Source organism: Vannielia sp. ABF1_015 (assembly GCF_056160745.1).
Map to the genome: position 1 here is coordinate 1 of NZ_JBSWXT010000004.1, position 56,193 is coordinate 56,193.

Here is a 56,193-nt window from a genome sequence, read left to right on the forward strand (position 1 = left end):
ATAAGTTGGAAGGGGCGCTGGGAAAAGTTTTTGCCGAGGTCGCCGGAGCTGGCGGATGGAGGGGGGGGCCTCCCCCCGCCGCGACCATGGGGGGGGGGCCAGCCCCCCACGCCCCCCGGAGATATTTCCAGCAAGAAAATGAGCAGGGGGCACCTTTGCCCCGGGGGCCGGGCGTTAACCTTAATTTCGGGTTTAAGGGTGCGGGCGGGCATAGAGAGCGTTCGGAAAGCCGCCATCGGAGCGCGTTGGCTCAGCCCTCCTTGGTGATCAGGCGCATGCGCCCGATCAGTCCCCTCACCGTTACTTGCCCAGTTTGGAGAGCTGCTCCTGCAAGGCTGCGAGCTGGCTCTTGATCTCGTCAAGATCCTGCCCGTCCTTGGCCGGAGACGCCGCTGAGGCCGGGGAGGCGCTGCTTTCAGGGGCGGGGCCGGACATGCCGAAGGGGGTTTGCCCGCCGGTCATGGCCTTGAGAAACGCCTCTTGCTGCGCGCGCATGGCATCAAACCCGGGCATGGAGGCCATCGGGTTTATCTTGGTCATGTTCTCCATCATCGTGCTCTGCCCGTTTTGCAGCATCTCGAAAGAGGCCGCGAGGAACTGGGGCACCACCGATTGGGCCTGGCTGGCATAGCTGCGCACGAGATCGGTGAGCACGCCGGTGGGCAGCACGTTGTCGCCCTTGCTTTCGTGCTCGGCGATGATTTGGAGGAGATACTGGCGCGTCAGGTCATCGCCCGATTTCAGATCGACGATCTGAACCTCGCGGCCATCGCGGATGAAGTTGGAGATATCTTCAAGCGTCACGTAGTCGGACGTCTCGGTGTTGTAGAGCCGTCGGCTTGCGTAGCGCTTGATAAGCAGCGGAGCCTTATCGTCCGACATGCAAAATCTCCCCATATTGCAGTGCAGCGAAGGTGAGCGTAGTGCAGCATTTCTGAAAAAGAAAGCGTTTAGAACGGGCACCCGAAAACAAGAATGGGCGGACCGGGGAGGTCCGCCCACTTGTGCGCGCCCTTAGGGAGGAGGAAGGGCGCGAAGCTCTTGATGTGCGCCTTACTTGGCGGCAGCGGCTTTCTTGGCAGCGGTGGTCACGTCGGCGGTGGCCTTCTTCACGGCGGCGGTGGCCTCTTCGGAGAAGTCCTTGCCGGCGGCGAGCATCAGCTCAACGGTTTCCATCTGCACTTTCTTCGCAACTTCGGCGAAGGCGGCCATGTTTTCGGCGGTCATTTCGGCTTGGGCCGAAGCGAAGTCGGTCATGGCTTTGGTGTAGTCGGTGGGCTCACCTTTGACTTTGGTCAGGGCGGTGGCTTTCTCGATGGTTTCCTTCGTCCACTTCGAGGAGATCTCGGTGGAGATGGAGGCAGCTTCGAGAGCAACCGAGGAGAGCTTCTCGCCGAGAGCGGCGGAAGATTTGAAAGCGTCCTGCATGGCAGTGGCGTCCACGGGGAAAGCGGACATCATGTCTTGCATCATCTTGGTCATGTCGTTCGTGGTCTTGGCCATTGGTCTATCTCCTTTTGGTGCGGCGGGCACCGATGTTTTTCGGTGCGCTGTGCACCTTTCCGGGCGTTGTCTTCGAGAGGATAGATACATGCTGCAGTGCAGAATTTCAAGGTTTATTCTGCACTGCAGCAAAAATTAGTTTGCCGGAAAATCAGCTACTTACCAGAAACCACATAGGTGCCGGGCGCTGTTGCGAGTGCAGGATGGCTGGAATCGCCGGGTGTACGGGCGTCCAGCTTCTTGCCGGAGCGCTTGCGCAGCCAGCTCTCCCAGCGGGGCCACCAGGAGCCTTCGTTAAACTCCGCCGCCGCCTGCCATGCGTCTGGATCGACGGTCATGTCGGGGTTGGTGTAATGGCCATACTTCTTTTTGGACGGCGGGTTGACGATGCCGGCGATGTGGCCGCTTTCGGAGAGGATGAAGGTTTTGTCCTTCGATCCCATCTGCTGCACCCCGCGATAGCTCGATTTCCACGCGGCGATGTGATCGGTCTCGCAGGCAATGGCGCAGACCGGCATGTCGATGTCTGACAGGGCGAGGCGGGCATCGCACAGCTCGATCTCGCCCTTGGCCAGCTCGTCGTTCTGGCAAAGTTTGCGCAGGTATTCGACCGACATCTTTGCTGGCAGGTTAGTGCTGTCGCCATTCCAATAGAGCAGATCGAAGGCGGGCGGGGCCTCGCCCATCATGTAGCTGCGAATGGCGGGGCGGTAGATGAGGTCGTTCGAGCGCAGGAAGGAGAAGGTGCGCGACATGTAGAAACTGTCGAGATAGCCCCGCTCCGTCACCTCCGCCTCGATGCCATCGACAAAATCATCGGTCAGGAACACCCCCACCTCGCCTTGATCGGAGAAGTCGGTGAGCGTGGTAAAGAAGGTGGCGCTCTTCACCGTGTCGTCGCCGCGCTGCTTGAGCAGCGACAGGGTAAGCGCCAGCGTGGTGCCCGCGATGCAATAGCCAACCACGTTCACCTGCTTCTCGCCGGTGATCGCCTTCACCTCCTTCATCGCGGCCAGGTAGCCCTCTTCGATGTAGTTGCTCATGCCCACATCGGCATAGCCCGCATCAGGGTTGACCCAGCTCACCACGAAGAGCGTGTAGCCCTGCTCGGTGATCCATTTGATCAGCGAGTTCTGCGGCTTCAGGTCGAGAATGTAGAACTTGTTGATCCACGGCGGGAAGATGATGAGCGGGGTGGCATATTGCTTGTCGGTCGCGGGCGCATATTGGATGAGCTCGAACATGCGGTTGCGAAACACCACCTCGCCCTCGGTGGTGCCGATGTTGCCGCCGACCTTGAAGGCATCTTTGTCGGCGAGGTTAACCACGAAATCACCGTGATGGTCTTCAAGGTCGCGCACGAGATTTTCCAACCCGTCGACCAAGCTCTGCCCATCCGTTTCCACCGCGCGCTCCAGCGCCTCGGGGTTGGTGGCCAGAAAGTTGGTGGGGCTCATAAGGTCGATGATCTGTTTGGAGAAATACTCCAGCCGCCGCTTATCGTCCTGCTCCAGCCCGTCCAGCTCCTGCACCGCGTTTCCGATGGCCTCGGAGGAGAACATGTACTGCTGCTTGATGTAGTTGAAGTAGGGGTGAGAGCGCCAAAGCGGGGAGGAAAACCGTGGATCGGGGCCAGATTCGTCTTCCGGGGCCTCCAGTTTGCCCTGTGCCAGCTGCTGCTGGCTGTCGATGTAATGCTTGAGCGTCTTGCCCCAATAGCTGACCTGCTGCTCGAATATCTTCGAGGGATTCGACATCATTTCCTGCCAGTAGGCGGCAGCGGCCTTGGCATAAAGCTCGGGACTGGGGCCTTGCAGTGAAGGGGCAACCTGCCGCTGATGGCTCAGGGCGGCGACAAGCCGTTGCGATAGCACCTCTATCTTGGCCAGGTTCTCCTCCAGCTTGGAGGGATCGACCGGTGCGTCGGTTTCGTCAGTTGTCATGATAATCATTCCCCCCTAACTTCTCTTTAAAACGTAGCGCCGCAAGCTTGGGAGGGGCAAGCGGCATGTTGCCCCGCCGGCATATCGGTGCTGACGGGCAAGGAAAGGCGCGAAATGAAGAGCATGATGAGCTATGATGTGATGGAGACCCTTCGCATCACCAACCAATGGCTTGGCGCTTCTGCCAAGGCCCTCTACTCCTATCCGGCCTTCGGGCTATCGACCAACCCCTTCGTGGCGATGACTGCCGCTTGGGGCGAAGTGACCGAGCGCAGTTTTGCGCGGATGATCACCAAGCCCGACTGGAACATCAGCCATGTGGTGGGCGAAGACGGGCGCGACCATCTGGTGGACATCGAAACCGTGGTGGAGCGACCCTTTGGCGATCTGATCCACTTCAACGTGATGGGCCGCGAAGAGAAACCACGCAAGGTTTTGCTGGTGGCACCTATGAGCGGGCACTATGCCACGCTGCTGCGCTCCACCGTCGTAAGCCTGCTGCCGGACTGCGAGGTTTACATCACCGACTGGCACAATGCGCGCGACATTCCGGTGAGCGAGGGCAAGTTCGACGTGGAGGATTACACGCTCTACCTCGTCGATTTCCTGCGCGAGATGGGCCCCGACACCCACGTGATCGCCGTGTGCCAGCCCGCGCCCATCGCGCTGGCGGCAACCGCATATCTCGCCGAGGAAGACCCGGAGGCGCAGCCCAACACGCTGACCCTGATCGGCGGCCCGATCGACCCGGGCGCGGCCCCCACCGAGGTGACGGACTTTGGCCGCTCGGTCACGATGGGCCAGCTTGAGCAGCACGTGATCCAGCGCGTCGGCTTCAAATATCGCGGCGCGGGGCGGCTGGTTTACCCCGGCCTGCAACAGCTGGCGAGCTTCATCGCGATGAACGCCGACACCCATTCCACCGCCTTCTTCGATCAGATCGTGGCCACCGCCAAGGGTGAGGCCAGCGAGAACGACCGGCACAACAAGTTTTACGACGAATACCTCGCCGTGATGGACATGACAGCCGAGTTCTACCTCTCCACCGTGGAGCGGATCTTCAAGGAGCGCGAGATTGCGCGGAACGTCTTTGTGGTTGACGGCAAGCAGGTGGATATCTCGAAGATCACCGATGTTGCCGTGAAAACGGTTGAGGGTGCGAATGATGACATTTCCGCCCCCGGCCAATGCGTTGCCGCGCTAGAGCTTTGCACCGGCCTGCCCGACAGCCTGAAGGCCAGCCACCTCGAGCCGGGCGCGGGCCATTACGGCATCTTTGCAGGCCGCAGCTGGCGCAACAACATCCGCCCGCTGGTGCTTGAGTTCATCGACGCCAACTGCCGCCATGCCAAAAAGGCGACCAAGCCGCGCGTGGTGAAGAAAGCCTCGTAACGAATGGTGGGTGCAAACCCACCTCACGCTTAACGGAAACGGAAGGTGGGCAGATTGCCCACCCTACGGGGGTGCGCAGGCTGTAGGGTGGGTAATTTGCCCACCGCCTCTTTCACCTCAGCACAAGCGGCGCGTCGAGAAAGTCCTTGAGGGCGTGGTTGACAGCTGAGGGCTGCTCCAGCGTCAGGTAGTGCCCGCCCCCGGCGATCACCTTTAGCTCGGCGTTCGGAATGAGCTCTGCCAGAAACTCGTGGCGCTTGGGGCCATAGAGCTGGTCTTCATCGCCGCACATCACCAGCACCGGCTGCTTAGCCTTGCGCAACACCCGCTGCGGATCAGGGCGGCGTTGCAGCGCGCGGGATTGGCGGACGAACACATCCGGCCCCAGCGCCTCGGCCATGTCGAGCGCAAGATCCATCACCTCGTCGCGGTGCGGCACCTCGCCGATGCCAGCCGCCTCGATCATCCCCTTAGCCACCTCAACCAGTCGCCCGTTGCGCACGCCGATGATGCCCGGCTCGCGGTCAGCGGCTACATGCGGCGGCTCGGTCAGCGCGGTGGTGGAGATGAGCGCCATTCGGGTAACGCGATCTGGCGCCCGATTGAGCACCTCCATCGCCACCATCCCGCCAAGATCCACCCCGCAGAGGGCAAAGCGCTTGGGCGCGCCGTCAAGCACCCGCTGGGCGAGCGCACCCACGCTGTCGGCATGCGCAATGGAGCCGATCTGCACCGCGCGGCTGGCGGAAAAATGCATGATCTGCGGCCAGAAAACCCGGGCATCGCAAAGGAAACCGGGAAGAAAAACAACGGGGTCGGCCATGTGCTGACAGTCCTTGCCTCGCGCCGCACTCTCCGGGCGGCTTCGCGCGCAAGGCTACTCCCCCGCCCCGGCCCCCGCAAGGGCACAAGGCCGCATGGCATGGGCGAAGAGCCGCCGTTCAACGGCGGTGCGAGCGAGTGAGATGCGCGTGGGGGCTCAGGTGACTCCGTTCCATTGGAACTCGCCCTTCGGGCCGAGCGGCGAATGGGGGTTCCACGCGATTTCCCAGATGTGGCCCTCGGGGTCGGCAAAATAGCCGATGTGGCCACCCCAGAAGATATCATGGGCAGGCTTCAGCACCTTGGCCCCAGCGGCCTCGGCCTGCTCTAGAAGGGCGGCCACCTCTTCCTTTTCGCGCACGTTGTAGGAGTAGGTCGCCGCGCCATGGCCAAGGCTTTCGATGTTTACCCCCATGTCGCGGGCCAGCATCTCCAGCGGGTAAAGTCCGAGGGTGGCCCCGATCAGGTCGAAGGCGATCACCCCATCGGGGGCCTCGACCCGGCGCCATCCGAGCGCCTCATAAAACCCGGCTGCCGCCTCGGGGTCGCGCACTCCAAGGGTGATAAGGCTGATCCGCTGGTCCATGGTCGCTCCCTTCCGTTGCTCGGTGAAGGTTATGCGAACAAAGTATGAACGTCTAGCCCTTCTTCCGGGTCAGGATGACATACATCGCGATGCAGAGCGTGATGATATCGGTGATCATCGTCGGCGCAGGCGTGTAACTGCCGCCGGCACCAGCGCCATCGAGTTGCTGGATCGAGGCGCTGAACTCCTGCGCGTCTCCTGCCGAGAGGCCAAGATCGTCGCCACCCTCCACCAACTTCTCCAGCGCCTTGGCAAAGCTCTCCCACGCCAGATCGGGGCCGACGAGCGCTGCCAGCAGATCGGCAATGGCCTGCGCCAGCGCCACCGCCTGCTCACGCAGCCCGGCGATGTTGTTACGGTGCGAGCGCATGGACTGGCGCTCGGGATAGGTCAGCTTGCGGGCGCTGCCGAAGCGCGCCGTCAGAAAGCCCTCGGCGGAGCGCAAATCGCGCTGGATCATCTCCAGCTGCCCCTTCCAGCGCTCGACCTTGGCCATGATCTCGGCATGGGTGGTGGAGGTGGTTTTGACCGAGGCCCCGGCCTGCACCTTCATGGTTTCGGTCACCACCTGCTGCGTCAGGGTGCGCAGGATGATCTTTTTGGCTTCATGATTCATGGAATGTCTCACTGGTGATGGGAAATGGATTTGCGAAGGTGGCGGGAGCAGAAAATTTCTCCCGGTCTTCGATAGGTAGTCTGTGCCCGAGCGCCGCGCAACCGGGCGGCGGGCAATTTACAATCACTTCATCTGGCTCTTCATCTGGCTCTTCACCTTCGCCCGGGTCTCAGAGCGCAACGAGCACCTGCTCCACCGCCTGCTCGATCAGCGCCAGCTGCGCGGGGTTGGAAAATCGGTGATCGGCCCCCTTCACCAGCGTCAGGCGAATGTCCTCGCCCTCGGCATGCTCCAGCAGGCGGAGCGCCACCGACAGATCCACATCGGCATCCGCCGTGCCCTGCAGCATCCGCACCGGAAAGGGCAGTGGCAGGGGATCGCGCAGCACAAGCTGGCTGCGGCCCTCTTCGATCAGCCGTTTGGTGATGATGTATGGCTCGCCATAGTCCGACGGCAGGGCGACCTGCCCGGCCTCGGCCAGCTCGGCCTTCTGCGCTTCCGAAAAGCCCGCCCACATGCTGTCTTCGGTAAAATCGGGGGCGGCGGCGATGGTGACGAGGCCTGCGACCTTCTCGCCAAGGCGCTGTGTCATCAGAAGCGAGATCCAACCGCCCATGGAAGAGCCCACCAGCACCTGCGGGCCCTGCGTGAGCGCCGTGATCGCCGCGGCGGCGTCTTCGGCCCAATCGCCAATCGCGCCCTCGGTGAAGCTGCCCGAGCTTTCACCATGGCCGGAATAGTCGAACCGCAAGAAGGCCCGGCCCTGCGCCTTGGCCCATGCTTCCAGATGCACCGCCTTGGTGCCGCCCATATCGCTTTTGAAGCCGCCGAGAAACACCACGCCCGGCCCCGCGCCCTCTGTGCGGTGATAGGCGATGCGTCGCCCTTGGGGTGTTTCGAGGATGTCGGGCATGTCGGGCATGTCGGGCATTGGGGCGGGCTCTCCTGTTGGTCGGCGGCCAACCTAGGCGGAGGCCCCTGCCCCATCAACCCTCTTGCCCCGGCGCGTATTTTCGGCGCAAATCCCGCCCCATGACATACCCGCGTTTTACCGATCTGGCCCAGGGCCTGCCTTCCACCGTGCCCTTCGTCGGCCCCGAAACTCAGGAACGTGCCAGAGGCCGCGAATTCGACGCGCGGCTTGGGGCCAATGAGTCGGGCTTTGGCCCCTCGCCCTCGGCCATTCGCGCCATCGGAGAGGCGGCGCGGGGCGCGTGGATGTATGGCGACCCGGAATTTTACGACCTGCGCCGTGCGCTTGGCAGCCACCTTGGCGTTGCGCCTGAGGCGGTGATCGCCGGAGAGGGAATTGACGGGCTGCTGGGCTATATCGCGCGGCTGCTGGTGGCGCCGGGCGATGCTGTCGTCACCTCCGATGGCGCCTACCCCACCTTCAATTACCACGTCGCGGGCTATGGCGGGGTGCTGCACAAGGTGCCCTACCGGGAGGACGCCGAAGATACCGTGGCGCTGGTGGCCAAGGCCGCCGAGGTCGACGCCAAGATCGTGTACCTCGCCAACCCCGACAACCCGATGGGCACATTCCATGGCGCGGACGCGCTGGCCGAGATGCGTGCTGCCCTGCCCGACGGCTGCTTGCTGGTGCTCGACGAGGCCTATGTGGAGTTTGCCCCGGAAGATGACCTGCTGGAGCTAGACCCATCCGACAAGGGCGTGATCCGGCTGCGCACCTTTTCCAAGGCCTACGGGCTGGCCGGGCTGCGCGTGGGCTATGGCATTGGCCACCCCGAGTTGATCAGCGCCTTCAACAAGATCCGCAACCATTTCGGCCTTGGGCGAGTGGCGCAGGCCGGGGCGCTGGCGGCGCTGGCCGACACCGGCCACCTTGCCCGGGTGCAGGGCGAGGTGGAGGCGGCGCGGCGGCGGATCGTCAAGATCGCCAGCGCCAACGGGCTCACCCCCCTGCCCTCGGCAACCAACTTCGTCGCGCTCGACTGCCACGGCGGCGCGCAGCGTGCCAAGGCGCTGGTGGCCGAGCTGGGGCGGCGCGGCGTGTTTGTGCGGATGCCCTTTGCCACGCCGCAAGACCGCTGCATCCGCATTTCTGCCGCCCCGGAGGCCGAACTTGCGGTGCTGGAACGGGTGCTGCCCGAGGCGCTTGCCGCAATCGGCTGATCTGTTCACGAAAATTAGACTCGCCGCAGCGAAGACCGGGAGTAGGCTTGAGCCAGCACCGGAGGACGCCCCATGCGCCATCGCCCCATCGGACGGGTTGAAGACTATACCCTGCCCTTCCTCATCTCGGCGGGCTTTGCCCTGTTTTCCGGCCTGCTCATCGTGGCCGCCTATTGGGGCTGGCTGGGCGTGGCGCTGGTGAGCACGGGGCTCGACAGGGCGATTGCCCGGCTGAAGCGCTAGGCGCAGGCCCGCGCGGCGGCCTCAAGCGCGCCGCGGCCATGATCAATGCCAAGCGCCGAGAACCCGGCTTCAATCGAGCCGAGCGCCCCGAGCACCATATGGGTATTGAGATGGCCCATATGTCCGATGCGGAAAAAGCCGTTCCCCTCCGGATCATCGCGGCGATACATACCAAGGCCGATTCCCAGCGTGACGCCGGTGTTCTCGGCCAGCCAGTGGCGCAGGCGCGTGCCATGGTCGCGCCCGATAGAGAGCGCGGTGACAGCATGGCTCCGCAGGCCCGGATCTTCGACGTTGAAGCGCAGCGGCCCGCCTTGGCCCCAGGCCTCGATGGCGGCCCAGACTGCGCCAGAGAGGCGGCGGTGCCGCTCCCAGACGTTCTCCAGCCCCTCCTCGTGGATCATGTTCAACGCTTCGCGCAGGCCGAACAGGTGGTGTGTGGGGGCGGTGCCGCCAAAATACTGGTAGAAAAACTGCGGATCGGCGCGCGGCGTCCAATCCCAATACAGCGTTGTCATGTCGGCCTTGGCCTGTGCCTCGGCGGCGCGGTCGTTGAAGAAAACGAAGCCAAGGCCCGGCGGTGTCATCAGCCCCTTCTGCGAGGCGGCAACCATCAGGTCGACGCCCCATGCATCCATCTCGAAAACATCGCAGGCCAGCGAGGCGATGCAATCGACGCAAAGCAGCGCCGGGTGGCCGGCCTTGTCGAGGATGTCGCGCAGCGCCTTGATATCGTTGCGAATGGAGGTGGCGGTATCGACATGGGCGACCAGCACCGCCTTGATTTTGTGGTCCTTGTCGGCCGCGATGGCCTCAGCAAAGGCAGCCTCGTCAACAGTGCCTTGGCTGCCAAAATCCAACCGCTCCGCCTCTGCCCCCAGCTTTTCGGCCACATCGGCCCAGCCGTGGGTGAAGCGCCCGGTGCAGAGCGCCAGCACCTTTTCGCCGCGCGAAAGCACGTTGGTCAGCGCCGCCTCCCATGCGCCGTGGCCGTTGCAAATGTAGATCGCCGCATTGTGCTGCGTGCGCGCCACGGCCTTCAGATCGGGCACCATGGCATCCACCATATCGGCAAGCGCGCCTTCGTAGATATTCGGCGCGCCGCGGTGCATGGCTTGCAAAACACGGTCCGGCATCACAGATGGGCCGGGGATGGCGAGGTATTCGCGGCCGTTGGCGAGAGTCATGGGCAGTCTCCGGGGGGCTTCTCTGCGCACATTATGCCCGCCCCGCGCCGCGTCAACACCGCTTCGGTGCCGCGCGTGCTTGTTTGCGCAGGGCACAGCGGCTATTCCCCGCGAAACGCTTGGAAAGGAGCCCCATGCTGGACGGGCTGAAGAAATGGCTGAAGAGCAAGGAGCGGGCCATTCGCACCTCCTTCGGCGACGATATCTCGACGCCCGAAAAGCGGCGGCAGGCGAAGTGGCACTTCAACCTCTTCGACCACGCGTGGCTGCGCACCTTCTGGACCAATTTCGACAAGGTGGCGGATGGGGTTTATCGCTCCAACCATCCGAGCCCCGAAAGGTTGAAAAAGTACAAGGCCATGGGGATCACCACCGTGCTCAACCTGCGTGGGCAGGAAAGCGGGTTTTCGCCGTGGCTGTTCGAGGAAGAGGCCTGCCGGGAGCTTGGGCTGAACCTTGTGGTGGCCAAGATTTATGCAAGGCGGCCAGCCACTCGCGAGGAGATGTTGAACCTGATCCACACCCTCAAGACGATCGACAAGCCCTTTGTGATGCATTGCAAATCGGGCGCTGACCGCGCCGGGCTTGCCTCTGTGCTATACAAGCTGATTGTTGAAAAATCCTCCATCGAGGAGGCCCGAAAGCACCTCTCGCCGCGCTATCTGCACCTGAAGTGGACGAAAACCGGCGTCTGTGACCACATCGTCGACATGTGGGAAGCCGAGCATATCGCCACCGGCATCAGCGCGGAGGAATGGTTCTTGACGAAATACGACCCGGCGGCTGTGGCGCGCAGCTTTGCCGCCCGCAACCGCCGCGAGGCGGCGTGAGCAAGGCGCCCCGCTCCACCCCGGCCCGGCCCGGTGCCTTCTCCTGGATCTGGCGGCACTACCTGCGCCCGCATTGGCCCGCGCTGCTGGCCGCCGGGCTGCTGATGGCCGTGGAAGGCTCGATGCTGGGCTTCCTCAGCTACATGATGAAGCCGATGTTCGACAGCGTCTTCATCGCCGGGCAAAGCGGCGCGCTGTGGACGGTGGGCCTTGGTATCCTCGCCATCTTCCTTATCCGCGCCTTCACCTCGGTTGGCCAAAAGCTGCTGCTGGCCCGGGTGGCCTCCAACGTCATCTACAAGATGAAAACCCGCCTCGTCGCCCATCTGATGCGCCTCGACACCACGTGGCACGGCAAAAACCCGCCCGGCGCGCTGATCGAGCGGGTTTCCAACGACACCAACTCCGTGCGCGAAGTGGCCAATGTGGTGATCACCGGGCTCGGGCGCGACGTGGTGGCGCTGATCTCGCTGCTGGCGGTGGTGCTCTGGATCGACTGGCAGTGGACGCTGGTGGCCCTGATCGGCACGCCCCTGCTGGTGGCCCCGACCCTGCTGGCACAGGCCTTCATCCGCCGCACCGCGCTCAAGGACAGGCAACTGGCGCAGCACATGTCGATCCGGCTGGATGAGGTGTTTCACGGTATCAACCCGATCAAGCTGAACCGGCTGGAAGACTACCAATCGCGCCGGTTTGACGGGCTGGCCTTCGAGCGCAGGGGCACGGAGGTGCGCAATCAGGTGGGCCGGGCCATGATTCCGGCGCTGATCGACGTGATGACGGGCGTCGGCTTCTTCGCCGTGCTCATCTACGGCGGGCGCGAAATCATCGGCGGCGACAAGACGGTTGGCGAGTTCATGAGCTTCTTCACCGCCATGGCGCTGGCCTTCGAGCCGCTGCGCCGGCTGGGCCAGATCAGCGGCGTCTGGCAGGCCGCGCAGGTGAGCCTTGGCCGGGTGCGCGAAATGTTTGACGTGAAGCCCTCGCTAATCTCGCCCGCCACGCCGAAAGTGGCGGAAGCCGGGGATATCGTTTTCACGGACGTCCGGCTCAACTACGGCGACGCACCCGTGCTCAACGGCCTCTCACTGGTTGCCAAGGCGGGGCAAACCACGGCGCTCGTCGGCCCTTCCGGTGCCGGGAAATCCACGGTTTTCAACCTGTTGACCCGGCTTGTTGACCCAAAATCCGGCGAGATCACCCTTGGCGGCACCCCGATCAACGCCATCAGCCTGCCGGAGTTGCGTGGCCAGTTCTCGATGGTCAGCCAAGAGGCGCTGCTGTTTGACGAAAGCCTGCGCGAGAACATCCTGCTCGGCAGCGAAGTGTCGGAGGATCGGCTGCAGGCCGCGCTCAATGGGGCCCATGTGGCGGACTTCGTGAAGGACTTCCCCGAAGGGCTCGACAGCCCGGCCGGGCCGCGCGGCTCCAGCCTGTCGGGCGGCCAGCGCCAGCGCATCGCCATCGCCCGCGCGCTCCTGCGGGACGCGCCGATCCTGCTGCTGGACGAAGCCACCTCGGCGCTCGACACCAAAAGCGAAGCGGTGGTGCAGGCCGCGCTCGATGAGCTTGCAGAGGGCCGCACCACGCTGGTGATCGCCCACCGCCTCTCCACTGTGCGCAATGCCGACCGGATCGTGGTGATGCAGGCCGGCCGCGTGGTGGAAGACGGCACGCATGACGAGCTGCTGGCCAAGGGCGGCACCTATGCCGAGCTTTACCGCCTGCAATTCGCCGAGGAGGGCTAAGGCCCTATGTCTGCCTTCATGGAACGTACAGTCTTTCGCCTCTCCGGGCCTGACCGGATCGACTTTTTGCAGAACCTCGTCACCAATGATTTGCGCGGGCTGGAGCGCGGCCTTGTCTGGGCGGCGCTGTTGACGCCACAGGGCAAGTATCTGGCCGATTTCTTTCTGGTACCGGATGGCGAGGAGGCGCTGCTGCTTGATGTGGCACATCCGCTGGCGGCTGATCTGGCGAAGCGGCTTAAGATGTACAAGCTGCGCGCCAAGGTGGAGCTGGAAGAGACCGAGCTGACCATGTCACGCGGCACCGGCCCGGCCCCCGAAGGCGCATGGCCCGACCCGCGCAACCCAGCGATGGGCTGGCGGGCCTACAACGGCGCGCCGGGCGATGACACCGACTGGGATGCCCTGCGCGTGGCGCATGTGGTGCCCGAGAGCGGGGTGGAGCTGGTGCCGGGCGAAACCTACCCGCTAGAGCTTTGCTTCGAGCGGCTCCACGGCGTGGATTTCCGCAAGGGCTGCTACGTGGGGCAGGAGGTGACGGCGCGGATGAAGCACAAGACCGAGCTGAAAAAGGGCCTTGTGCGGGTGTCGATCGAGGGCGCGGCGCCCGTCGGATCGCAGATCATGGCCGATGAAAAGCCGGTTGGCACGCTTTACACCCAATCTGGCGGCGCCGCTTTGGCATGGCTGCGCTTTGATCGGGCGGCAGATGGGATGCAGGCCGAGGGGGCCAAACTCACCTGGGACGGCCAAAAACCCTGAAACGGGGTGCGCTGAATCCGCACACCCCCCTCTGACAGGCTAGGAAACAGAGTGTTGCGAACGCCCGCTCAGGCGCGCTCGGAATACTCCATGGTTTCGGTATTCACGATGATGTCTTCATCCTGACCGACGAAGGGCGGCACCATGACTTTGACGCCATTGTCGAGCGTCGCCGGCTTGAAGCTGTTAGCCGCAGTCTGACCCTTCACCACCGGCTCGGTTTCTACCACCTTGCAGGTGACCTTTTGGGGCAGCGTCGCGCTCAGCGCTTCCATCTCGTAATATTCGATCTGGATGGTCATCCCGTCCTGCAGAAAGGGCCGACGCTCGCCCAGAATGTCGGCGGGAAGCTCGATCTGCTCGAAGGTGTCATTGTCCATAAACACCAGCATCCCATCGTTTTCATAGAGAAATTGCTGGTCTTTCTGCTCCAGCCGCACCCGCTCGACCTTGTCGGCGGAGCGGAAGCGCTCGTTGAGCTTGGAGCCGTTGCGCAGGTTCTTCATCTCGACCTGCGCGAAGGCCCCGCCCTTGCCGGGCTTCACGTGGTCTACCTTTACGGCAACCCAAAGCCCGTCGTTGTGCTCGAGCACGTTCCCGGGGCGAATTTCATTTCCGTTGATCTTCGGCATTGTGGCGAAACCTTGGCAAAATCTTGAAAGCGGTTTGGCCGGAGCTATATCTTGCCGCTGTTGGGCTGACAAGCCGACTAGATACTGTGGAAGGTGAAGTACCGGTATGCACTCAGATCATAGCTGCTATGACTTAGGCGGCATATCGAATCGCGTGAAAACCACCATATTCAGCGAACACGCCACATCCTCAAGACCAAGAAAAACAAGGAAAACGCATGATTGACTTTGTCGACGGCACGGCTTTCAACCAGGAACAGGGCCAACGCGCTCGCAAACTGTTTGCGGCGGTTGTTCTTGCGGCCTTGGATGACGCCATTGCGGATGACAAGAAATACGGCAACGGCCCTGAGCAGATCGCCCGCTGGGCGCGGTCGCGCGATGGCCGTGAAGTGCTGAGCTGCGCCGGGATCGACCCCAACGAACGGGTCGTGGGCGGGCTCATGGAATTTGTCGGCAAGGGGGTTCGTACCTCTGTCGCGCTGTCGCGCGAAGAAAGCGAACGCCGCCAAGCTGCCGAACAGGCCGAAGCTGCCTGATCCACACCCAAGTTTCTGTTAAGCTGCCATGAAATTGCGCCGGCCCTTGTGCCGGCGCTTTTTCGTTGTGGGCCCTGCCCTAGCGGATGCCGCGGGTTTCAAGCGCGCGGGCAATCTCGCGGCGCACCAGTTTGCGCACATTCTGGGTGATGCGCTCGCCCATGCGGCCACGTAGCTCGGCGCGCACCACCTCTGACACCAGATCGGTCAGCAGGGCTTCGTCAATGATGGCCGGAGCGCCATGCTCATCGCTTTGCGCTGGGGTAAGGGTGCCTGCTTCCGCACCATCCACCTCGTCAAGATCGGCATCTTCCCATGGGTCGGCATCATCCGCGATGTCCCGCTCCCCGGATGCAGCCTCGGTGCCCACAACGTAGCCGTCGAGCGCCTCACCTGCGGCCTCAGGCGTATCGGCTTCAAAGCCAACCTCACCTTCCTCAACGAACGGCATGTCATCTGCCACGCCTTCTTCTGCGTGGAGATCACTCCGGGCGAATTGCGGCTCGGCAGCGGGCTCTTCATCGGCTTCGGCGATATAGGCGGCCAGAGATTCCTCGTCGAACTCGTCTGGCTCTTCGGCGGCGGGCGCTTCTGCCACCACGGGCTCGGGCCCGGCGACATTCTCGTTTGCGGCGTCCGCCACGGGCGGGCGTTGGGCACTGCGGAACACAAGCGGTGGCTCCGGCTCGGGAAGGTCATCAGGGCGCGGCAGGTCGGGGGCCGACCAATCTTCTTCGGGCTCAGGCCACTGCTCTTCTTCCGGTTCTGCAAGTGCCTCGACCGGCTCCAGCGGGGCGGGCTCTTCCGGGGGGCCAAGCTCGATCACCTCGGGTGGGCGCGCCTCCTCGGCCTCGGGGTTGAAGTGCAGGCGCCCGGTGGGGATATCGGGGGTGGAGAGATCAATGACCGTATCCTCATCGCCCTCCTCTTCCCAATCAAAGCCCTCTTCGCCCTGCGCCATCTCGGAGCCGTCAGGCTCATACTCATCGCCAGCCCCAAAGGCAGCCTCAAGCCCCTCCACGCGCGATTGCAGCGGATCCTCGGCATCCACAGGCTCCGCTTGGGCGGCGGACTCGCCAGCCTCGGTCTCAAACTCGAAAGTTTCGGGCTCGCGCCAGAGCGCCCGCTCGGGGCTGGCCACCTCTTGCCACGAAGCATCGAGGGCATTTTCGTCATTGTCGCCCTCGGCGGGCTCACCGGCCTCCGCCACCTCTTCGGCGGCGGGCTCTTCTGGAGCGGGCGACTCAGCCTCAGTGGCGTCTTCCGGCACGTCGACGGCCTTGCCCTCTTCCACGCGCAGGGAGGGCGTCAGCAGCAGGGCATCGGCCCCGCCTGCATCCTCGCCATTCTCCTCGCCCTCGGGCGCGGCATCGGCTCCGGTGCGCGGGCGTGCGGCGTTCTCCGACACCAGGCGGCGGATGGAAGACAGCACATCCTCGATTTCAACATTCGACATCGGATCAGACATCTATTCCTCTCGCCGCGACATCCCCCACCATATCCCGCATATTCTCATGGTTGGCTGGCGCTTACGCCGCTTTGTTCATGCTTTTCCGCAGGCCGTGGCCCGCCGGACACGCTGAAACGCAGCGGAAGGCGGGGCCGGTTCCGGCAGAGCCGGGCGTTACTCCGGCCTGAGGTTAACTTTTTGGAGCTCGGCGCACAACTACCACCACGGCGCAGCATCGCCATACGCTGCCGATCACTGGCGCTGGAGACGCTCCAGCACCCGGTCAAGCTGCTGCCCCTGTTTGGAGCGCTGCGTCGGCGCGGCTTTTACCGCGTTGTAATAGGCCGCCGGATCGTAGGTTTGGATACCCAAGCCCAAGTGCTCCACGGTCAGGAGACCCATGGCAGAAAGAAGTGAATAAAGTGCTACATATTGCTGGGCCTGCGCATCAATTCGCGCCGAGCGGGCATCCAGCAGGTCTTGCTGGGCGTCCAGCACATCCAGCGTGGTGGCCGCGCCGAGGTTTTGCTCTTCCTGCACCCCACGGAAGGCCACGGTGGCGGCGCGGATCTGCTGGTCGGTCGCCTGAAGCTGGGCCACCGCCACGCGCAGGTTGGCCCAGGCGTTGCCCACCAGCTGTTGCACGTTATGCGTGGTGCTGAGCAGCGCTGCGCGGTTGGCCTCGGTCTGGTTGCGGGCCTTGCGCAGCTGCGCCGAAAGTTTGCCACCGGCGTAGATCGGCTGGTTGAGCTGAAGCCCAAAGCTGGACCGGTCGTTGCCCTCGTCGTCAAAGCTGAGCGCAGCGGAGCCGTCGATGGTGAACTTCATCGCTGCCTGCGCCTGCTTGATTCCCAGCTCGGAAGCCGAAACCGTGTGCTGTGCCTGACGGATCAGCGGATGGGTGCGCACAGCCACCGCCTGCGCCGCCTCAACCGAGGCTGGCAATTTGGGCGGCGACGGCGGCGGGGCGAGCGCCTTGGGATAGCTGCCCACGGCCACGCGATAGCTTTCACGGGCCACCTCAAGCTGGCCCTGCGCGGCGGCCTCGGAGCTGCGGGCCGCGGCAAGCTGGGCCTCGGCCTGTGCCACCTCGGTGCGGGTCACCTCGCCCACCTCAAACCGGTCACGCGCGGCACGAAGCTGCTGGTTGGTCAGCCGCACGTTGGATTGCGCCAGCGCAAGGCTCTCGGCGGCCGAGGTCACATCCATATAGGCCTGCACCGCCGCCAGAAGCACCTGCTGCTCGTAGTTCACCAGCGCCTCGCGAGTGGCCAGCACGACTTCCTTTTGCACCTCGACGCCAAGCCGGGTTGCGCCATTGTCATAAAGCGTCATCGAAGCCGAAAGCGAGACCGTGGCGCCAAGCTCATAGTTCGTCTGGGCCGAGGCCGTGGCCCCGGCAGAGAAGGCGATGATCGGGCGCAGATCGGCCAGAGCAATGGCCACATCTTCATCAGCGGCCCGCAAGAGGGCGCGCTGCTGGTCAAGGATATGGCTGTGCCGATAGGCCGTGATCAGCGCATCTGTCAGCGTTTCGGCGCGGGCCGTGAGCGGGGCCAGGGCGGTGGCCCCTGCCAGCACAAGCGTTGCCAGACCTGTGCGAATACGTTGCGCTTTTGCCATCTCGGCCCTCGCCTGCTCGCGCTCTTCGGCACGGTTGTCATTGTTGTGCAGCCGGGGTTCTACAACCGGGGCCGCGGCCTGTTCAGAGCGCGAAGTCGCGCGACTTTTCGAAACCGGGGAGGACCGGGGCTGTGGCATTGAAGGAGAAGCGCCACGCAATGCGGCCGTTCTGGCGGGTGCCGACCTTCACGGTGCCAAGGCTGCCTTCCATCATCACGCAGGCGATGCGGCCATCTTCCTTGAGCTGATCGGCCAAGGCCTCTGGCAGCTCTTCCACCCCGCCCTGCACGCAGATCACATCATAGGGGCCGTGTTTGGCCGCACCTTCGGCCAGCGGGCCGGTCAGCACGACGGCGTTCATCACACCTTCACGCGACAGGATCGCCTCGGCCTCGGAAGCAAGGCTCTCGTCTTCTTCCAGCGCAATCACGGTATCGGCCATATGAGCCAGCACAGCGGCGGAGTAGCCAAGGCCGCTGCCCACATCCAGCACCATCTCGCTCGGCCCCACATCCAGAGCGTCGAGCATCTTGGCAAAGGTGCGCGGCTCAAGCATCACGCGGCCCGGTGCCAGCGTGAGGTTTTCGCCCAGATAGGCCGCCTCGCGCTTGTCATCGGGCACATAGGCCTCGCGGCGGACGGTCAACATGGCGTCGATGATGGGAAACTTGGTAACGTCGGAAGGACGGACCTGATTATCGACCATCATCGTGCGGCGGGTTTCGTAAACGCTCATAGAAAGTAAACTCTTCGGTTCGCTTCGCTTGCCTAGAAGTGCCATGAAACGACGGGTGACGCAACACGGCCAATGCGCACATGGCGCACAATGCGTTACCGGTTCTGTGCGTGCCATCAGGGCCGCTCTTCGGGGCCCCTCCCCCTCACCGCAGCCACGCGGGCGCGCACGCAACGCCGGGCGGCTCCACCACCAAGCCGCGCAGGCCGCTCGGGCGACACGCGGATCCCCAAAGCGCAATGGGAAGCCGCTACATTAGCCCCGAGAGCCCAGGCCCCCAGCCACCTCCCCCACACCCGCCACGCCCGCAATCTCTGCGCCGCGACCCAAAGGCTGCCGGCACATCAATCCAACCGGCCAACGCCCATGCGCAGACCCTCTTGAATCAATCCCCGAAACCCGCTACCTCCCGCCGCACCACCCAAGGACGGCGAGTTGGCGGAGTGGTTACGCAGCGGATTGCAAATCCGTGTACACCGGTTCGATTCCGGTACTCGCCTCCAAACAATTTCAATGACTTAGACGAAATCGAGACCGGCGCGGCAGCGCCGTCTAAACATTTGTCTAAACATTCTGTTTTTGTTCCGTTCTCATTCGCTGCGCTTCAATGGCCCTGACTTTCTGCCTCACCTTCTTGGTATAGTGCAGAACCATCGCGGGGCTTTGGCCGGTAATGGAGGCCACGAGATCATCCCCGCAGCCAGCTTCGACCAGCTCGCAGGCTGCGTTGTAGCGCCAACTGTGAATGTCATATTCGAGCGCGCCAATTTGCTCCCTAACGGCCCGCACGGCGGCAGACGCGCCTCGGTAGGGCGTGAAGTATCTCTTGCGCCAAGGGCCGCCCCGGTGAAGGGCAGCTTTCGCCTGACCTAAATGGCCGGCCAATCGGCAAAGGAATTGAACGGCACCAGATGATGTGCCTCCTTGGCGAAGGCCCCGCCCCAATGAGCGGCTAGGAGGATGAAGGCGAGCGCCTGACATCACTGGTGCGGTCCAGAGCGGAACCGGTGATCACCTGACCGGCGAGATTGTCGATGTGCTGCGCGCCGATAAGCGTGGCTACGACCCGCACGTCGATCCCCCAGAGCAAGGCGCGGCTCTCCTCTGCGCCCGGCGAAAGCCGCCGAACAAAGAGCCGCGCGCAACGCCAGCCTCTACCTCAAGCCTCCAAAGCCCCTCATATGCGCAACAAAGGCCTCTGTCGCCGGCCCCGCGCGGGAGGCCGCCCAGAGCAAGCCGAGTGGGCGCAGCGGGGTGTCGATTTCGGTGGGCAGCTCCCTGATCTCCCCCGAGGCAATCCAGGGCGCGGCCACGCTGCGGGGCAGGACGGCGAGGTATTTTCCGCTGGTCAGCATGTCCTTGGTCAGTTCGGGGATATGCATGATGACCTGACAGCGCGCCGCTTGCGGCCAGTCGTTCTCTTGGGCGACATCCTCAAACCTGTCGCGCGCCACCGAGCCAACGCGGTTCAGCAACCATTTGCTCGCCCCAAGCTCCTCGCTGCTGATCGCCGCCCGCGCAGCCAGCGGATGGGTGGCCCCGCAAACGGCAATCAGCCGGTCTTCCACGCAGCGCTCAAAGGCCCAGCCCTCAGGGATAACGGCAGGCTCCCGGGTGCAGATCACGTCAATTGCATTGTCGGCAACGCCGCCCAAAGGGTCCGTGTCAGCGGTTTGCCAGAGATGCAGTTGGATGCTCGGGTGCTGCGTGGCAAAGCTGTCGAGCCTCCCCTGAATGATGCCGCCAAGCGCTGCGGGGCTGGCAGAAACCCGCACCACCCCGCCCTGCTGTTGCAGGCGGTTGGCCAGCCCCTCCGAGCCGTCCTCCAGCGCCGCCAACACCCTGCGGGCCACGGGCAGCAACTCCTTGGTTGCCTCGGTCGGCTCAACCCCCTTGGCATGGCGGAAGAACAGCTCGGTTTCCAGCAGGGTCTCCAACTCGCGGATCAGCTGCGAAATGGCGGGCTGGGTCATGTTCACCGCCCCCGCCGCCCGGCGCATGCTGCCCACCTCGCAGAGCGCAATGAGAACTTGCAGGTGCCGGAACTTGGCCTTGGCAACAAACCGGTTGAGCAGCGTGCTCGCACTGGGCGGCATATAAGGCATCCTTATCGTGCGTGGTGGCGCGATAATATTGCGATCAAGGGCGCCCTGTCGACAGCGGCGGCCCCTTGCGCCGGTGCGGTCAGGCCCGCGCCTGTTCCACGAGGAACTTTAGACAGGGCTCCACCGTATCGTCAAAGCCCTCGCCGCCATGCCGCCCGCCCGGCACCTCGATGAGGTCTACCTCGGTGCCCCGCCCGGCCAGCACGTCCCGCACGCGGGCGCTTTGCAGCGGAGAAACGGCCGGGTCGGCGGTGCCATGAACCAGCAGCGTGGGCGGAAACACCTGCCCGGCCTCCAGCGCGGCAGCGGCAACATCGGGGCTGGCGGCCTCAGCCGCCGCACGGTTGGCCTGCGCATCACAGCCCAGCAACCGGCTCTCCGGCGTGGGCAGCTCGGCGTTTTCGTTGCCACGCGGCACCTCATCGGCCTCGCGGTCATGCCAAAGCTGATAGAGATTGGCAGGCGGAAACCACCCCACAAGCGCCCTGACCTCGGGGATCGCGCCCCGCGCTGAAAGGACTCCGGCCCAGAGCGACATATGCGCTCCCGACGACTGCCCCCAGACGGTCAAACGGGCGGTGCTATAGCCGTAGTCCCCGGCCCGCGACGCAAGAAAGCCGACAGCGGTTTCAAGGTCCACCAGTTGCGCCGGCCAGATCGCCTGCTGCGAGTAGGTGTAATTCATCGAGGCCACGGCAAAGCCCAGCGCCAACAGCCGGTCGAGCCGCTCGTATTTCAGCACATCCACCTTGTCGCCACGAAACCACGAGCCGCCATGGATGAAGAGCACCAGCGGCGGGTTGCTGACGCCTGCGGGGATGTAGAGATCAAGCTTGTTCCGCTCGCCCGCGCCATAGGGCAGATCGCGCACAAAGCTGTGGCCGGTTTTCGGGGCCGGAAGGGCCGCATCTGCTTTCAGAGCACTGTGCATGTCATCCCCCGAGCACGAGGTTGGGCAGCCATGTCGATACGGCCGGAACGAAGGTGACCAGCATCAACAGGCCGAGCATGATCAGGAAAAACGGGATGGTGCCGCGCAACACCTCGCTCACCGGCCTTCCGGTCACGTTGGACATGACGAAAAGGTTCAGCCCGATGGGCGGCGACAGCAAGGCCAGCTCGATGTTGATGACCATGACCACGGCAAAATGCGTCATGTCGATGCCCAGCTGGCGCACCACCACAAAGACCACCGGCAGCACGATCAAAATGATCGCCACCCCCTCGAGGAACATGCCGAGGATCAGCAGGCAGGCGTTCATGATGAGCAAAAACTGCCAGGGCTTCAGATCGCTCTCCACGATGGAGGCAGCAAAGCTCTGCGGCACGCCAGATTTGATGATCCACGCGCTAACGAGCGTGGCCCCCATGATGATGAGGATGATCACCGAGGTCCGGTCGATCGCCGAGGTGAGCATAGCCGGAATGTCGCGCAGGCGGGCCGTGCGGTAGATGCAGAGCACCGCCACCAGCGCGCAAAGCACCCCCAGCACGGCGGCCTCCGTCAGCGTGACGAAGCCACCATAAATGCCGCCCAAAACGACGATGGGGATCAGGTAGGCCGGGAAGGCATGCACGTTGGCGCGGACAAGCCGCCGCGGGCCAACGAAGGGCTCGGCCTTGCCGCCCACCTTGTTGGCCACGGTGAAGATGAACAGGCAGAACAGCCCCGCCTGCAACAGCCCCGGGATCACCCCGCCGAGAAACAGCCGCGGGATGGACTCTTCGGCGATAAGGCCAAAGAGGATCATCGGCAGCGACGGCGGGATCAGGATGCCCAGCGTTCCGGCGGCGGCGGTGAGGCCCATGGCGAAGGAGGTCTTGTAGCCCTTCTCCTCCATCAGCGGCACCAGCAACGTGCCCATCGCCATGGTGGTGGCGGCAGAAGAGCCGGTGATAGCGGCAAACACCGCCGTCGCGGCCACGCCAGAAATCGCCAGCCCGCCCCGGATCCAGCCGATCCATGACAGGGCCGCATCGAACAATATTCGCGCCAGCCCGCCGCCCTGCATCAGCACGGCAGAAAGGATGAAAAAGGGCACCGAGATCAGGATCGGGGATTGCAGGTGATCAAGCACATGCTGGCCCAGCCCGGCAATGGTGCGCCCTTCGGCCACCAGCAGGATCGAGGCCACGCCCATCAGCACGAGGTAGATCGGCGTGCCCATGGCAAGCAGGATCAGCACGGCCACGAGGGCGAGGACGATGAGAGTGGTCATGTCAGTTGCCTCAGTCGAATTGAGCTTGCTTGGCGCTCTCGCCGATTGTCACCAACAGGCGGAACCGCTCGATGATGAAGAGCAGGTGCACCACAAAGGCCACCGGCAACGCGGCATAGAGAATCCAGAACGGTGTGCGCAGGGTGGTCTCGCTGCGTTCGTCCCAAAGCAGGGCATCCTGCACCACGAGGTGCCCGGAGTAGATGAAGAACCCGGCCACGCCCATCGCGAAGACAAGGGCAAAGACCTCGGTGGCCATCTGCCCCTTCGGGCCGAAGCTGTTGTAGAGAAAATCCACCCGGATGTGCTGCGCGCGTTTTTCGATCCGGGCGACCCCAAGGAGGACCGCCCAGACCAGCAGAAAGACGCAAATCTCGAACACCCAGTTCAGCTGAACCGAGGGCGACACCCAGCCAAAGCTGATGAGGTATCGCGCGGCGACGTTGTAGACGAGCAGGACAAAGGTAATGCCCAGCGCGCCCGCCGCGATCCAGCCGATCAGGCGGTCGAGAAATGCGATGGCGCGGCTCACTTGGAGGCGGCCTCGGTCACCAGCTCAACCAGCGTGGGGTCAAGCTCGTACTTGTCGATCACGGCCTGTTGCTGGCCCATCATCTTTTCGCGGACGGCAAGCGCGGCTTCCGGGTCGGCATCGGAGATGGTCACACCCCACTCCTTGAGCGTTGCGCGCATCTCGGAGTCGACCGCCTCGTTGGCGACCCGCTGCTCAGTGACAACATCGTTCCAGACCTCGGTGAAAAGCGCCTGCTCCTCTTCGGTGAGGCTGCCCCAGTAATCCTGGCTGACGATGGGGATGAGGTAGCCAATGATACCCTGGTCCCAGAAGCCATATTGCACACCCACATCCGTCAGCTTTTGCTGCACGACCGACTCGATGGCGGCCATGGTGGCATCCACCGTGCCCTGCTGAAGCGCCAGCGGCATATCGGAGCCGGGCATCACCACAGGAATGCCGCCCATGCCCTCGACCACGGCAGCAGGACCGGCGCCGCCGGGGATACGCACCTGAAGGCCAACGAACTCGTCGAAGTTGCGCAGCGGCTTGCTGGTGGACCAATAGTAAACCCGGCCCAGCACCGGCCAGTTGCCCGGCACCACGATGCCCATCTTCTCGGCCAGCATCCCGTTGAGCTTGGCCCCAACCTCGCCGTCGAGCATGGCCGAACGGTCCTCGGCCGACATGCCCTTCAGCACCGGCAGGTCGAGCACGTTGATGTTGGCCTCAACCCGGCTGAGGTAGGGCGAAGGCACGGTGGCCATGCCCACATCGCCGCGCGCCACGGCCTTGCCCACGTCGCGGGCGTTGTAGAGCTGGCTGGAGTCAAAAACCTTTGCCTTCAGCGCGCCGCCGGAGCGCTCGGTGAGGGCGGCGGCAAAATCGGTCATGGTGGTGGTCTGAATGTGCTGCGGCGGCGTGGCCGACGAGATGATCAGCTCATCAGCAGCTTGGGCGGTGGTGGCAAGGGCTGCCAGTGCGGCAGCGGTGCCGCCCGCCGTGATCAGGTTGCGGAACGTGTTAAGCATCAATGTTGTCCTCCCTAGACAGCGGACTGGCCGCTTGGCAGCAGGCTATGACAGCAAAGCGATAGGTTTAAAATAAATTGTGCAGGGTAGCGATAATCATATTCTATCGCGCCGTGCATTGTGGCCCAACATGCTGCCCCATTTGCCAACCCTGATAGGCAAAGCCCGCAAGCGATAAGGCTTTCGCTCTCCTTTCACGCCCCAAAACCGGCTAGGTAAAGGCATGATTGATTCCGATATCCTCGCAGAAATCCCCCCAACGCCCCCCGTCACCCGGCTTGTCTGGACGGCAATCGTCGACGTGGCCGACCGGATCGACCTTGGGGCGAGCGCCCTTGGTCATCGCTTCATGGTGCCCATCCTCGGCGGGCGGTTTTACGCGGGTCCACAGATGGACGGGCTGGAGGGCGAGGTGCTGGCGGGCGGCGCAGACCGGCAGTTGCTTCGGCCCGATGGCGTGAAGGAGCTGGATGCGATCTACGAAATGCGCACCGAGGACGGCACCGTTCTGAGCCTGCGCAACCGGGTGACCGTGGATGAATCACGCACGCCCGAGCGCTACGCGATGTCGACCATCCATGTCTCCGCCCCGGAGGGCCGTTTTGCATGGCTTAACCGGCGGCTCATCATCGGCACCCTGCAATCGGCCCGCCCAAAGCGGCAGGCTGTGGTGGTGCGCGCCTGGCTCGCCGACCAGCCCTAAACGGGCGAGCCTTGGCGGGCCAAAGCCTCCACTGCTGCCCTTTCGCTTGTTGGCCCCTCAGCCCTGCTCGCCGATAAACATCCGGTCCCGCGCGCCTTCAAGATGCACCCGCATGGCATCGCGCGCCGCCCCCGGGTCAGCCGCCACGATCGCATCGAGAATGGCGCGATGTTCGGCTTCAACCACGTTGTTTCGCTGCGGGGCGGAGTGCAGGGTAAGACTGCGCGACAGATGCATGCCAAAGGCAACCTGACGCGCGAGCATGTCCATCACCGAAACGTGAAAAGGGTTGCCGGTGCAGCGCGCCACGGCCTTGTGAATCTCAAGATCCGCCTCGGTGCCCAGCTCGTGCTGGAGGTAGGATTCCTCAAAATGCTGCACCGCTTCACGGAGCGCGGCCATCTGCTCCTCGGTGCGGCGCTGCGCGGCCCATGCCGCGCAGGCAGGCTCAAAATCCAAGCGAAACTCGTAGCACCGCTGGATGTCCGACATGGAGTTGAGCGGCACGATGGAGGGCACCGAGCTATCAGGGCGGCGGGCCACGTAGTTGCCCGAGCCCTGCCTTGTGGAGATGATGCTATCCTCCCGCAGCCGCGCTAGCGCCGCCCGCACCACCGGGCGCGAAACGCCCATTGCCTTGGCCATCGCCGTCTCCGAGGGCAGCCGTGCTCCGGTGGCATAGACGCCCTTGATGATATCACCGAGCAGTTGATCGTATATGTGATCCGACAGCGTTGGCTCACGCTCTTGGGGATGGTCTGCCACTCTTTCGCTTCGCTCCTGCTCCAAGGTGCGAGCCATTGAAGGACGCGCGGGCTCAGATGGCAACACCTGCCGCCACATAGATGCCCTCCATCAGGCGCAGGGTCTCAAGGTTGTCGAGCCGGTCGGTCGGAAAGGGCGTGCCCTCGCGCAAGCCGGTGACAAAGGCCGAGACGGCGCCGGTGAAACACGCCTGATAGTTCGCCTTGAGGTCATGCACCGTCACCGGCTCCTCGCGCGACATCAGGCGCAGAACCTCGCGGTCAAGCACAAGGCTGTCGGCCTCGCCAAGCACCTCCAGGCGGTCGGTGGGCAGGGGCGGGTAACCCAGCGCAGAGATGTTGGCATCAATCACCACCAGCGCCCCGTCCTGCGTGCGCAGGGTGATAAGCGCCACATCCTCACCGGAAAGCTCGGGGTTGATCTGATCAAGCGTAGCGCTCTCCACCACCATCTCCCCGAAGATCGAGCGCAGCGCATCGAGGTGGTGGATCAGCACCTCAAACACCACCAGCCGCCGGAAACTGCCCATGTAGGGCTGACGCCCCAGCAAAAAGGGCACCCTCCCGGGGTAGTCATACATCGAGCTGGAACGCACCGTCATTCGGGCATGGCGCACCCTGCCCACCTCGCCCGCCCGCACCCGCTGGGCAACCTCGGCAAAATGCGGACGGAATCGGTAGTTCTCATGCACCATGAAGCGCACCCGCTCGCCCACCTTTTCGATCAGCGCCTCGGCCTCGGCGACCGTGGGCGTAAGCGGTTTCTGGCACATCACATGCACGCCCTGGTCGGCGGCCATCTCCACCAGCGGCGCATGGCTGGCGACAGGGGTGATAATGTCGATCGCATCGGGCTGCGTGGCCCCCAGCATCTCGGCAACGTCAGTGTAAACCTCGGGAATCCCGAACTCTTCTGCCCGCGCCCGCGCTTTGCCCTCATCCGGGTCGCAGATGGCGGCAAGGGTTACACCCTCCTGCGCCTGCCAGCCCTTGAGGTGGAATTCACTGATCGCGCCTGCACCCGCGATGACGATTTTCAGCTCTTGCATTTGAACCTCCAGAAAAAATCTCTTGCCAAGCGCGTAACCTGTTTTTACCAATATTACAAATATTGACCAATCTAGGCCAGACATGCGCAAATCCGTTACCCCCGCCGACCTCGCCCGCTCCGTTGTGGCCGTGCCACCCCTTGCCCGCAGCGCGGATGGCGCGTTCGACATGGCCGCCAACAAGGCGCTGATCGAACACATGGAACAGGGGGGCGTCGATACGCTGCTCTACGGCGGCAACGCGCTGGCCCAGCACTGGCCAATCAGCAAAACAGCGGAGTGGCTGGACGCGCTGGAGTCGCTGGTGGCCGAAGACACCTGGCTGATGCCGTCGGTCGGTTGCGACGGTGGCAAGCTGGTGGATCAGGCAGAGATTCTGGCAGGCCGGGGCTACCCGCTGGCGCTGCTCCTACCCATGGTGCCGCCCCGCACCGATGCCGGCAGCGCCGAGGCCCTGCGCCGGTTCCACGGCGAGACCGGCACCCAGCTGATGGCCTATATCAAAACCGATGGCTACATGCCCGCCGCCGATCTGGAGCAACTCGCCGCCGAGGGTGTGCTCTTTGGCGTCAAATACGCCGTGCCACGTAGCGATAGCACACGCGATGCCTATCTTGACGCGATCATCAGCGCCATCGGTGCCGAGCGGATCATCTCGGGCTTTGGCGAGCCCCCTGCCCTTGCGCATATGCTGGACTACGGGCTCGCGGGCTTTACCGCAGGCTGCGTCTGCCTCGCGCCGCGCATCTCCATGCGCATCCTGCATGCGCTGCAGGCCGGCGATCGGCAGGCCGCCGAGGCCGCCTTGCAGGCCATGCTGCCGCTTGAGGCCCTGCGCAGCGAAATCAACGAAATCCGCGTGCTGCACGAGGCCATCGGCCTCTCTGGCTTGGCAGAGTGTGGCCCGGTCCTCGCCCTCTCTTCGGACCTCTCCGAAGAGGAGCGCGCCCGGGTGGCACCCGTGGCGCAGGCCCTGCTCACAGCCGAGCGGGCTTTGAAACATGACGCTGCCGGGACGCCCCTGAGCAGCGTCACCTGAAACGATTCATTTAAGGGAGGAGAACACCAACATGAGCAAACCCATCAAATTAGGCCGCCGCGCCATTCTGGCCGGGGGAACGGCCGCCGCCGCCCTCGCTCTGGCCCCGGGCAGCGCCTTCGCCGCCGGATACCCCGAGCGCCCCGTCACCGTTGTCGTGCCATGGGGCGCGGGTGGCGGCACCGATGCCACCGGCCGGATGATCGCAGCCCTGCTGGAGAAAAAGCTCGGCGGCAGCTTCAACGTGGTCAACCGCACCGGCGGCTCTGGCGTGGTCGGTCATAGCGCCATCGCCAATGCCGATCCGGACGGCTACACCATCGGCCTCGTCACGGTGGAAATCACCATGATGCACCATGTCGGCCTCACCGAGCTGACGGCAGAAGATTACACCCCGCTCGGCCTGATGAACGCCGACAGCCCCGGCGTGACCGTCTCCGCCGACAGCGAGTATCAGGACATCGCCAGCCTGACCGAAGCGATCAAGGCCTCCGAGCCGGGCACTTTCAAGGCGTCGGGCACCGGCCAAGGCGGCATCTGGCACCTCGCGCTGATCGGCTGGCTGATGTCGGAAGGTCTGGCACCCGATCACGTCACCTGGGTGCCCTCCGAAGGTGCCGCGCCCGCCCTGCAGGATCTCGTCGCCGGAGGTGTCGACCTGATCACCGTGTCGCTGGCCGAGACCAAATCCATGGTGGATGCAGGCCGCGCGGTGAACCTCGCGCTGATGGCCGACGAGCGTGTCGGCTCTCACCCCGACGTGCCAACCCTGAAAGAGGCCGGCGGCGAGTTTGCCCTGTCAACATGGCGCGGCATCTGCGGCCCGAAGGACATGGACGAAGCCGCCGCCTCTGCCATTTCCGGCGCGCTGGCGGAGATTGCCGAAGATCCGGAGTTCGTCGAGTTCATGAACAGCCGCGGCTTTGGCATCAAGTATCTGGACCCGGCCGCCCATGCCGCCATGATGGCAGATACCGATGCCGTGATGGAGCAGGCGCTCGGCGCGGCGGGCCTCACGTCGGGCTGACCGTCCGACCGGCGCGCAAGACCATGAATAATCGGGAAGGGCGCCCTCACCGGCGCCCTTTTCGGCAGGTTGAACAGGGGGGAGACAGATGCAGATGCGAGACGCGCTGCTTGGGGGGCTCTTTGCCTGCCTGGGTATCTTCATGATGGTTCAGGCGGCGGGGTTTCCGGCCTTTCCGGGCCAACCCTACGGTGCTTCTCTGTTGCCGGGCCTGCTTGGGGCAGGCTTCATCATCGCAGGCGGCATCCTCGCGGCGCATGATCTGCTCGGGCGCGCGGGCGGGCCGTGGGTCGCCTTCGATGAGGCCCTGCGCAGCCGCAACGGGTTGATCTCGGCGGCACTGATGGTCGCCACGGTGCTGGCGCATATCCTGCTCAGCGGCTGGCTCGGCTTCATCCCGGTGGCGCTCGTCACCCTCTGTGTCATCTTCCTCTGGTTCGGCGTCCGCCTGCTGCCCGCCCTGATGATCGCGGCGGCGAGCACCGCGCTCTGCTGGGTGCTCTTCGCCATCTTCCTTGAGGTTCCGCTGCCGCGCGGTCTGCTGGTGGGGATCGTCTGATGGTGTCCTTCGATGTTCTCGCCCAAGCCGCCGCGCTGGCCTTCACATGGGAAGTCTTGCTGGTGGTGCTCTGCGCCGGGGCCTTCGGCATGTTCGTGGGCGCCATGCCCGGGCTCACCGCCACCATGGCCACCGCGCTACTGGTGCCCGTCACCTTCTTCATGGAGCCGATCCCGGCAGTGGCGGCGATCGTCACCGCAAGCGGCATGGCGATTTTCGCAGGAGACATCCCCGGCGCCCTGCTCCGCATGCCCGGCACGCCCGCCTCCGCCGCCTATGTGGAAGACAGCCACCGCCTCGCGCTGGAGGGCAAGCTGAACCTCTCGCTCGGCACCAGCCTCATCGTGTCCTGCCTCGGCGGGCTGTTCGGGGTGGCGGTGCTGATCCTCGCCGCGCCGCTGCTGGCCGAATTCGCCCTCAAGTTCACCTCCTTCGAGTATTTCTGGCTCGCCGCCCTTGGCCTGTCCTGCGCCATCTTCATTGCCTCCGACAACCCTCTGAAGGCGGGCGTGTCGCTGCTGATCGGCCTGTCCCTCGCCACCATCGGGCTGGACCCGGCCTCGGGCACCCCGCGCTTCACCTTCGGCAGCACCGACCTGCTGGCCGGGATCGAGTTTGTCCCCGCCATGATCGGCCTCTTCGCCATGGCCGAAATCCTGCGCGGCGCGATCCGGCTGAAGGGCGCCAGCCCCCTGCCCCAAGTGCCCTCCACCGGCGGACGGCTCTTCGCCGGGGTCGGTGGCATCATCAAGCGCTACCCGCTGAACATCTTGCGCAGCTCAACGCTGGGCACCTTCATCGGCGCCCTGCCGGGGGCAGGCGCGGATATCGCGGCATGGATCTCCTATGCCGTCTCCAAGCGGTTTTCCCGCAGCCCGGAGCGCTACGGCAAAGGCCACCCTGAAGCGCTGGTCGATGCCTCGGCAGCCAACAACGCCGCCGTGGGCGGCTCGTGGATTCCCGCGCTGGTCTTCGGCATCCCGGGTGACAGCGTCACCGCCATCGTCATCGGCGTGCTCTACATGAAGGGCATCAACCCCGGGCCGATGGTGTTTCTGCAAACGCCGCAGGTGATCTACGCGGTGTTCATGATCTTCGTGATCGCGGTGATCCTGATGGTGCCGCTCGGCTGGGTCACCATCAAGGCGGCGCGCGGGTTGCTCTCGGTGCCCCGCCGCATCCTCCTGCCGCTGATCCTCACCTTCTGCATCGTCGGCTCCTTCGCCCTGACCAACTCCCCCTATGGCATCATCCTGATGCTGGTCATCGGGCTGCTCGGCTGGGTGCTGGAAGACAACGGCTTTCCCGTCGCGCCAATCATCCTCGGCCTCGTGCTGGGTGGCATGCTGGAGCGCACCTTCCTAACCTCGATGATCAAATCCGGCGGCGCGTTCATGGGCTTCTTCGACCGTCCGGTGGCCGCCGTGCTGGGCTGCATGGTGCTGCTGCTTTGGTCCGGCGTGCTGGCCTCATCGGCCTGGAAGGCCTGGGCACGGCGCAAGGCGCGGGCGGAAGCGGCGCAATAACCCATCGCGCCGCTGCCAGTGCTGCCACACAAGCCGTCACCACAACCGCGCACCACCTCGCAAAAGCAGCACGGGGCTGGCACTTGGGCGGCTCAGTTCAGCGTCAGTCAGCCCCGCCAGCCGCCTCGGCGGTCGTCCCGCGTGCCTTCTGAAACAGAACCAGCAGCACCGCGATGCCCACGCCGATTGCGTCCGTCAGCCAGCCACCGGCAATCATCGTCAACCCGCCTGCGCCCAAAGCCAGACGCACGCCCAAGTTCGCGTGGCCAAAGAACCACCCCTGCACAGCGCAAGACAGCAGGTAGACGCCAACCAAGGCCGTCACAGCGATATGGGCAATCTCAAACCAGCTTCCGTCCAGCAGCATCGCGGGCGAGTAGAAGAACATGTAGGGCACCACAAAGGCGGCAAGCCCGATCTTGAAGCTCTCCACCGAGGTGCGGATCGGGTCCGACCCGGCCAGCGCCGAGCCCGCATAGGCGGCCAGCGCCACCGGCGGGGTGATGGCCGACATCACCGCGAAGTAGAAGATGAACAGATGCGCGGTCAGCGGGGCCACGCCAAGGTTGATGACCCCCGGCGCAATGACCGATGCCGCCACGGCATAGGCCGCCGTGGTGGGCATCCCCATGCCAAGGATGATCGAGACGACCATCGCAAAGAACAGCGCGAGAAACTGGCTTTGGTCCGCCAGCGCCAGCAGCACCGTCGAAAAGCGCGAGCCAATGCCGGTCAGCGCGATGACGCCCACAATGATGCCCGCCGTGGCGCAGACCGCCACCAGTTGCAGCACCATCCGCGCACCGTTGTCGAGCGCCTGAAACAGCTGTCGCGGCCCCATGCGGTGCGGCGTCAGCCAAGACACCACGGCAGCCGTCACCATCGCCAGCGTGCCACAGCGGATCACCGAGTAGCCCGCGAACAGCGCGTAGATCAGCACCACAATCGGCAGGAACAGGTAAATCTGCTTGGCCAGCTTCGCAAACTTGGGCAGCTCGTCGCGCGGCAGGCCCTTCATGTTTGCCTTCTTCGCGGCAAGGTCGACCATAAAGTAGACCGAGACGAAGTAGATCACCGCCGGGATGATCGCGGCATAGACGATCTCCATGTAGGAGATGCCGGTGATCTCGGCCATGATGAAGGCGCCCGCGCCCATGATCGGCGGCATGATCTGCCCGCCGGTGGAGGCAGCGGCCTCGACCGCGGCGGAGGTTTGCGGGCGATAGCCCACCTTCTTCATCATCGGAATGGTCAGCGAGCCGGTGGCCACCACGTTGCCCGCCGAGGTGCCGTTGATCATCCCCATCAGGCCCGAGGCAAAGATCGCCACCTTGGCCGGTCCGCCGCGCCTGTGCCCGGCGGCCGCGAAGGCGAGGTTGACGAAATATTCCCCCACCCGCGTCGTTTGCAGGAAGGCCGCAAAGATCACGAAGAGAATGATATAGGTCGATGAAATCGCAATCGGCGCGCCCAGCACCCCGTTGTCGGTGAAGATGTAAGAGAAGAACCGCTTCACGTCATAGCCGCGATGCTCGAAGATCCCCGGCAACCACGGCCCGGCAAAAGCATAGGCCACGAAAACACCGGCAATGATGACAAGTGCCAGCCCGGCAAGGCGGCGGGTCAATTCGATGATCAGAAGGCAGCCGGTGATGGCAGACCACATGTCCCCGGGCAGCGCCATGGGCATCCCGGCGCGCAGCTGGAGCTGCCGGGCGAAGAAAATCAGATAGGCCGTGAAAGCAACGGCAGAGACGGCAAGCAGCACATCCCCCGGCGCAAACAAGGCACGGCGGCGGTGCGGAAATACCCAGCCGTGAACGATGGCCAGCGCCGTGCCAAGGCAAAGCGGAATCCCGAAGCTCGACATCGCCCATTTCGGCGGCAGCATCTCACCCAGAACCTGCCCGTTGATCCAGATCGCCACAACGCCAACCGCGCCATAGAGAATCCCCGCCCCGGCAAGGCCCAGCATCGCCAGAGACAGCGGGCCACCCTTTTCGGGTTCGTTCGGGTCATGGATGAACGGCGTCGAGCCGAACAGGAGAAAACCAAGAAGCAAACCGCCGCCCACATGGCTCAGCCGGTAGGCCCAGGTTTCCAGCGGGTAAACGTTCATCACCAGCAGGTGAAACACCGCGTAGCCAACACAAAGGCACGCAATCAGCATGTTGCGGGGCCCGACAAACAGCCTCTGGTTCAGCGCAACGGGATCGGCATCCACGTTGGCCCGGGCCAGTTCCTGCTCAAGCGCCGAGGCGGCGCCGGCCTCGGATTGGGTATGCGTATCCTGCGCGTTGCTCATGGAGATGGTTCGCTCGCCTGCTAGGTGGAAATTCGGGCGGAGGGCTTGTGCCTCTCCGCCCGTTTGTTGACATCAACGAGTTGTTGCCAGTGCCTTGGTCTTAGTCGACCGAGGGCACCTCATAGCCGTTCTCTTCGAACCAGCGGGCAGCGCCCGGGTGGAACGGGATCACGGTGTTTTTGGCAACGTTCTCCGGCAGCGTTTCCTTGGCAGCCGCGTGGTTGGTCATCATCCGCTCGTGGTTTTCCATGGCGAGGGCGGTGATCGCGTAGGCCAGATCTTCGGGCATGTCCTGATGCGCGATGGCAAAGTTCCACAGCGAAACGGTCTGCAGATCTTCAGGCTGGTCCTCGTAGGTGTTGGCCGGGATGGTGAAGTCGGCCATGGCCGGAACGATTTCCTTCATCGTCGCCAGGGTCTCGTCATCCATCGAGATGAACCGCACGTCGTTTTCCACGGCGAGCTGGGCATAAGCGCCGGTCGGCAGGCCCGCAGCATAAACGAAGGCGTCAATCAGCCCGTCCTTGAGCTGCCCGGCCGTGTCCGAACCGCCAGCGTTGGAAATGTTCACACCCTCATAGCCTTCGGCGTTCTCAAAGAACCGGGTCCAGTAGGTGGCCGAGGTGCCGCCAGCCGGGCCAACGCCAACGCGCTTGCCGGCCATGTCCTGAAAGCTCTCGATGTCGGACGATGCCAGAACAGCCGCTTGCAGCGGGGTCTGATACATCGGGAACAGTGCGCGCACATTCTCATGCGGCACTCCCGGCATCAGCGGGCTTTCACCACGGCGGGCCTCATCTGCCGGGCCAAGCGTCACAAAACCAAGCTGGTGTTCGCCGCTTTCCACGAGGGTCACGTTCTGCACCGGGCCGCCGGTGATCTCGACGCCAGCGTTGACGCCCAGCTCTTCGCTGATCATCGCGCCAAAGCCGCTGCCATAGCCAAAGTAGGTGCCACCCTGGCTGCCGGTGCCGATGGTCAGGCTGCTCGGCCAGTCAGACTTGTCCTGAGCGGCGGCCGGCAAGGCCACTGCACATGCTGCGGCTGCAATAATTGTGGTAAATTTCATGGTATCCTCCTCCGTGTATTCCCATTTGATGCACCGGAACACGGCACATCCTCCGCCTTGAACATTGGGAGAAGGACCGTGCCGGACTCAATTCGGCACGGATTATATTCACTATTGATATAATCAGGCTGAGGCCTCCAGCGCCTCCAGCTGAAGGTTCAAAACATGCAAGAAATCATCCCTCAACGGGTCGCGGGTGCCCCTAGCCCATGCGGCGGCGAGGATGAGTTTCGCCTGCGACGTCGCATCCGTCTTGGCCAGCGGCAAAAAGCGCACGCCCTCAACCCTCAGCCGCGCGGTCCAGCGCGGCACAATCGCCAGCCCGGTGCCTGCGGCCACGAGGTTCACAATGGTCTGCTTTTCCTCCGCGATCTGCGCCACACGCGCCGTCAGCCCGGCCCCTAGGAATAGCGACATGGTCAAATCATGCGAATGCGGCCTCGACCGCCGGTCCGGAACGATCAGCGGCTCCTCGGCAAGATCGGCAATCTCAATCGATTCGCGATCCGCCAGCGGATGCGACTCGGGCAGGGCCACAACGGCGGTCTCGTAGAACAGCGTGCGAAACACCAGCTTCGGGTCGCGCACATCCGGTGGCCGGCAAAAGGCGATGTCGAGGCTACCGCTCAGGAGTTTCGGCAAGAGATAGATGGTCTTTTGCTCGATGATCTGAATTTCGAGCCCCGGCCGTGCCTCGTGCAGCGGTTGCAGGATTTGCGGAATCAGCCCGGCGGCCGCGCTGTCGATGGCCCCCACCCGCAGCACATGCGGCTCGGCGCTGCGCACGGCGCGGGCTTTTTCCTCCAGCGTTTCGGCCTGCGCAATCAACGCGCGTGCATCCTCCAGCACGCGGGTGCCCGCCTCGGTCAGCGCCACCGCCCGCGTGGTCCGCTGAAAAAGCGCAACGCCCAGATGATCCTCCAGCTGCTTCACATGCCGCCCAAGCGTCGCTGGCAGAATATCCAGCGACTGCGCCGCACGCCCAAAGTGCAGCACCTCTGCCGCCGCCAGAAAACACTTCAGTTGCGTGATGTTCACGATGGGAATCCGCTTCGCTGTTTATTGCGAAAGCGTATATAATCGGTGCTCGATTGAGAAGCCCGAACCCTCACCTGTAGGCTCGCGCTCAAACTGAACGAGCGTTCATGAGGAGGAGATAGCATGACGATCCTGAACGATGGGGATACGGCAACCTCGCCGTCCGGCGGCACGCAAGCGGCAACGGATGCGGTGAAAACCTACAGGATCGCCTCTATCCCGGCAGACGGGATCGGCCCCGAAGTGATCGCAGCAGGCCTGCAGGCGCTCGAAGCGCTCGCCCGGCGCGATGGCGGCTTTACCCTCGACGTCACCGAATTTGACTGGAGCTCCGAGCGCTACAAGAAAACCGGCGCGCTGATGCCCGAGGATGGCCGCGATCAGGTCAAGGATTTCGACGCCATCTTCTTCGGGGCCGTCGGCGCACCGGATGTGCCCGATCACCTCACGCTCTGGGGCCTGCGCCTGCCGCTGTGCCAGGGCTTTGACCAATATGCGAACGTCCGTCCTACCAAGATCCTGCCGGGCATAACCTCCCCGCTCGCAGGTGTCGGCCCCGGCGACCTGGACTGGGTTATCGTGCGTGAGAACAGTGAAGGCGAGTATTCAGGCGTCGGCGGCCGTGCACATAAGGGCTTCCCCGAAGAGGTGGCCACCGAAGTTTCCATCTTCACCCGCACCGGGGTCGAGCGGATCATGCGATATGCTTTCAAGCTCGCGCAGTCCCGCCCCCGCAAGTTCCTGACCGTTGTCACCAAGTCCAACGCCCAGCGGCACGGCATGGTGATGTGGGACGAGATCGCCGAGGACGTCTCCAAGGACTTCCCCGATGTGACATGGGACAAGATGCTGGTTGATGCCATGACCGTGCGCATGGTCAAGGATCCCAAGAGCCTCGACACCATCGTCGCCACCAACCTGCACGCCGATATCCTCTCGGATCTCGCCGGTGCGCTGGCGGGCAGCCTTGGCGTTGCCCCCACCGGCAACATCGACCCAGAGCGCCGCTACCCTTCGATGTTCGAGCCGATCCACGGCTCCGCTTTCGACATCACGGGCAAGGGCATCGCCAACCCGGTGGCCACGTTCTGGACCGCCTCCCAGATGCTTGAGCACTTGGGGGAAGCCGATGCCGCAAAACGGCTGATGCGGGCGGTGGAAAAGGTTTGCGCCGATGGCGTCCTGACCCCCGATGTCGGCGGCAAGGCCACCACGCAAGAGGTGACCGACGCGGTCTGCGAAGCGATCCGCGGCGAAAACATCTGAGCCTCCGCAATGACGGATGACAACGCGCGCGGCCTTCTGCAGAAAATGCTGGAGGCCGCGATCGGCGCGGCAGACCCTGCACGGGTGCTCGCGCCCCACCTCCCCCAAAAACCTGACGGGCGCTGCATCGTGGTTGGCGGTGGCAAGTCCGCAGCCTCGATGGCAAGGGCGGTCGAGCTGGCTTGGCCCGATGTCGATCTCTCCGGCATCGTCGTTACCCGCTACGGTCACGCCGTACCGACAGACAGGATCACCGTGCGCGAAGCCGCGCACCCGGTTCCCGACGCAGCAGCGCAGGCGGCAACGCTTGAGGTGATGGAAGCCGCCGCCAGCGCCGGGCCCGATGATCTGGTGCTCGCGCTGATCTCCGGCGGCGGCTCTGCGCTGCTCACCCTGCCAAGACCGCCGCTGACGCTGGATGACCTCATCACCGTAAACCGGCTGCTGCTGTCATCCGGCCTGTCGATCTCCGAGATGAACAAGGTGCGCCGTCGCCTTTCGCAGGTAAAAGGCGGTGGCCTGGCGCGCGCCGCCGGGCAGGCGCGGCTTGTCACCCTCGCAATCTCCGATGTGCCGGGCGATGACCCCGAGGCAATCGCCTCCGGGCCAACCGTGCCAGACCCGACAGCGCAGGAAGATCTTTCCTATCTGGTCGAAAAACTCGGCGCCGCCCTCCCGGACGCCGCCGCCGAAATGCTGCGCGCGCCCTCCCCCAACGTGGCGAATTTTCAGCCCGACTATCGCCTCATCGCCACGCCGCAGGCCTCTCTCGACGCCGCGGCAGAGGTGGCTCGGGCGGCGGGGGTAACACCCATCCTTCTCGGCGATGCGCTGGAAGGGGAGTCGCGCGAGCTTGGCACCATGATGGCGGGCATAGCCAAGGCCGTCGCCCGCCACGGCACGCCAGCCGCCCCACCCGCCGTGCTGATCTCCGGCGGCGAAACCACCGTAACCGTGGGCGACAGAACGCCGGGCCGGGGTGGGCGCAATACAGAGTTCCTGCTGTCTCTCGCCCTCGCGCTTGATGGCCATGCCGGCATCACCGCAGTCGCAGCCGATACCGATGGCATCGACGGAACCGAAAGCGCCGCAGGTGCCATTGTCGATGCGAGCTTCCCGAAAGAGGCGGCCCGTCGCGGCATCAACACGCGCCGGATGCTGGAGTTTCACGACAGCTTCACCGCCTTCGAGCAACTCGGCTGTCTGGTGACAACAGGGCCAACCCTAACCAATGTAAATGATTTCCGGGCGATCATGGTCCAAGGCTGAGCGCACCCTCGGCACCGCTTTGGCCCCTGTCCCTACGGGCCCCTCGCAAGGGCACAAGCGCGGCATCCGTTCACCGGGCGCCGCGCTCCTCTTTCCACAGCCTAGAGCGTAAACGCCGCCCGGAAGGCCTCCAACGCGGCAACCTCGTCGCCCTGCGCGAAGGCTTCCATGCCAACCGGGCCGGAATAGCCCATCTTGGAAAGCGCCTGCGCCACACCGGCATAGTTGATCTCACCCGTGCCCGGCTCGCACCGGCCCGGGTTGTCGGCCACCTGCACTTCGCCAACCCACGGCAGACACTTCTCGCACCAGCGGACCAGATCCCCTTCGCCTATCTGCGTGTGGTAGAGATCAAGGTTGATGCGCAGCTGCGGCCGGTCAACCGAAGACACGAGGGCCAGCACATCTTCGGTCGAGCCGAAGGGGCAGCCGGGATGGTCGAGCAGGTTGAGGTTTTCCAGCGTGAAAACAACGCCTTCTTCCTCGGCCAGATCGCAGATGCGGTTAAGCGTGTCGCGCGCCTTCAGCCACATCGCACCCGGCGTCACATCATGCTGCCAGATCGGAATGCCACCATCGCCAAGGCCGGTGCCGTGCAGGTTCAGCCGGTCCACGCCAAGCCGCTTTCCAACCTGCGCCGTCTCCCGCGCCGACTTCAGCAGCATCTCGGCGCCCTCGTCATCGGCCAGGCGGCCTTCGAGATAGCCGTTCATGATGGTGAAGTTCGCGCCGGTCTTTTCCAGCGCGTCCAAGTCCCACTCCGGCCAGTTCCAGAGGCCAACGCCAAAGCCCATCTCGTGCAGCTTCGCCGCGCGCCATGCAATCGGCTGGTCCTGCCAGAGCATTTCGGCGCAGGCGGCGAGTTGAAAGGGTGCAGTCATATCAGGCGTCCCGCTCCATGATCCATTGAACCGGCGGCGCAGGAACAAAACGCCACTTGCGCAGGGGGCCGGCCATTACGTTGAGGTAGTACATTTCAAAGCCATAGGGCGCACCGCAGGGGTGGTGGCCACGGGGCACCAGCACCACATCGCCGTCGCTGACGGCCATGGTTTCATCCAGCTGCCCGTCATCGGTGTAGACCCGCTGGATACCAAAGCCGTCGGCGGGGTTCAGGCGGTGGTAGTAGGTTTCTTCGAGGTAGGTGATGCGCGGGTAGTCATCTTCATCATGCCGGTGGCTGGGGTAGGAAGACCAGTGGCCAGCCGGGGTGAAAACCTCGGTCACGAGAAGCGAGTCGCAGTAGTCCTCGTTCTCCATCGCGATGTTGTTGATGTGGCGGGTGTTTGTGCCCTTCCCGCGCGTGGCAAGGGTGATCCCATCGGGGCCAATGCGCCGCGCCTCATGCCCGCCGAGACCGGGGGCCGAGCAAACAGCCAACACGCAATCGGTTTCGGCCACGGCCTCCCACTCGGAGCCATTGGGCAGGTAGAGGCAGTGCGGCGGGGTCTTCTCGAACACGTCCATCCGCTCGCCCAGCACGCCCCAATCCTGCCCGGCGCCGGTGATCTTGGCCTTGCCCTCGACCATGACGAGGATCACCTCGCGGTCGCCTGTCACCTCGGCAGCCTTGTCGCCCGCCTTCAGCCGATAGAGCGAAAAGCCCACATAGCGCCAACCGGCGCTTTCCGGGGTGATCTGGTGCACCTTGCCGCGTGTGCCAAAGGGTTTTCTCAGAAGGTCAGCCATAGTCTCTACTTCTCGATTGCAAGGCCGGAGCGGCCGCAGATTTCGGTGATGTGGTCAAAGCCGATCTTGGAATACGCGAAGGGCGGCGCCTTCGCCGGATCCTGCTCTGCCTCGACAACGATCCAGCCGTCATAGTCCATCGCCTTGAGCTTGTCGGTGATGGCCTGAAAGTCGATGCAGCCTTCCGGATCGCCGGGCACCGAGTAAACCCCGGCGGCGACCCCATCAAGGAAGCTCTTGTCTTCGCCGTTGACCCAATCAAGCACCGGCTGGCGCACGTCCTTGAAGTGAACGTGATGCACGCGGTGGCCCCACTTGTCCAAAACGGCCACCGGGTCGGCGCCCGCAAAATGCAGGTGCCCGGTGTCATAGAGCAGCGTCAGGTCGTCACTCGATCCTTCCATCAGCCAGTCGATGTCTTCGGCATCCTGCACCATCGCACCCATGTGGTGGTGATAGCTCAGGTCCACACCCTCGCCCCGCGCCCATTTCGCCACTTCCGAGAGCTTCGCGCCATAGGCCATCACCTCCTCGCGGCTCAGCTTGGGGCGCTGGCTGACGGGGGTGTTGATCATGCCCTGAATGGTGTTGGAGCATTCCGCGTACACGATGCAGGGGGCGTTAAGGGCGGCAAACTGCTGCACCTGCTGGCGGATCGCGGCCTGCTCTTCTTCAACCGTCGTCACCAACAAGTTGCCAGAGCACCAGCCACCGCACAGCGACACGCCATAACGCTCCAGATATTCGCGCAGGCCCTCGGTATCGGCCGGCATCCGGCGGCCGCGTTCAACGCCCGAGTAGCCGATCTTCGCGGCATCCTCCATCGCGCCTTCGGTGGTGTAATCCTTGGTCAGCTCCGGCAGGTCGTCGTTCTGCCAGGCGATCAGGGAAATGCCGATCTTCACAGCCATCAGTCTGCCCTTTGCTGCTTTTTCTTGGTTTCGTATTTCGCCCGCGCGGCCTTCACCTCTGCGCGTTCGCTGACTTCCGGCACACCCACGTCCCACCAGGTGCCGCCCGGCTCCGTGCTCGGGTAGGGATCGGTATCAATGACGATCACATAAGGCCCCTTGGCCCCTGCCCGCTTGGCCAGCGCCTCTTCCAACTCGGCAATCGAGCCGACCTTGAGGCTCGTGGCCCCCATAGCCTCTGCGTGCTTGGCAAAGTCGATGGCCGAATTCTCGCCACCGATCGAGTGATCCAGCAGGTTGTTGAACTCCGCCCCGCCACAGCCCATCTGCAGCCGGTTGATGCAGCCATAGCCCCGGTTGTCGGTGACCACGACGGTGAAGGGAATGCCCATCATCGCCGCTGTCGCCATTTCCGAGTTGGCCATCATGTAGGTGCCGTCACCGGTAAAGCAGATCACGTCACGCTCCGGCTGGGCCATCTTGATGCCCATGGCCCCGGCAATCTCGTAGCCCATGCAGCTAAAGCCGTATTCCATGTGATAGGAGCCGGGCTTGCCCGCCTTCCACAGCTTGTGCAGCTCGCCCGGCATGGTGCCAGCGGCGCACATCACCACGGTTTCTTCATTGGCGGCCCGTTGCACTGCGCCAATCACCTGCATGTCACTGGGCAGTTGGTTGCTGTCTTCGGGCGCATCGGTCAACGGGTCGACCTTGCCAAACCAATCCGGCTTCAGCCCCTCCGTCTTGCCGGGCGCAACAAAGCCGTCCAGCGCTTCGCCCAACTCCCCGAGGCCAACCAGAGCATCCGATTGCAACGGCGCGGCGCCGTGCTTCATGGCGTCATAAGCCGCCACGTTGAGCGAGATCAGCTTGCGCTCGGGGTTGGCAAACAGCCCCCACGAGCCGGTGGTGAAATCCTGAAAGCGGGTGCCAACGCCAATCACCGCATCCGCCTCGGCGCAAACGGAGTTGGCCGGCTCGCCGCCGGTCACGCCGATGGGGCCGAGGTTGAGCGCGTGATCCCACGGCAGTGCCGACTTGCCCGCCTGTGTTTCGGTTACCGGAATGTTGTGCGCCTCGGCAAAACTGGCCAGCGCCTCGGTCGCGCCGCTATAATGCACCCCGCCCCCGGCCACGATCACCGGGCGCTTCGCGGCGCGGATCAGCTTTGCCACATCGGCCAGTTCCCCCTCGTCGGGGCGGATCCGGCGCTGCCGCCAAACCTGCGGCTCAAAGAAGCTCACCGGATAGTCATAGGCCTCGGCCTGCACATCCTGACAGAACGACAGGCACACCGGGCCGCATTCGGCCGGGTCGGTCATGATGCGGAAGGCCCGTGGCAGGGCGGTCAGCAACTGCTCGGGGCGCATGATGCGGTCAAAGTAGCGCGTCACCGGCTTGAAGGCGTCATTCACGGTCACGGTGCCGTCGCCCCAGTCTTCCACCTGTTGCAGCACCGGGTCCGGGCCACGGTCGGCAAACACATCGCCGGGGATCAGCAGCACCGGCAGGCGGTTTACATGGGCCAGCGCCGCCGCCGTCACCATGTTGGCCGCACCGGGGCCGATAGAGGAGGTCACCGCCATGGCCTTGCGCCGCCCCAACTGCTTTGCGTAGGCAATTGCCGCATGGGCCATGGTCTGCTCGTTGTGGCCGCGCCATGTCGGGAAGGCATCCTTGGCAGCATACAGCGCCTCGCCAATGCCGGCCACGTTGCCATGCCCGAAGATCGCCCAGCACCCTTCGATGAACCGTTCGCCATCGTCATTCTGCTGCGCCGCGATATAGCGCACCATAGCCTGCGCGGCAGTCAGTCGGATTGTCTTGCTCATTGCATCACTCCGAGTTCAGGCGGGCATCGGCCCGCGCCTTGTCCCAAATTTTACACAGGCGGGTGTAGTTCGTGGTCATCTCTTCGATAGCCTCACCATCGGTGATGCTGCCCGCCAGCCAAGCCCGCGCCGCATCACCAAAGATGGTGCGCCCAACCGCAAACCCCTTCACCAGAGGCTGCTTGGCTGCCAGCTCAAAGCTCGCCGCCAGTTCTGCTTCGGGCGCGTCCAAGCCAAGCACCACGATCCCCCGGGTGTTCGGATCGTTCCGCTCGATGGCCTGCACGGCGTTGTGCCATGCGGCTTCTGTCTTGAACGGCTCCAGCTTCCACCAATCGGGGTAAACACCCACATCGTAGAACCACTGAATGAGAGTTGCCGATGTTTCGTCATCCACCGGGCCAACCTTCGACGGGATAATTTCCAGCAAAAACTCCAACCCGTTGCGCCGTGCAGCAGTGAACAGGCGCTTCACGCGCGTAAGGTGCTTTTCCTTCATCTCGGCATCATCATCCGGATGCACAAAGACCAGAAGTTTCACCACGTTCTCCCGCGCCCACTCGCGCAGACGGCCCAGGTCTTCGCCCAGTTCCGGCTCAAACTCGATGGGGCGCGACCCCGGCAGCTCGGTCGGTCGGCCAATCCACAGCCCGGAGCCGGTGGCCTTGTGCAGCGCAGAGCGCCCAATGCGGTTGTCGCACAAAATGCCAAAGCCCGGTTGCCCGTCCTGCACCTTCAGCGCCGCCTCAAGGCACAGCTCCTTGAAGGCCGAGCCCTTGTCGAGCGTGTAGCCTTCCATCTCTTCCAACTGCAGCCGGTGATCGAAGGCAAAGGTCTTGACCGACGACCAGTCGCCATGCCGGTTGGTGGCCCAATGCACCTGCTCCAGTTGCACATCATTGCGCAGGTCAGGCCGCTTGATCCCGCGTTCAAAGAAAAACTGAAGCTCTTCCCAGCTCGGATAGGCCGGCGTGCAGCCGTGTCGGCTCACCGCGAAGGCCCCGCAGGCGTTGGCGTATTTCAGCGCCGTCGGCCAGTCTTCACCATCCAGCCAGCCCTTGAGCAGGCCAGACATGAAGCCATCCCCCGCGCCGAGCACGTTGAACACTTCAATCGGAAAGCCGGGGCCCGCTTCGCCGTCATCAAGGCTGTCCGGCACCTCGCCGGTAAAGGCCACGGCGCCCGCCGCGCCGCGCTTGCACACCAGCGTAGCCTTGGATACCGCGCGCACCGCCCGCAGCGCCTCGATCGTGTCGGTCGAGCCGCCCGCGATATGAAATTCTTCTTCAGTGCCGACGATCAGGTCAAACAGGTGCAGGCTCGCCTGCAACTTCGCCGTCACCGCTTCGCTCTCCACAAAGCGGCTCTCGCCGTCGCCATGCCCGGCCACGCCCCAGAGGTTCGGGCGATAGTCGATATCAAGCGCGGTCTGCCGCCCGGCCCCCCGGGCAATCTCCAGCGCCTTGATCGTCGCCGCCTCCACCTGCGGGTGGCTCAAATGCGTGCCGGTCGCCACAACAGCCCGGGCGCGCTTTATGAACTCCGGGTCGATGTCATCGACGGTCAGCCCCATGTCGGCGCAGTTCTCGCGGTAGAAGATCAGCGGAAACTGCTCTTGGTCGCGGATGCCCAGAAGCACCAGTGCCGTCAGCCGGTCCGGGTCTGTCTTCACTCCGTCGGTGTTGACGCCCTCGCGCTCCAACTGCTCGCGGATGAAGCGGCCCATGTGCTCGTCGCCCACGCCGGTGATGACCGCCGATTTCAGGCCAAGCCGCGCGGTGCCGCAGGCAATGTTGGTGGGGGAGCCGCCGATATACTTGTCGAACGAGCCCATATCCTCCAGCCGTCCACCAATCTGGGCTCCATAGAGATCCACCGAGGATCGGCCAATCGTGATAAGATCGAGTTTCGACATGGCAGCGCCCATCATTTTAGTTGTTCACATCGTGGGGCTGGCCGAATTGCTTCCGCCAGCCCCGACACCGTTCACGACTACAGGGAGGCACGTGAACGGTGTTGCTGGTTCTGTCTCAGATGGTCCCGCCCAGCGAGCCTTCCAGCTGGGCAAGCTCCTGGCCACCGGCCATGAGATCCTGCAGTTCTTCCGGGCTGATCTCACCACGTTTCGCCGTGCCGAGGGTCTTGCCCCGGTTGAGCACGGTAAACCTGTCGCCCACCGCTAGCGCGTGCCGGACGTTGTGGCTGATAAAGACCACACCCACGCCCTGCGAGCGCACCTTGTCGATGGTCGCCAGCACGTTGGAGGTTTGCCGCACGCCAAGCGCCGAGGTCGGCTCATCGAGGATCAACACCTTGGCCCCGAAAAACACCGCGCGGGCAATGGCAACCGTTTGCCGTTCACCGCCCGACAGGGTGCCAACCGCCTGATCCGGTCCGCGCAGGTTGATACCCATCTTGCGCATCTCGGTCATGGTGATCTCGTTGGCCTTGTCCACGTCAAACCGCTTGGTCGGCCCGCGCCCCTTCGTCGGCTCGCGCCCCATGAAGAAGTTGCGTGCCACCGACATCAGCGGGATCATTGCGAGATCCTGAAACACGGTGGCAATACCGGCCTCCATTGAATCCCGCGGCGTGGAAAAGCTCATCGGTTTGCCTTCGAACAGGATTTCCCCGTGCGTTGGCTGGTGCACGCCCGACATCGTCTTGATGAAGGTCGATTTACCCGCGCCGTTGTCGCCCAGAAGGCAGTGGCACTCACCGGGGCGGATATCAAAGCTGACACCGGCCAATGCGATGATGTTGCCAAAGTGCTTCTGGATGTCCTTCATCTGGACAATCGGAGCCTTGCTGTCGTCCACATCGCCGTGGTGGAATTTGCTGTCATCGGTCATATCAACGCTCCCCCGTAACGCGCTTGCGAATGGCATTGTTGAAGAGAACCGCGATCAGCAGCATGCCGCCCAGGAACACCTGGAACCAATCCTGATCGAAGTTGGTGTAGGTGAGGCCGATGACCACCATCCCAAAGATGATGGAGCCAAAGAACGCCCCGATCGCAGAGCCGTAGCCCCCGGTCAGAAGGCAGCCCCCGATCACCGCAGCGATGATGGCTTCAAATTCCTTCTGGAAGCCACGCCGCGCATCGGTCGAACCCGCGTCGATCACCGTGATGATGGCAACAAGGGCAGCGCAACAGGCGGTGACCATGAACAGGGAAATCTTGATCCTGTTGACAGGCACACCGGAGTTGGAAGCGGCCGTGGAGTCGCCACCAGCAGCAAAGATCCAGTTGCCCGCCGGGGTGCGCAGGAGGATGTAGGTCGCAACCAGAGCCAGCGCGACAAACCAAAGGATCTCCACCGGAATGCCGGTCACCTTGGGTGCGCCGTTCTTGAAGGTCTCGACCATGCCCATTTCAGCCAGCCAGGCGAACAGCCCCGGAAACGCATCACCAGAAAAGAGCGGCGCAAGCCAGTCGTTCTCGGTGGCGTCACGGATACCGCGAAGCTGGGTAGAGCCGCCCGAAGCCCATTTCAGGCCAACAAGCGAAAGGCCGCGAAGGATGAAGAGGAAGGCCAGCGTCACGATGAACGACGGCAGCCCGGAGCGGATCACGATCACACCGTTGATCGCACCAACACCCGCAGAAAAAACAAACGTCAGCGGGATCGCAACAATCAGAGGCAGGCCCCAGACCATGATGCAGACCCCGAAGAACAGGCCGGCAAAGGCGACCATGGAGCCGATGGAAAGGTCAAACTCTCCGCCGATCATCAGCATCGCGGCGCCGATGGCGAGAATGCCAAGCTGCGCAGCCGGGGTCAGAAAGTTGATAATGCCCGAGGTGGTGAACATCGCGGAGTCCGCGGTGATCAAGAAGAAGATCGCGACGAGCACAACGCCTGCAATGGCACCCAGCTCGGGTCTCTTCATCAGTCGCGATATCAGGGACTCGGCCTTGATCCGCTCGTCTGTCGTTGGATTTGGTGTGGTATCACTCATAGCGCCCTCTCCCATTTGAGTTGGAAGCGGCACCGATCTGTGCCGCTTCCGTGGTCTTGCTGGTCGGAGCTTAGCGAATGCCCTGCGAGGACAGTTCGATCACCTGAGCAGCCTTGTCGGCGGTGATCAGGTTCGGGCCGGAGGCAATATCGCCACCGGGCATCAGGCCGTACTTGGCTTGCAGCGCCATGATGGAGACGCCCATGTAACCCTGCAGGTACTGCTGCTGGTCGAGCGCAAAGGCCGCGTCGCCATCAACGATGGACTGCAGGAAGCCCGCGGAGAGGTCGAAGGTCGCCACGTTCACGTCACGGCCAGAGGCCTTGGCAGCAGCCACCGAGGGCTCACCAGCGGTGGAGGCACCCAGCGCCATCACCGTGTCAACGCTCTCGTCGGACGCCAGCGCAGCAGCAACCTTGGATTCGATCTCGGCCGGGTCATTGGTGGTCGGCAGAACGGTCACGGTGCCGCCAAAGCCTTCTTCAAAGCCAGCGCAACGCTGGTCGAGAGAAAGGTTACCAACTTCCTGGTTCACACAAATCGCGTTGGAGCCGCCCATTTCGGCCAGCGCCTTACCGGCGGCAACACCAGCGTCATACTCGTCCTGACCCACGTGCATCGCGGTGCCCAGCTCTTTGCCCTGTGCGCCACCAGCGTTGATGGTGATCACCGGGATGCCTGCGGCAATGGCACGCTCAACCGACGGGCCAAGCGCATCGGGGTCGGGGAAAGAGATGATCAGCCCATCGGGCTCTTCGTTCACAGCGGCGTCGATCAGCTGCGACATCAGAACCATGTCGAAGGTTTCGGGCGAGTTGTAGGAGACGTTCGCGCCAGTGTCGGCAGCCGCCTGATCAACGCCCGCCTTCACGACAGACCAGAACGCATCGTTCGCCTGACCGTGGACAACAACCGAGATGTCCTGAGCAACGGCCGGGGCCGCAACGGCCATGGCACCAGCGGCAAATGCGCCTTTCAAAAAGGTTTTCATGTGAGTTTCCTCCCTTGGTTTCCGTTCTTGCCGGTCAAACCGGCAGCTTCTTCACGCGAACGGGTCGCGTAATTCGCATCGCCCGTTCCAGGCGAGTGCTCCGCGTCAGGCTGCCTCCCCGCAGCCTGAAATCTTCAAACGTCGGCCAGCGCCACGGGCGTGCCCGTCTTGGCAGAGCGCGTTGCAGCCTCCGCCATCGCGAGCGCCGCAACCCCGTCATGCAGGTTGACCGGCATTGCCGACTTGCCCTGAACAGCCTCAACAAAGGCAGACCACTCGGCCTTGTAGGCCGGCATGTAGCGTTCAAGGAAAAAGTAGGTGGGCTTGGCGCTGCTCACACCGGCGGTCGTGGATTTGACAACCGTGTTTTCCAGCATGTTCTGCGCCTGAAGCAGCCCTTCCGAGCCAAGCACCTCAACCCGCTGGTCATAGCCATAAACCGCGCGGCGTGAGTTCTTGATCACCGCGATGCGCCCATCGGCGTAGGTCAGCGTGACGGCAGCGGTATCCACATCACCGGCTTCACCGATTGCCGGATCAACCACCGAGGTGCCCACGGCAGAAACCGAAACCGGCGCCTGCCCCATGATGAAGTTCGCCATGTCGAAATCGTGGATCATCATGTCGCGGAACAGGCCGCCAGACACCTTGATGTATTCAACGGGCGGCGGCGCAGGGTCAAACGATGTGATCGACAGCAGCTCAGCCTTGCCAATCTCGCCCGCGTCAATCGCGGCCTTCAGGGTGCCGAAGTTCGGGTCGAACCGGCGGTTGAAGCCGATCATGATGCTGGAGGCCTTGTCGCCCACGTTGCGCAGGCATTCATTCGCCCGCTCAAGGCTGAGGTCCACCGGCTTCTCGCACAAAACCGCCTTGCCAGCCGCCGCGGCAGCTTCGATCAGGTCAGAGTGCGTATCGGTGGATGTCGCAACCAGCACCGCATCAATGGAGCTGTCTGCAATAATCTCATCCGAAGAGCGCACCTCGCACCCGTAGCTCTTGGCCAATGCCTGCGCATTCTTCTCGAAAGCGTCGGAGACGGCGACAAGGTCGCTCTCCGGATGCGAAGAAATGGCTTGTGCGTGAACATTTCCGATGCGCCCTGCACCGAGCAACCCAACCCGCATCTTGAGACCTCCCGATTCTCGTTTGTCTGATCAACATTCACCCTTTTGCACCCGCGTGCAAGATTTTTTTGCACGCGAGTGCAGACATGGTGTAGCCTCAACCAACGCCACGCTTCCGGGTCGCACGCGATTCCAAGCACTTCACCGATGAGAGGCTCAGCAACACGATGAAGGATCATGACGGTTCAATCACGGCAGATGACGTTGCCGCCCTTGCCGGCGTCTCCCGCTGGACCGTGAACAGGGCCTTCAAGAAGGATGCCTCGATCTCCGCCAAGTCGCGGGAAAAGGTGATGAAAGCCGCCGAAACGCTCGGCTATGTTCCCGACCTTCTGGCAACCAGCCTCGCCACAGACCGCACCCATCTCGTGGCGCTCCTCGTCGATGATTTCGCCAACCCGCACAAGCTGGTGATGATGGAACGGCTGACGCGCATCTTGCGCCAAAGCGGCTATGACACCCTGCTGGTGAACACCAGCGACGAGAAAGATGCTTCCGCCGCCCTCCTCAACGCCAGCCAAAGGCGCGTCGATGCCGCGGTGCTGATCGGCGTCAGCTTCAATGACCAAAGCCTCGAAACCGCGCTCGGTGCCCGAAGGGTCAAAAAGCTTATCGTGTTTGCCCGGATGTCGAGAAACGACAATACGATCTCGATCCTCTGCGATGATCGCGCGGCGATGACGGCGCTCACCCAGCACGTCTTTTCGGCGGGCTATCGCAATCCCCATTTCATCGCCGGTCCGCAAACCCAGTCGGCCCACCTTCAGCGCAAGGATACCTTCCTTTCGCTATGGCAAGACATCACCGGCCAGCGCCCCGCCTTTGCCTCGGTCGAGCGCTATGATCCGAGAATGGCCTATGACCTTGTGACCGAGCTCTTTCGCAACAAGCCAAGGTCAGAGCTGCCGGATGTTCTGGTCTGCGAAAACGACGCGCTGGCGATGGGCGCGATTGACGCGATCCGCTACGAGCTGGGCCTGCGCGTGCCAGAAGACATCGCCATCACCGGGTTCGATGACGTGCCCCAGGCCTCCAGCCCGCACTATGAACTTACAACCTATCGCCAGCCGCTGACCGATATGGCGCATGCCTTGGTTGAGGTGCTCGAAGGCAAGAAACGCGCCAAGAAGATGAACGCCTTTACCGGCCACCTGGTCCCGCGCAAAAGCGCCTAGGCACCGCACGCTGGCGTCAGGGCCGCCCCACCGGCTTGAGGTCGTCAAACGCCTTCCCCGTCGCCTGCTCATATTCCGCCTCATCCCAAAACCCGATCAGGATTCCGGAGTCCGCGGCGCGCTTCTGGCGGGCCAGCACCTCTGGCGTGGCGGTGATCCGCGTGTGGTGCCGCGTGGCCCATGTCAGCAAAGCGGCTTCAAGCCTCGCGCGCACCTCCACATGCTCGGCGGCCTCCGACGCGCCCAGATCCGTCAGCTCCTGCGGGTCCGTCTCCAGATCAAACAGCACCGGGCGGAACCCCTCGCAGCGGATGTATTTCCACCGCCCGTCAAAGATCATCGTTGTGTGGGCCTCTTCCTGCGGCTGCTCCAGCGTGCGGGCCATATCCGACCAGTGATAATCGTGCTCGCTGATCGCATAGCGCCGCGAAAACCCATCGGTGCCGTGCAACAGCGGCGTCAGGTCTCGGCCCTCGATCACATGCGGCTTGGCCGGGCAGCCCAGCGCGTTCATGAAGGTGGGGGCGAGGTCGATCATCTCCACCAGCTCATCGCTGACCGTGCCGCGCGTGGCCTCTGCCCCGGGGCGCGGATCGCAGATGATAAGCGGCACTTTCACCGCCATCTCGTGGTAAAAGTCCTTATCCCCCATCCAGTGATCGCCCATGTAATCGCCATGGTCCGAGGTGACGACAACAATGGTGTTCTCGCTGCGCCCGGTCTCATCCATCCACGCAAACAGCCGCCCCAAATTGTCGTCCAGCTGCTTGATAAGCCCCATGTAGGCCGGGATGACATGCTCGCGCACATGGTCGCGCGAGAAGCTCTTGCATACGCGCGCCTTGTGGTAGGCGGCCACCAGCGGGTGATCCGTCGCCAGCTCCTCCTCCGAGCGCACCGGCGGGATGATGTGCTCGGGGCCATACATGTCGTGGTAGGGCGCGGGCACGATGTAGGGCCAATGCGGCTTGATGTAGCTCAGGTGGCACATCCACGGGCGGCCATCGGCATCGGCCTCCTCCATGAAGGCCATCGCGCGGTCGGTCATATAGGCGGTTTCGGAGTGTTCTTCGGGCACATTCGCCGCGAGGCGCGAGTTCTTCAGCAGCCAGGCCGAGAGCAGCTCTCCATCGTCATCGAGGCCCGAATTGGCAAAGTCTTCCCAAGGGTTCTCGCTCTCAAAGCCATGGGCCACGAGGTAGTCATCATAGGCCGACCAGTTCTGCCGTGGGCTGTCAGGGTGCAGCCCGTCATCACGCTCGAAAGGCTCAAATCCGCATTCGCCCCGGCGCACGCCGATCTCGCTCTTCGGGTCGATGCCGAGCCACGCCATGCCCTCGGCGTCTGCGGTCATATGGGTTTTGCCCACCAGCACCGCCCGCGCGCCCGCCTCGCGCAGATGGTCGCCCAAGGTCGGCTCGCCAATGCGAAGCGGCATCCCGTTCCAGGTGGAGCCGTGAGAGCGCACATAGCGCCCGGTGTAAGCGCTCATCCGCGAAGGGCCACAAACCGGCGATTGCACATAGGCGTTGTTGAAACGCACGCCGCGCGCCGCCAGCGCGTCGATATGGGGCGTGTGCAGATGCAGGTGGCCGTAACAGCTCAGATAGTCGAAACGCAGCTGGTCAGCCATGATCCAGAGCACGTTGGGGCGGTCACTCATTGCGCCATGTCCTTCTTCAAAATCTCATCTGCGGGCGTGCGCAAAAACGCCTCCACCCTGTCGAGCAGCGCAATGAACTGGCGCGTCTCCTCTTCCCCCAGCACCTCGCGCAACGCCGCGCGGCGCTGCGCCATGACAGGCGCGGCCACCTCATAGGCCGCGCGGCCCTCGGGTGTGATCTCCACGATCGTCTGCCGCTTGTCCTGCGTGTCGCGCGCCATGTTCACCAAGCCCTTGCGCTTCATCTCCGGCAGGGCGCGGCTGAGAAGCGAGTGATCGGCCCGCTGGATCGCGGCAAGGTCTCGGATCGTCATCGGACCCGCCTCGCACAGATCCCAAAGCACACGCCATTCCACGATCGAAATGCCACCACCGATCTGAAGAAAGCGCTGCCCCTGCTTGCGCGAGGCCGCGTAAACAGCCGGGAGGCGCGAGAAGATGTTCAGCTCTTCATGCGCGCGCCTGTCCCGAATCCGCTCGGGGTCGATCTTTTCGGGGTCAGTCATCTGTCTCCTCCACGGCTCTGATAAAGCCCGAAAAATAAATGCGTGACAAGTCATATATTTTTTGTCAGTCTCAGGTCAGCCCCTAAAAGGGCACTCGTGCAAGCCGGGAGGTCGGCGCGACATCAAGGGAGGATATCTGATGAAGAAAACGCTTCTGGGCGCCGCGCTGGCGCTTGCACCGCTGGCCGCATCTGCGCAGGCCACGCTGACCGCCGAAACCACCACCCCGGGCTCCACGCCCCATTACATCGACAGCACGCTGGCCGCTGTGCTCGACAGCGCGGGCGTTGCGACGCTGCAAATCACCGAAGGTGCCACCCTCACCAATTCGGTGCAGGCCGTCGCCGAAGGCCGGCTCGATATGGCTCCCGCCCCGCTGATCCTGCCCTTCCTGCTCTCCAAGGGCATCGGCCCCTATGCCGGTGTCGGCCCCGAAAAGGGCGCAGAGCTCGCCGCGAACATCCGCGTGATCTTCTTCAACGCAGGCTCGGCGCAGCTGCTCGGCTACTACAACAACAACCCGATCGAAGACATTCGCAACCTCGAAGGCAAGCGCATCTGGAACGGCCCGCCCCGCGGCGCGGCGCTCACCTCCGGGCGCGCAATGATCCAGCTACTCTCCGGCCTCAAGGACGGTGAAGGCTACGAAGGCATCCAGACGCCCTGGCCCGACACCGTCTCCACCATCACCGGCGGCGGCGCCGACGCATGGACCATTCCCGAAGGCCTGCCCTCGGGCCGCGAAATCGCGCTGGCTGCCGTGGGCGGCATCACCATCCACGATGTTCCCTCCGACCTGCTCGCCAGCGAACTTGGCCAGCAGATCCTCGCCGCACCGGGCCATGCGCCCTATTCCGTGCCGGTCGAAGACTTCCGCGCCGCCTACGAGGGCAATGACATCACCATCGTCACCGATGATGATACCTTCGACAGCTTCGCCACCGCCTTCGGCCAGATCGTGCCCGCCGGGCTCGACGAGCAACTCGTCTACGACATCACCAAGGCCTACCTCGAAGGTCAGGATCGCTTCATCAAGGGCTCGCCGCGCGGCCCCTACGCGATGATGAGCTTCGGCGATATCGACGGCGTCAGCCAAGGTGCCTGTGGCGCTGTGCAGATCAAGATGCACCCCGGCGCCATCCGCGCCTTCGAAGACGCAGGTCACACCATCGCAGACTGCCTGCGCCCCTGATCCGCACTCGCACTCCCGCGTGGCCGGGCTCCCGGCCACGCCCCTGCCCCCAAATGGCCCGGTGACATGACCAACCCTTCCCTGACGCGTCCGCTCGGACAGCGCATTGCGCTGGTTCTTGCCCTGCTCCTCGTGATCGTCGGCATGATCAACACCATGCCCGAAATCGCCGGCCTGCAAGATTGGGCCCGCGAGGTCACCGGCCGCCCGTTCTTCCGCGTGTCGGGCTTTGCACCCGAATTTTTCTACCCGCCGGTCTTTCTGGTGATGATGCTCATCGTGGCGCTCGATTCCAGCGTCTACCGGGCCTGGAAGCAAGACAAACCGCATCTGGCTTGGCTGGGCCTTCTGCTCGATGCCGGCCTGATCCTCGCCGCCTTCCTCGGCGCGCTTGGCTATCTGGTCGAGCTCGACTCGGTCTGCCTCTTCGATCAGATCAGCGGCGAGCGCGCGCGGCTGATACAGGAGGCGGCAGAACGCTCCGCAGGGGTGATCCCGGGCATCTCGCTGGAGGCCGAAGTGCCTGCCTGTCAGGCCCGTTTCGGCATCTGGACCATCCCGCTGCTCTTCACCATCATCACGCTGTTCTTCCTCTATAACGTCCGGGTCTGGGGCCTGCCGCTGGTGATCGTCGCCAGCGTCGTGGTGGTCTACACCGTCGGCACCGCGCTGATCTGGGTGTTTGACCTCTCGTCCAACAACTTCCTGCTCACCAAACTGGGCGCCGACGGCGGCGATGTGGTTGCGGCAGCGGTGCAGAAGGCCACCAATGTCTTCATCTCGCCAGACGGCTTCATGGGCCGCTTCATGGATATCGTCGTCAATCAGGTCTTTCCCTATGTGATCCTCGGCGCGCTCTTCGGCACCTCGGCAGGGGGCACCTCGCTGATCAAGCTGGCAGTGCGCACCACAAGCCGCCTGCGCGGCGGCCCGGCCCATGCGGCTGTGGTCTCCTCGGCCATGTTCGGCACCATCACCGGCGGGCCGGTGACCAACGTGCTCTCCACCGGGCGGCTGACCATCCCGATGATGCAGCGCAACGGCTTCTCGCCGCAATTCGCAGGCGGGGTCGAGGCAGCGGCCTCCTCGGGCGGGCAAATCATGCCGCCGGTGATGGGCGTTGCCGCCTTCGTGCTCGTCGCGCTGACGGCGGTGCCCTACACCAAGGTCATCACCGCCGCCTTCCTGCCCGCGCTCTGCTTCTTCTTCTCGATCTTCCTCGCGGTGATGTTTCAGGCCCGGCGCGACCGGGTCGAGCCGATGCGCGACATCCCCGAAGATCTGGCGATGAACCGGCAAGACTGGCTGAACCTCATCATCATCTTCGTGCCGATCCTCACCATCCTCTTCCTGCTGCTCGGCAACAAGGACGCGGTGGATGGCGGGCTGCTCGCCACGATCCTTCCCACAGGCGTCACCCAGACGATCAAGAACGCCACCGGCGATGCCGTCTCCGCAGGCTGGTGGGCAGTGATCGTGCTGTTGCCGCTGCTCTTCCTCGATCCCGGCACCCGCGCCGCGCCGCGCCGCGTACTGGTTTCGCTGGCCGATGGCGGCATCCTGCTGTCGCGCCTCTTCCTGCTGCTCTTCGCCGTGTCGATCATCGCCGCCTTCCTCAACGAAAGCGGCCTGACCGGCGAGCTGACCCGCGCCGTCACCACGTGGCTGGAAAACGCCCAGCAGATCAGCCTCTTCGGCTTCGAGATCGAGATCGTCGGCGGCGTCTACCTGATGCTCGCGCTCACCTGCGCGATGTTCTGCGCCATCTTGTTGGGCATGGGCATGCCCACGGTGCCCGCCTACGTCAACGTGGCGCTGCTGCTCGGCCCCCTGCTGGCCAACCTCGGGGTGAGCTTCTTCACCGCGCATATGTTCGTCTTCTACTTCGCCGTGGCCTCGGCCATCACCCCGCCCGTGGCGATTGCCGCCTTCGCCGCCGCCTCGATCACCCGCACCGAGCCAATGCGCACCGGCATCGCCGCCGTGCGCGTCGGGATCGTCATGTTCACCATCCCCTTCATCTTCGCGTGGTATCCCGAGCTGCTGCTGATCGAAGAGGCCGTGACCATCACCGACGACACCGGCCGCAAGGCCCTGATCGAAGGCTACAGCAGCACGGTGGACTGGGGCGCACTCGCCTTGCTCGGCCTGCGTCTGATCCTCGCGCTCTACCTCATCGCCTCGGCGCTGGCCCGGTTTGATCGTGGCCCAATGCCGCGCTGGGAAATCGCGCTGCGCCTGCTGGCGGCGGTTCTGGTGCTCTGGAAGACCCCGGTGATCATGTCGGTCGGCCTCGCCCTCGCCGCCGCGCTGGTGGTGCTGCACACCCTCACCGCCCGGCGGCGGGTGGCGGGCACCGCCGCCTAGGCCGCAGCGGCGCGCAGCCCCAGTATCTCGCGCGCCTCCTGCCAGCTGGCAACCGGGCGCTCGTAGGTGTCACAAATCTCCACCGTCCGGCGCACAAGGGCGGCGTTGGAGGGGGCGAGCGTGCTCTTGTCGAGGCGCACGTTGTCTTCCAGCCCGGTGCGGGCATGGCCACCCGCCGCGATGGCCCAGTCGTTCAGCACAATTTGGTTACGCCCGATCCCGGCGGCGCACCACTCGGTGCCGGGGGCAAGCCGCTCGACGGTGCGGATGTAATAGTCAAACACATCCCGATCTACCGGCATCGCGTTTTTCACACCCATCACGAACTGGATATAAAGCTTCCCTGGCAGCTGCCCGGCCTCGTGCAGCGCGACGGCCCGGTGGATGTGTGACAGATCGAAGGCCTCGATCTCGGGGGTGATCTCATATCGGGTCATCTCGGCGGCCAGCCAATCCACCAGATCGGGCGGGTTCTCGTAAACCCGCGTCGGAAAGTTGTTGGAGCCCACCGTAAGCGAGGCCATCTCGGGCCGCAGCGGCAGCATC

51 protein-coding genes and 1 tRNA gene (1 of these 52 only partly in view) are annotated in these 56,193 nt (G+C 63.8%); 18 read left to right on the forward strand and 34 right to left on the reverse strand.

The features are described from left to right. Positions 1-300 precede the first annotated feature (300 nt). The 3 genes from phaR to ACXAG6_RS19200 all read right to left on the reverse strand — a co-directional run bounded on the left by phaR (position 301) and on the right by ACXAG6_RS19200 (position 3,446). Positions 301-882 carry a polyhydroxyalkanoate synthesis repressor PhaR gene (gene phaR, locus ACXAG6_RS19190; RefSeq protein WP_475339526.1) on the reverse strand — a complete coding sequence of 194 codons (582 nt, stop codon included), beginning with the start codon at positions 880-882 and terminating at the stop codon, positions 301-303. A 171-nt stretch (positions 883-1,053) separates the two neighbouring features. After that, on the reverse strand, positions 1,054-1,503 hold the full coding sequence (locus ACXAG6_RS19195) for a Phasin (RefSeq protein ID WP_475339528.1): 450 nt from the start codon (positions 1,501-1,503) through the stop codon (positions 1,054-1,056). Between the two features lie 155 nt (positions 1,504-1,658). Further along, positions 1,659-3,446 (reverse strand): PHA/PHB synthase family protein, encoded by a 1,788-nt coding sequence (locus ACXAG6_RS19200; RefSeq protein ID WP_475339742.1) that lies wholly within the window; start codon positions 3,444-3,446, stop codon positions 1,659-1,661. A 114-nt stretch (positions 3,447-3,560) separates the two neighbouring features. On the opposite strand from ACXAG6_RS19200, the gene phaZ reads away from it, so the two are divergent. Continuing rightward, a complete protein-coding gene (gene phaZ, locus ACXAG6_RS19205; protein WP_475339529.1) occupies positions 3,561-4,838 on the forward strand; it encodes a polyhydroxyalkanoate depolymerase in 1,278 nt (425 codons plus the stop codon). A gap of 112 nt (positions 4,839-4,950) precedes the next feature. On the opposite strand, the gene ACXAG6_RS19210 is transcribed toward phaZ, so the two are convergent. The 4 genes from ACXAG6_RS19210 to ACXAG6_RS19225 all read right to left on the reverse strand — a co-directional run bounded on the left by ACXAG6_RS19210 (position 4,951) and on the right by ACXAG6_RS19225 (position 7,784). Next, positions 4,951-5,661, reverse strand: a complete 711-nt coding sequence (locus tag ACXAG6_RS19210; RefSeq protein WP_475339530.1) for an alpha/beta fold hydrolase — start codon at positions 5,659-5,661, stop codon at positions 4,951-4,953. A gap of 156 nt (positions 5,662-5,817) precedes the next feature. Continuing rightward, on the reverse strand, positions 5,818-6,246 hold the full coding sequence (locus ACXAG6_RS19215; protein WP_475339531.1) for a VOC family protein: 429 nt from the start codon (positions 6,244-6,246) through the stop codon (positions 5,818-5,820). Positions 6,247-6,298: 52 nt separating this feature from the next. Beyond that, entirely contained in the window at positions 6,299-6,862 is a 564-nt protein-coding gene (locus ACXAG6_RS19220) for a hypothetical protein (RefSeq protein WP_475339533.1), read from the reverse strand. A gap of 169 nt (positions 6,863-7,031) precedes the next feature. Beyond that, the gene (locus ACXAG6_RS19225; RefSeq protein WP_475339744.1) at positions 7,032-7,784 is read right to left on the reverse strand and encodes an alpha/beta hydrolase; all 753 of its coding nucleotides are present in this window, start codon (positions 7,782-7,784) and stop codon (positions 7,032-7,034) included. A 110-nt stretch (positions 7,785-7,894) separates the two neighbouring features. Here ACXAG6_RS19225 and ACXAG6_RS19230 point away from each other — a divergent pair, with 110 nt between their 5' ends. Both ACXAG6_RS19230 and ACXAG6_RS19235 read left to right on the forward strand, forming a co-directional pair. Then, positions 7,895-8,998: a pyridoxal phosphate-dependent aminotransferase gene (locus ACXAG6_RS19230; RefSeq protein WP_475339534.1), complete on the forward strand. Its 1,104-nt coding sequence runs from the start codon at positions 7,895-7,897 to the stop codon at positions 8,996-8,998. Positions 8,999-9,070: 72 nt separating this feature from the next. Next, positions 9,071-9,241, forward strand: coding sequence for a hypothetical protein (locus tag ACXAG6_RS19235; protein WP_168223027.1), 171 nt, complete (start codon positions 9,071-9,073; stop codon positions 9,239-9,241). Here ACXAG6_RS19235 and ACXAG6_RS19240 read toward each other — a convergent pair. Continuing rightward, a complete protein-coding gene (locus ACXAG6_RS19240; protein ID WP_475339535.1) occupies positions 9,238-10,428 on the reverse strand; it encodes a pyridoxal-phosphate-dependent aminotransferase family protein in 1,191 nt (396 codons plus the stop codon). The genes ACXAG6_RS19235 and ACXAG6_RS19240 overlap by 4 nt on opposite strands. Positions 10,429-10,547: 119 nt before the next feature. On the opposite strand from ACXAG6_RS19240, the gene ACXAG6_RS19245 reads away from it, so the two are divergent. The 3 genes from ACXAG6_RS19245 to ygfZ are packed head-to-tail and all read left to right on the forward strand — an operon-like array spanning position 10,548 to position 13,768. After that, positions 10,548-11,258 (forward strand): tyrosine-protein phosphatase, encoded by a 711-nt coding sequence (locus ACXAG6_RS19245; RefSeq protein WP_254695341.1) that lies wholly within the window; start codon positions 10,548-10,550, stop codon positions 11,256-11,258. Beyond that, entirely contained in the window at positions 11,255-13,006 is a 1,752-nt protein-coding gene (locus ACXAG6_RS19250) for an ABC transporter ATP-binding protein (RefSeq protein WP_475339537.1), read from the forward strand. Before ACXAG6_RS19245 ends, ACXAG6_RS19250 begins: the two co-directional genes overlap by 4 nt. Before the next feature lie 18 nt (positions 13,007-13,024). Further along, positions 13,025-13,768, forward strand: a complete 744-nt coding sequence (gene ygfZ, locus ACXAG6_RS19255; RefSeq protein ID WP_475339538.1) for a CAF17-like 4Fe-4S cluster assembly/insertion protein YgfZ — start codon at positions 13,025-13,027, stop codon at positions 13,766-13,768. 68 nt (positions 13,769-13,836) lie between these two features. On the opposite strand, the gene efp is transcribed toward ygfZ, so the two are convergent. Next, positions 13,837-14,400, reverse strand: coding sequence for an elongation factor P (efp, locus tag ACXAG6_RS19260; protein ID WP_213549153.1), 564 nt, complete (start codon positions 14,398-14,400; stop codon positions 13,837-13,839). A gap of 218 nt (positions 14,401-14,618) precedes the next feature. On the opposite strand from efp, the gene ACXAG6_RS19265 reads away from it, so the two are divergent. Further along, entirely contained in the window at positions 14,619-14,939 is a 321-nt protein-coding gene (locus ACXAG6_RS19265) for a DUF6280 family protein (protein ID WP_140015094.1), read from the forward strand. 79 nt (positions 14,940-15,018) lie between these two features. Here the strand turns inward: ACXAG6_RS19265 and ACXAG6_RS19270 are convergent, their stop codons facing one another. From ACXAG6_RS19270 to ACXAG6_RS19280, 3 genes are all read right to left on the reverse strand, one after another. After that, entirely contained in the window at positions 15,019-16,407 is a 1,389-nt protein-coding gene (locus tag ACXAG6_RS19270; protein ID WP_475339539.1) for a hypothetical protein, read from the reverse strand. Between the two features lie 234 nt (positions 16,408-16,641). Next, entirely contained in the window at positions 16,642-18,012 is a 1,371-nt protein-coding gene (locus tag ACXAG6_RS19275; RefSeq protein WP_475339540.1) for a TolC family outer membrane protein, read from the reverse strand. A gap of 82 nt (positions 18,013-18,094) precedes the next feature. Beyond that, positions 18,095-18,748, reverse strand: a complete 654-nt coding sequence (locus ACXAG6_RS19280) for a protein-L-isoaspartate O-methyltransferase family protein (RefSeq protein ID WP_475339541.1) — start codon at positions 18,746-18,748, stop codon at positions 18,095-18,097. A gap of 429 nt (positions 18,749-19,177) precedes the next feature. Between ACXAG6_RS19280 and ACXAG6_RS19285 the strand changes: the two genes are divergently transcribed. Next, positions 19,178-19,251: transfer RNA gene (locus tag ACXAG6_RS19285), tRNA-Cys, on the forward strand. A gap of 651 nt (positions 19,252-19,902) precedes the next feature. Here ACXAG6_RS19285 and ACXAG6_RS19290 read toward each other — a convergent pair. The 5 genes from ACXAG6_RS19290 to dctP form a co-directional block, all read right to left on the reverse strand. After that, complete coding sequence (locus ACXAG6_RS19290; protein WP_475339543.1) at positions 19,903-20,844, reverse strand: LysR family transcriptional regulator; 942 nt, start codon at positions 20,842-20,844, stop codon at positions 19,903-19,905. An 88-nt stretch (positions 20,845-20,932) separates the two neighbouring features. Next, a complete protein-coding gene (locus ACXAG6_RS19295; RefSeq protein ID WP_475339544.1) occupies positions 20,933-21,784 on the reverse strand; it encodes an alpha/beta hydrolase fold domain-containing protein in 852 nt (283 codons plus the stop codon). Between the two features lies 1 nt (position 21,785). Then, on the reverse strand, positions 21,786-23,072 hold the full coding sequence (locus ACXAG6_RS19300) for a TRAP transporter large permease (protein ID WP_475339545.1): 1,287 nt from the start codon (positions 23,070-23,072) through the stop codon (positions 21,786-21,788). A 10-nt stretch (positions 23,073-23,082) separates the two neighbouring features. Further along, positions 23,083-23,604, reverse strand: a complete 522-nt coding sequence (locus tag ACXAG6_RS19305; protein WP_475339546.1) for a TRAP transporter small permease — start codon at positions 23,602-23,604, stop codon at positions 23,083-23,085. Next, positions 23,601-24,617: a TRAP transporter substrate-binding protein DctP gene (gene dctP, locus ACXAG6_RS19310; protein WP_475339547.1), complete on the reverse strand. Its 1,017-nt coding sequence runs from the start codon at positions 24,615-24,617 to the stop codon at positions 23,601-23,603. Before dctP ends, ACXAG6_RS19305 begins: the two co-directional genes overlap by 4 nt. A 223-nt stretch (positions 24,618-24,840) precedes the next feature. Here dctP and ACXAG6_RS19315 point away from each other — a divergent pair, with 223 nt between their 5' ends. Then, a complete protein-coding gene (locus ACXAG6_RS19315) occupies positions 24,841-25,320 on the forward strand; it encodes a DUF3237 domain-containing protein (RefSeq protein WP_475339548.1) in 480 nt (159 codons plus the stop codon). Between the two features lie 57 nt (positions 25,321-25,377). Here ACXAG6_RS19315 and ACXAG6_RS19320 read toward each other — a convergent pair whose 3' ends face one another. Continuing rightward, entirely contained in the window at positions 25,378-26,085 is a 708-nt protein-coding gene (locus ACXAG6_RS19320; RefSeq protein WP_475339549.1) for a FadR/GntR family transcriptional regulator, read from the reverse strand. Between the two features lie 52 nt (positions 26,086-26,137). Continuing rightward, positions 26,138-27,133 (reverse strand): Gfo/Idh/MocA family protein, encoded by a 996-nt coding sequence (locus tag ACXAG6_RS19325; RefSeq protein ID WP_475339550.1) that lies wholly within the window; start codon positions 27,131-27,133, stop codon positions 26,138-26,140. 82 nt (positions 27,134-27,215) lie between these two features. On the opposite strand from ACXAG6_RS19325, the gene ACXAG6_RS19330 reads away from it, so the two are divergent. The 4 genes from ACXAG6_RS19330 (at position 27,216) to ACXAG6_RS19345 (ending at position 31,284) form a co-directional block, all read left to right on the forward strand. After that, entirely contained in the window at positions 27,216-28,172 is a 957-nt protein-coding gene (locus tag ACXAG6_RS19330) for a dihydrodipicolinate synthase family protein (protein WP_475339552.1), read from the forward strand. A 31-nt stretch (positions 28,173-28,203) separates the two neighbouring features. Further along, on the forward strand, positions 28,204-29,199 hold the full coding sequence (locus tag ACXAG6_RS19335) for a tripartite tricarboxylate transporter substrate binding protein (RefSeq protein WP_475339553.1): 996 nt from the start codon (positions 28,204-28,206) through the stop codon (positions 29,197-29,199). An 88-nt stretch (positions 29,200-29,287) separates the two neighbouring features. Then, on the forward strand, positions 29,288-29,758 hold the full coding sequence (locus tag ACXAG6_RS19340; protein ID WP_475339554.1) for a tripartite tricarboxylate transporter TctB family protein: 471 nt from the start codon (positions 29,288-29,290) through the stop codon (positions 29,756-29,758). Beyond that, on the forward strand, positions 29,758-31,284 hold the full coding sequence (locus ACXAG6_RS19345) for a tripartite tricarboxylate transporter permease (protein WP_475339555.1): 1,527 nt from the start codon (positions 29,758-29,760) through the stop codon (positions 31,282-31,284). The genes ACXAG6_RS19340 and ACXAG6_RS19345 overlap by 1 nt, the downstream gene beginning before the upstream one ends. 103 nt (positions 31,285-31,387) lie before the next feature. On the opposite strand, the gene ACXAG6_RS19350 is transcribed toward ACXAG6_RS19345, so the two are convergent. From ACXAG6_RS19350 to ACXAG6_RS19360, 3 genes are all read right to left on the reverse strand, one after another. Beyond that, positions 31,388-33,589 (reverse strand): TRAP transporter permease, encoded by a 2,202-nt coding sequence (locus tag ACXAG6_RS19350; RefSeq protein ID WP_475339556.1) that lies wholly within the window; start codon positions 33,587-33,589, stop codon positions 31,388-31,390. Between the two features lie 100 nt (positions 33,590-33,689). After that, on the reverse strand, positions 33,690-34,658 hold the full coding sequence (locus ACXAG6_RS19355; protein WP_475339557.1) for a TAXI family TRAP transporter solute-binding subunit: 969 nt from the start codon (positions 34,656-34,658) through the stop codon (positions 33,690-33,692). A 123-nt stretch (positions 34,659-34,781) separates the two neighbouring features. Beyond that, on the reverse strand, positions 34,782-35,696 hold the full coding sequence (locus ACXAG6_RS19360; protein ID WP_475339559.1) for a LysR family transcriptional regulator: 915 nt from the start codon (positions 35,694-35,696) through the stop codon (positions 34,782-34,784). Positions 35,697-35,888: 192 nt separating this feature from the next. On the opposite strand from ACXAG6_RS19360, the gene ACXAG6_RS19365 reads away from it, so the two are divergent. Further along, the gene (locus ACXAG6_RS19365) at positions 35,889-36,962 is read left to right on the forward strand and encodes a tartrate dehydrogenase (protein ID WP_475339745.1); all 1,074 of its coding nucleotides are present in this window, start codon (positions 35,889-35,891) and stop codon (positions 36,960-36,962) included. A 9-nt stretch (positions 36,963-36,971) separates the two neighbouring features. Next, complete coding sequence (locus ACXAG6_RS19370) at positions 36,972-38,231, forward strand: glycerate kinase type-2 family protein (RefSeq protein ID WP_475339560.1); 1,260 nt, start codon at positions 36,972-36,974, stop codon at positions 38,229-38,231. Between the two features lie 101 nt (positions 38,232-38,332). Here ACXAG6_RS19370 and ACXAG6_RS19375 read toward each other — a convergent pair whose 3' ends face one another. The 9 genes from ACXAG6_RS19375 to iolG all read right to left on the reverse strand — a co-directional run bounded on the left by ACXAG6_RS19375 (position 38,333) and on the right by iolG (position 48,744). Further along, positions 38,333-39,112: a TIM barrel protein gene (locus ACXAG6_RS19375; RefSeq protein WP_140015142.1), complete on the reverse strand. Its 780-nt coding sequence runs from the start codon at positions 39,110-39,112 to the stop codon at positions 38,333-38,335. Position 39,113: 1 nt separating this feature from the next. After that, positions 39,114-39,920 (reverse strand): 5-deoxy-glucuronate isomerase, encoded by an 807-nt coding sequence (gene iolB, locus ACXAG6_RS19380; protein ID WP_140015143.1) that lies wholly within the window; start codon positions 39,918-39,920, stop codon positions 39,114-39,116. A 5-nt stretch (positions 39,921-39,925) separates the two neighbouring features. Further along, complete coding sequence (gene iolE, locus ACXAG6_RS19385) at positions 39,926-40,831, reverse strand: myo-inosose-2 dehydratase (RefSeq protein WP_475339562.1); 906 nt, start codon at positions 40,829-40,831, stop codon at positions 39,926-39,928. Next, on the reverse strand, positions 40,831-42,663 hold the full coding sequence (gene iolD / locus ACXAG6_RS19390) for a 3D-(3,5/4)-trihydroxycyclohexane-1,2-dione acylhydrolase (decyclizing) (protein ID WP_475339563.1): 1,833 nt from the start codon (positions 42,661-42,663) through the stop codon (positions 40,831-40,833). Before iolD ends, iolE begins: the two co-directional genes overlap by 1 nt. A gap of 4 nt (positions 42,664-42,667) precedes the next feature. Further along, positions 42,668-44,578 carry a bifunctional 5-dehydro-2-deoxygluconokinase/5-dehydro-2-deoxyphosphogluconate aldolase gene (locus tag ACXAG6_RS19395; RefSeq protein WP_475339564.1) on the reverse strand — a complete coding sequence of 637 codons (1,911 nt, stop codon included), beginning with the start codon at positions 44,576-44,578 and terminating at the stop codon, positions 42,668-42,670. Positions 44,579-44,693: 115 nt separating this feature from the next. Next, positions 44,694-45,515, reverse strand: a complete 822-nt coding sequence (locus ACXAG6_RS19400) for an ATP-binding cassette domain-containing protein (RefSeq protein ID WP_210410498.1) — start codon at positions 45,513-45,515, stop codon at positions 44,694-44,696. Position 45,516: 1 nt separating this feature from the next. Beyond that, positions 45,517-46,626: an ABC transporter permease gene (locus ACXAG6_RS19405; RefSeq protein ID WP_475339566.1), complete on the reverse strand. Its 1,110-nt coding sequence runs from the start codon at positions 46,624-46,626 to the stop codon at positions 45,517-45,519. A gap of 70 nt (positions 46,627-46,696) precedes the next feature. Beyond that, complete coding sequence (locus tag ACXAG6_RS19410; protein ID WP_475339567.1) at positions 46,697-47,617, reverse strand: sugar ABC transporter substrate-binding protein; 921 nt, start codon at positions 47,615-47,617, stop codon at positions 46,697-46,699. Positions 47,618-47,751: 134 nt separating this feature from the next. Further along, the gene (iolG, locus tag ACXAG6_RS19415; protein ID WP_475339568.1) at positions 47,752-48,744 is read right to left on the reverse strand and encodes an inositol 2-dehydrogenase; all 993 of its coding nucleotides are present in this window, start codon (positions 48,742-48,744) and stop codon (positions 47,752-47,754) included. A 167-nt stretch (positions 48,745-48,911) separates the two neighbouring features. Between iolG and ACXAG6_RS19420 the strand changes: the two genes are divergently transcribed. Then, positions 48,912-49,919 carry a LacI family DNA-binding transcriptional regulator gene (locus ACXAG6_RS19420; RefSeq protein ID WP_475339569.1) on the forward strand — a complete coding sequence of 336 codons (1,008 nt, stop codon included), beginning with the start codon at positions 48,912-48,914 and terminating at the stop codon, positions 49,917-49,919. Positions 49,920-49,935: 16 nt separating this feature from the next. Here ACXAG6_RS19420 and ACXAG6_RS19425 read toward each other — a convergent pair whose 3' ends face one another. Together ACXAG6_RS19425 and ACXAG6_RS19430 are read right to left on the reverse strand one after the other, a co-directional pair. Further along, positions 49,936-51,582, reverse strand: a complete 1,647-nt coding sequence (locus ACXAG6_RS19425; RefSeq protein ID WP_475339571.1) for a sulfatase-like hydrolase/transferase — start codon at positions 51,580-51,582, stop codon at positions 49,936-49,938. Beyond that, positions 51,579-52,088 carry a MarR family winged helix-turn-helix transcriptional regulator gene (locus ACXAG6_RS19430; protein ID WP_475339572.1) on the reverse strand — a complete coding sequence of 170 codons (510 nt, stop codon included), beginning with the start codon at positions 52,086-52,088 and terminating at the stop codon, positions 51,579-51,581. The genes ACXAG6_RS19425 and ACXAG6_RS19430 overlap by 4 nt, the downstream gene beginning before the upstream one ends. 139 nt (positions 52,089-52,227) lie before the next feature. Between ACXAG6_RS19430 and ACXAG6_RS19435 the strand changes: the two genes are divergently transcribed. Both ACXAG6_RS19435 and ACXAG6_RS19440 read left to right on the forward strand, forming a co-directional pair. After that, positions 52,228-53,280, forward strand: a complete 1,053-nt coding sequence (locus ACXAG6_RS19435) for a TAXI family TRAP transporter solute-binding subunit (protein WP_475339573.1) — start codon at positions 52,228-52,230, stop codon at positions 53,278-53,280. A 66-nt stretch (positions 53,281-53,346) separates the two neighbouring features. Next, complete coding sequence (locus ACXAG6_RS19440; protein ID WP_475339575.1) at positions 53,347-55,647, forward strand: TRAP transporter permease; 2,301 nt, start codon at positions 53,347-53,349, stop codon at positions 55,645-55,647. Here ACXAG6_RS19440 and ACXAG6_RS19445 read toward each other — a convergent pair. Further along, on the reverse strand, positions 55,644-56,193 hold the 3' portion of the coding sequence (locus ACXAG6_RS19445) for a 3-oxoadipate:acetyl-CoA acetyltransferase (protein WP_475339576.1). The gene runs 290 nt beyond the window's last position; 550 of the gene's 840 nt are visible here — the last part of the coding sequence; its start codon lies beyond the right edge, outside the window — the gene reads right to left on this strand; the stop codon is at positions 55,644-55,646. The genes ACXAG6_RS19440 and ACXAG6_RS19445 overlap by 4 nt on opposite strands.

Bases quoted from the DNA above. Each gene is read 5' to 3' on its own strand.
- ygfZ (WP_475339538.1), top strand. From the start codon at position 13,025: ATGGAACGTACAGTCTTTCGCCTCTCCGGGCCTGACCGGATCGACTTT.
- ACXAG6_RS19375 (WP_140015142.1), bottom strand. From the start codon at position 39,112: ATGACTGCACCCTTTCAACTCGCCGCCTGCGCCGAAATGCTCTGGCAG.
- ACXAG6_RS19300 (WP_475339545.1), bottom strand. From the start codon at position 23,072: ATGACCACTCTCATCGTCCTCGCCCTCGTGGCCGTGCTGATCCTGCTT.
- ACXAG6_RS19235 (WP_168223027.1), top strand. From the start codon at position 9,071: ATGCGCCATCGCCCCATCGGACGGGTTGAAGACTATACCCTGCCCTTC.
- ACXAG6_RS19295 (WP_475339544.1), bottom strand. From the start codon at position 21,784: ATGCACAGTGCTCTGAAAGCAGATGCGGCCCTTCCGGCCCCGAAAACC.
- ACXAG6_RS19400 (WP_210410498.1), bottom strand. From the start codon at position 45,515: ATGACCGATGACAGCAAATTCCACCACGGCGATGTGGACGACAGCAAG.
- ACXAG6_RS19290 (WP_475339543.1), bottom strand. From the start codon at position 20,844: ATGCCGCCCAGTGCGAGCACGCTGCTCAACCGGTTTGTTGCCAAGGCC.
- ACXAG6_RS19280 (WP_475339541.1), bottom strand. From the start codon at position 18,748: ATGAGCGTTTACGAAACCCGCCGCACGATGATGGTCGATAATCAGGTC.
- ACXAG6_RS19410 (WP_475339567.1), bottom strand. From the start codon at position 47,617: ATGAAAACCTTTTTGAAAGGCGCATTTGCCGCTGGTGCCATGGCCGTT.
- ACXAG6_RS19435 (WP_475339573.1), top strand. From the start codon at position 52,228: ATGAAGAAAACGCTTCTGGGCGCCGCGCTGGCGCTTGCACCGCTGGCC.
- ACXAG6_RS19275 (WP_475339540.1), bottom strand. From the start codon at position 18,012: ATGGCAAAAGCGCAACGTATTCGCACAGGTCTGGCAACGCTTGTGCTG.
- ACXAG6_RS19330 (WP_475339552.1), top strand. From the start codon at position 27,216: ATGCGCAAATCCGTTACCCCCGCCGACCTCGCCCGCTCCGTTGTGGCC.
- ACXAG6_RS19265 (WP_140015094.1), top strand. From the start codon at position 14,619: ATGATTGACTTTGTCGACGGCACGGCTTTCAACCAGGAACAGGGCCAA.
- iolB (WP_140015143.1), bottom strand. From the start codon at position 39,920: ATGGCTGACCTTCTGAGAAAACCCTTTGGCACACGCGGCAAGGTGCAC.
- phaR (WP_475339526.1), bottom strand. From the start codon at position 882: ATGTCGGACGATAAGGCTCCGCTGCTTATCAAGCGCTACGCAAGCCGA.
- ACXAG6_RS19440 (WP_475339575.1), top strand. From the start codon at position 53,347: ATGACCAACCCTTCCCTGACGCGTCCGCTCGGACAGCGCATTGCGCTG.
- ACXAG6_RS19240 (WP_475339535.1), bottom strand. From the start codon at position 10,428: ATGACTCTCGCCAACGGCCGCGAATACCTCGCCATCCCCGGCCCATCT.
- ACXAG6_RS19340 (WP_475339554.1), top strand. From the start codon at position 29,288: ATGCAGATGCGAGACGCGCTGCTTGGGGGGCTCTTTGCCTGCCTGGGT.
- ACXAG6_RS19355 (WP_475339557.1), bottom strand. From the start codon at position 34,658: ATGAAATTTACCACAATTATTGCAGCCGCAGCATGTGCAGTGGCCTTG.
- ACXAG6_RS19220 (WP_475339533.1), bottom strand. From the start codon at position 6,862: ATGAATCATGAAGCCAAAAAGATCATCCTGCGCACCCTGACGCAGCAG.
- ACXAG6_RS19210 (WP_475339530.1), bottom strand. From the start codon at position 5,661: ATGGCCGACCCCGTTGTTTTTCTTCCCGGTTTCCTTTGCGATGCCCGG.
- ACXAG6_RS19230 (WP_475339534.1), top strand. From the start codon at position 7,895: ATGACATACCCGCGTTTTACCGATCTGGCCCAGGGCCTGCCTTCCACC.
- ACXAG6_RS19345 (WP_475339555.1), top strand. From the start codon at position 29,758: ATGGTGTCCTTCGATGTTCTCGCCCAAGCCGCCGCGCTGGCCTTCACA.
- ACXAG6_RS19195 (WP_475339528.1), bottom strand. From the start codon at position 1,503: ATGGCCAAGACCACGAACGACATGACCAAGATGATGCAAGACATGATG.
- ACXAG6_RS19225 (WP_475339744.1), bottom strand. From the start codon at position 7,784: ATGCCCGACATGCCCGACATCCTCGAAACACCCCAAGGGCGACGCATC.
- ACXAG6_RS19215 (WP_475339531.1), bottom strand. From the start codon at position 6,246: ATGGACCAGCGGATCAGCCTTATCACCCTTGGAGTGCGCGACCCCGAG.
- ACXAG6_RS19325 (WP_475339550.1), bottom strand. From the start codon at position 27,133: ATGCAAGAGCTGAAAATCGTCATCGCGGGTGCAGGCGCGATCAGTGAA.
- ACXAG6_RS19200 (WP_475339742.1), bottom strand. From the start codon at position 3,446: ATGACAACTGACGAAACCGACGCACCGGTCGATCCCTCCAAGCTGGAG.
- ACXAG6_RS19395 (WP_475339564.1), bottom strand. From the start codon at position 44,578: ATGTCGAAACTCGATCTTATCACGATTGGCCGATCCTCGGTGGATCTC.
- ACXAG6_RS19335 (WP_475339553.1), top strand. From the start codon at position 28,204: ATGAGCAAACCCATCAAATTAGGCCGCCGCGCCATTCTGGCCGGGGGA.
- ACXAG6_RS19430 (WP_475339572.1), bottom strand. From the start codon at position 52,088: ATGACTGACCCCGAAAAGATCGACCCCGAGCGGATTCGGGACAGGCGC.
- ACXAG6_RS19315 (WP_475339548.1), top strand. From the start codon at position 24,841: ATGATTGATTCCGATATCCTCGCAGAAATCCCCCCAACGCCCCCCGTC.
- ACXAG6_RS19405 (WP_475339566.1), bottom strand. From the start codon at position 46,626: ATGAGTGATACCACACCAAATCCAACGACAGACGAGCGGATCAAGGCC.
- ACXAG6_RS19350 (WP_475339556.1), bottom strand. From the start codon at position 33,589: ATGAGCAACGCGCAGGATACGCATACCCAATCCGAGGCCGGCGCCGCC.
- ACXAG6_RS19420 (WP_475339569.1), top strand. From the start codon at position 48,912: ATGAAGGATCATGACGGTTCAATCACGGCAGATGACGTTGCCGCCCTT.
- ACXAG6_RS19370 (WP_475339560.1), top strand. From the start codon at position 36,972: ATGACGGATGACAACGCGCGCGGCCTTCTGCAGAAAATGCTGGAGGCC.
- iolE (WP_475339562.1), bottom strand. From the start codon at position 40,831: ATGGCTGTGAAGATCGGCATTTCCCTGATCGCCTGGCAGAACGACGAC.
- ACXAG6_RS19270 (WP_475339539.1), bottom strand. From the start codon at position 16,407: ATGTCTGATCCGATGTCGAATGTTGAAATCGAGGATGTGCTGTCTTCC.
- iolD (WP_475339563.1), bottom strand. From the start codon at position 42,663: ATGAGCAAGACAATCCGACTGACTGCCGCGCAGGCTATGGTGCGCTAT.
- phaZ (WP_475339529.1), top strand. From the start codon at position 3,561: ATGAAGAGCATGATGAGCTATGATGTGATGGAGACCCTTCGCATCACC.
- dctP (WP_475339547.1), bottom strand. From the start codon at position 24,617: ATGCTTAACACGTTCCGCAACCTGATCACGGCGGGCGGCACCGCTGCC.
- efp (WP_213549153.1), bottom strand. From the start codon at position 14,400: ATGCCGAAGATCAACGGAAATGAAATTCGCCCCGGGAACGTGCTCGAG.
- iolG (WP_475339568.1), bottom strand. From the start codon at position 48,744: ATGCGGGTTGGGTTGCTCGGTGCAGGGCGCATCGGAAATGTTCACGCA.
- ACXAG6_RS19425 (WP_475339571.1), bottom strand. From the start codon at position 51,582: ATGAGTGACCGCCCCAACGTGCTCTGGATCATGGCTGACCAGCTGCGT.